The organism is Solitalea lacus (genome assembly GCF_022014595.1).
GTDB classification, from domain to species: Bacteria; Bacteroidota; Bacteroidia; order Sphingobacteriales; family Sphingobacteriaceae; genus Solitalea; species Solitalea lacus.
This window is the reverse complement of the sequence record NZ_CP091740.1, coordinates 1787817-1845487: the sequence shown is the minus strand read 5'-3', so window position 1 is coordinate 1845487 and position 57671 is coordinate 1787817. Positions and strand designations below refer to the sequence as shown.

54 protein-coding genes and 2 tRNA genes (2 of these 56 cut by a window edge) are annotated in these 57671 nt (G+C 36.6%); 30 read left to right on the top strand and 26 right to left on the bottom strand.

Annotation, left to right across the window (positions count from 1 at the left end; genetic code table 11):
* Positions 1-629: the 3' portion of an MptA/MptB family glycosyltransferase gene (locus L2B55_RS07810; protein ID WP_237849990.1), read on the top strand. Its footprint begins 733 nt before the window's first position; 629 of the gene's 1362 nt are visible here — the last part of the coding sequence; the start codon falls outside the window, past its left edge; the stop codon is at positions 627-629.
* A 93-nt stretch (positions 630-722) separates the two neighbouring features.
* On the opposite strand, the gene L2B55_RS07805 is transcribed toward L2B55_RS07810, so the two are convergent.
* From L2B55_RS07805 to L2B55_RS07795, 3 genes are all read right to left on the bottom strand, one after another.
* The gene (locus tag L2B55_RS07805) at positions 723-1847 is read right to left on the bottom strand and encodes a TlpA disulfide reductase family protein (protein ID WP_237849989.1); all 1125 of its coding nucleotides are present in this window, start codon (positions 1845-1847) and stop codon (positions 723-725) included.
* Between the two features lie 38 nt (positions 1848-1885).
* A complete protein-coding gene (locus L2B55_RS07800) occupies positions 1886-2995 on the bottom strand; it encodes a TlpA disulfide reductase family protein (RefSeq protein WP_237849988.1) in 1110 nt (369 codons plus the stop codon).
* 204 nt (positions 2996-3199) lie between these two features.
* Entirely contained in the window at positions 3200-3676 is a 477-nt protein-coding gene (locus L2B55_RS07795; RefSeq protein ID WP_237849987.1) for a hypothetical protein, read from the bottom strand.
* Positions 3677-4097: 421 nt separating this feature from the next.
* On the opposite strand from L2B55_RS07795, the gene L2B55_RS07790 reads away from it, so the two are divergent.
* The 3 genes from L2B55_RS07790 (at position 4098) to L2B55_RS07780 (ending at position 9917) form a co-directional block, all read left to right on the top strand.
* Positions 4098-5318, top strand: coding sequence for a metallophosphoesterase family protein (locus L2B55_RS07790; RefSeq protein ID WP_237849986.1), 1221 nt, complete (start codon positions 4098-4100; stop codon positions 5316-5318).
* The gene (locus L2B55_RS07785; RefSeq protein WP_237849985.1) at positions 5315-8398 is read left to right on the top strand and encodes an AAA family ATPase; all 3084 of its coding nucleotides are present in this window, start codon (positions 5315-5317) and stop codon (positions 8396-8398) included. The genes L2B55_RS07790 and L2B55_RS07785 overlap by 4 nt, the downstream gene beginning before the upstream one ends.
* Positions 8399-8504: 106 nt before the next feature.
* Complete coding sequence (locus L2B55_RS07780) at positions 8505-9917, top strand: ATP-dependent DNA helicase (protein WP_237849984.1); 1413 nt, start codon at positions 8505-8507, stop codon at positions 9915-9917.
* Between the two features lie 23 nt (positions 9918-9940).
* Here L2B55_RS07780 and L2B55_RS07775 read toward each other — a convergent pair whose 3' ends face one another.
* Both L2B55_RS07775 and L2B55_RS07770 read right to left on the bottom strand, forming a co-directional pair.
* Positions 9941-11830: a beta-N-acetylhexosaminidase gene (locus tag L2B55_RS07775; RefSeq protein WP_237849983.1), complete on the bottom strand. Its 1890-nt coding sequence runs from the start codon at positions 11828-11830 to the stop codon at positions 9941-9943.
* Between the two features lie 105 nt (positions 11831-11935).
* The gene (locus L2B55_RS07770) at positions 11936-12496 is read right to left on the bottom strand and encodes a hypothetical protein (RefSeq protein ID WP_237849982.1); all 561 of its coding nucleotides are present in this window, start codon (positions 12494-12496) and stop codon (positions 11936-11938) included.
* A 66-nt stretch (positions 12497-12562) separates the two neighbouring features.
* Here L2B55_RS07770 and L2B55_RS07765 point away from each other — a divergent pair, with 66 nt between their 5' ends.
* Entirely contained in the window at positions 12563-13108 is a 546-nt protein-coding gene (locus L2B55_RS07765; protein WP_237849981.1) for a DUF937 domain-containing protein, read from the top strand.
* A 56-nt stretch (positions 13109-13164) separates the two neighbouring features.
* On the opposite strand, the gene L2B55_RS07760 is transcribed toward L2B55_RS07765, so the two are convergent.
* Positions 13165-13752, bottom strand: a complete 588-nt coding sequence (locus L2B55_RS07760; RefSeq protein ID WP_237849980.1) for a DUF4230 domain-containing protein — start codon at positions 13750-13752, stop codon at positions 13165-13167.
* Positions 13753-13975: 223 nt separating this feature from the next.
* Between L2B55_RS07760 and L2B55_RS07755 the strand changes: the two genes are divergently transcribed.
* Together L2B55_RS07755 and L2B55_RS07750 are read left to right on the top strand one after the other, a co-directional pair.
* A tRNA-Leu gene (locus L2B55_RS07755) sits at positions 13976-14058 on the top strand.
* Between the two features lie 35 nt (positions 14059-14093).
* Positions 14094-14175 (top strand) — tRNA-Leu (locus L2B55_RS07750).
* 114 nt (positions 14176-14289) lie between these two features.
* Here L2B55_RS07750 and L2B55_RS07745 read toward each other — a convergent pair.
* From L2B55_RS07745 to L2B55_RS07735, 3 genes are all read right to left on the bottom strand, one after another.
* Positions 14290-14721, bottom strand: coding sequence for a pyridoxamine 5'-phosphate oxidase family protein (locus L2B55_RS07745; RefSeq protein WP_237849979.1), 432 nt, complete (start codon positions 14719-14721; stop codon positions 14290-14292).
* Positions 14722-14926: 205 nt separating this feature from the next.
* Positions 14927-15754 carry a hypothetical protein gene (locus L2B55_RS07740; RefSeq protein ID WP_237849978.1) on the bottom strand — a complete coding sequence of 276 codons (828 nt, stop codon included), beginning with the start codon at positions 15752-15754 and terminating at the stop codon, positions 14927-14929.
* Positions 15755-15941: 187 nt separating this feature from the next.
* The gene (locus tag L2B55_RS07735; protein ID WP_237849977.1) at positions 15942-16547 is read right to left on the bottom strand and encodes an NUDIX hydrolase; all 606 of its coding nucleotides are present in this window, start codon (positions 16545-16547) and stop codon (positions 15942-15944) included.
* Between L2B55_RS07735 and pyrE the strand changes: the two genes are divergently transcribed.
* Positions 16546-17187, top strand: a complete 642-nt coding sequence (gene pyrE / locus L2B55_RS07730; protein WP_237849976.1) for an orotate phosphoribosyltransferase — start codon at positions 16546-16548, stop codon at positions 17185-17187. The two genes, L2B55_RS07735 and pyrE, sit on opposite strands and share 2 nt — an antisense overlap.
* 74 nt (positions 17188-17261) lie before the next feature.
* Here the strand turns inward: pyrE and clpB are convergent, their stop codons facing one another.
* Positions 17262-19880, bottom strand: a complete 2619-nt coding sequence (clpB, locus tag L2B55_RS07725; protein WP_237849975.1) for an ATP-dependent chaperone ClpB — start codon at positions 19878-19880, stop codon at positions 17262-17264.
* 341 nt (positions 19881-20221) lie between these two features.
* Between clpB and L2B55_RS07720 the strand changes: the two genes are divergently transcribed.
* A complete protein-coding gene (locus L2B55_RS07720; RefSeq protein WP_237849974.1) occupies positions 20222-20938 on the top strand; it encodes a potassium channel family protein in 717 nt (238 codons plus the stop codon).
* A gap of 20 nt (positions 20939-20958) precedes the next feature.
* Here L2B55_RS07720 and L2B55_RS07715 read toward each other — a convergent pair whose 3' ends face one another.
* The gene (locus tag L2B55_RS07715) at positions 20959-21411 is read right to left on the bottom strand and encodes a 3-oxoacyl-ACP synthase (RefSeq protein WP_237849973.1); all 453 of its coding nucleotides are present in this window, start codon (positions 21409-21411) and stop codon (positions 20959-20961) included.
* Between the two features lie 177 nt (positions 21412-21588).
* Here L2B55_RS07715 and L2B55_RS07710 point away from each other — a divergent pair, with 177 nt between their 5' ends.
* From L2B55_RS07710 to L2B55_RS07640, 15 genes are all read left to right on the top strand, one after another.
* Entirely contained in the window at positions 21589-22512 is a 924-nt protein-coding gene (locus tag L2B55_RS07710) for an NAD-dependent epimerase/dehydratase family protein (protein WP_237849972.1), read from the top strand.
* A 119-nt stretch (positions 22513-22631) separates the two neighbouring features.
* Complete coding sequence (locus L2B55_RS07705) at positions 22632-23471, top strand: DUF3822 family protein (protein WP_237849971.1); 840 nt, start codon at positions 22632-22634, stop codon at positions 23469-23471.
* Entirely contained in the window at positions 23462-24013 is a 552-nt protein-coding gene (locus L2B55_RS07700) for an RsmD family RNA methyltransferase (protein ID WP_237849970.1), read from the top strand. The genes L2B55_RS07705 and L2B55_RS07700 overlap by 10 nt, the downstream gene beginning before the upstream one ends.
* A gap of 23 nt (positions 24014-24036) precedes the next feature.
* Complete coding sequence (coaD, locus tag L2B55_RS07695) at positions 24037-24498, top strand: pantetheine-phosphate adenylyltransferase (RefSeq protein ID WP_237849969.1); 462 nt, start codon at positions 24037-24039, stop codon at positions 24496-24498.
* A gap of 16 nt (positions 24499-24514) precedes the next feature.
* The gene (locus tag L2B55_RS07690; protein ID WP_237849968.1) at positions 24515-24880 is read left to right on the top strand and encodes a RidA family protein; all 366 of its coding nucleotides are present in this window, start codon (positions 24515-24517) and stop codon (positions 24878-24880) included.
* Between the two features lie 48 nt (positions 24881-24928).
* Complete coding sequence (locus L2B55_RS07685; protein ID WP_237849967.1) at positions 24929-26041, top strand: threonine synthase; 1113 nt, start codon at positions 24929-24931, stop codon at positions 26039-26041.
* 105 nt (positions 26042-26146) lie between these two features.
* Positions 26147-26749: a TetR/AcrR family transcriptional regulator gene (locus L2B55_RS07680; protein WP_237849966.1), complete on the top strand. Its 603-nt coding sequence runs from the start codon at positions 26147-26149 to the stop codon at positions 26747-26749.
* Positions 26750-27003: 254 nt separating this feature from the next.
* Entirely contained in the window at positions 27004-27624 is a 621-nt protein-coding gene (locus tag L2B55_RS07675) for a TetR/AcrR family transcriptional regulator (RefSeq protein ID WP_237849965.1), read from the top strand.
* An 11-nt stretch (positions 27625-27635) separates the two neighbouring features.
* Complete coding sequence (locus L2B55_RS07670) at positions 27636-28238, top strand: TetR/AcrR family transcriptional regulator (RefSeq protein WP_237849964.1); 603 nt, start codon at positions 27636-27638, stop codon at positions 28236-28238.
* Between the two features lie 109 nt (positions 28239-28347).
* A complete protein-coding gene (locus L2B55_RS07665; RefSeq protein WP_237849963.1) occupies positions 28348-29703 on the top strand; it encodes a TolC family protein in 1356 nt (451 codons plus the stop codon).
* A 7-nt stretch (positions 29704-29710) separates the two neighbouring features.
* On the top strand, positions 29711-30772 hold the full coding sequence (locus L2B55_RS07660; protein ID WP_237849962.1) for an efflux RND transporter periplasmic adaptor subunit: 1062 nt from the start codon (positions 29711-29713) through the stop codon (positions 30770-30772).
* Between the two features lie 57 nt (positions 30773-30829).
* Positions 30830-34018, top strand: a complete 3189-nt coding sequence (locus tag L2B55_RS07655) for an efflux RND transporter permease subunit (RefSeq protein ID WP_237849961.1) — start codon at positions 30830-30832, stop codon at positions 34016-34018.
* Positions 34019-34198: 180 nt separating this feature from the next.
* On the top strand, positions 34199-34495 hold the full coding sequence (locus L2B55_RS07650; protein ID WP_237849960.1) for a cupin domain-containing protein: 297 nt from the start codon (positions 34199-34201) through the stop codon (positions 34493-34495).
* A 73-nt stretch (positions 34496-34568) separates the two neighbouring features.
* Entirely contained in the window at positions 34569-34976 is a 408-nt protein-coding gene (locus tag L2B55_RS07645; RefSeq protein WP_237849959.1) for a hypothetical protein, read from the top strand.
* An 11-nt stretch (positions 34977-34987) separates the two neighbouring features.
* Positions 34988-35566 (top strand): DUF4468 domain-containing protein, encoded by a 579-nt coding sequence (locus L2B55_RS07640; RefSeq protein WP_237849958.1) that lies wholly within the window; start codon positions 34988-34990, stop codon positions 35564-35566.
* A 3-nt stretch (positions 35567-35569) separates the two neighbouring features.
* On the opposite strand, the gene L2B55_RS07635 is transcribed toward L2B55_RS07640, so the two are convergent.
* The 12 genes from L2B55_RS07635 to mce all read right to left on the bottom strand — a co-directional run bounded on the left by L2B55_RS07635 (position 35570) and on the right by mce (position 46485).
* On the bottom strand, positions 35570-36331 hold the full coding sequence (locus L2B55_RS07635; protein ID WP_237849957.1) for an MBL fold metallo-hydrolase: 762 nt from the start codon (positions 36329-36331) through the stop codon (positions 35570-35572).
* Positions 36332-36359: 28 nt separating this feature from the next.
* Positions 36360-36755, bottom strand: a complete 396-nt coding sequence (locus L2B55_RS07630; RefSeq protein WP_338092197.1) for a hypothetical protein — start codon at positions 36753-36755, stop codon at positions 36360-36362.
* Between the two features lie 73 nt (positions 36756-36828).
* Complete coding sequence (gene lolA1, locus L2B55_RS07625) at positions 36829-37482, bottom strand: outer membrane lipoprotein periplasmic chaperone LolA1 (protein WP_237849956.1); 654 nt, start codon at positions 37480-37482, stop codon at positions 36829-36831.
* A gap of 79 nt (positions 37483-37561) precedes the next feature.
* Positions 37562-40120, bottom strand: a complete 2559-nt coding sequence (locus tag L2B55_RS07620; protein ID WP_237849955.1) for an FtsK/SpoIIIE family DNA translocase — start codon at positions 40118-40120, stop codon at positions 37562-37564.
* 229 nt (positions 40121-40349) lie between these two features.
* Positions 40350-41714, bottom strand: coding sequence for a UDP-N-acetylmuramate--L-alanine ligase (locus L2B55_RS07615; protein WP_237849954.1), 1365 nt, complete (start codon positions 41712-41714; stop codon positions 40350-40352).
* Between the two features lie 70 nt (positions 41715-41784).
* Positions 41785-42228, bottom strand: coding sequence for a DinB family protein (locus L2B55_RS07610; RefSeq protein WP_237849953.1), 444 nt, complete (start codon positions 42226-42228; stop codon positions 41785-41787).
* A gap of 37 nt (positions 42229-42265) precedes the next feature.
* Entirely contained in the window at positions 42266-43120 is an 855-nt protein-coding gene (prmA, locus tag L2B55_RS07605; protein ID WP_237849952.1) for a 50S ribosomal protein L11 methyltransferase, read from the bottom strand.
* Between the two features lie 135 nt (positions 43121-43255).
* Positions 43256-44032 (bottom strand): triose-phosphate isomerase, encoded by a 777-nt coding sequence (gene tpiA, locus L2B55_RS07600; RefSeq protein ID WP_237849951.1) that lies wholly within the window; start codon positions 44030-44032, stop codon positions 43256-43258.
* Positions 44033-44041: 9 nt separating this feature from the next.
* Positions 44042-45226, bottom strand: a complete 1185-nt coding sequence (locus tag L2B55_RS07595; protein WP_237849950.1) for a putative sugar nucleotidyl transferase — start codon at positions 45224-45226, stop codon at positions 44042-44044.
* A 64-nt stretch (positions 45227-45290) separates the two neighbouring features.
* Positions 45291-45539, bottom strand: coding sequence for a type B 50S ribosomal protein L31 (locus tag L2B55_RS07590; RefSeq protein ID WP_014679131.1), 249 nt, complete (start codon positions 45537-45539; stop codon positions 45291-45293).
* A gap of 95 nt (positions 45540-45634) precedes the next feature.
* On the bottom strand, positions 45635-46084 hold the full coding sequence (locus L2B55_RS07585; RefSeq protein WP_237849949.1) for a GNAT family N-acetyltransferase: 450 nt from the start codon (positions 46082-46084) through the stop codon (positions 45635-45637).
* 2 nt (positions 46085-46086) lie between these two features.
* Entirely contained in the window at positions 46087-46485 is a 399-nt protein-coding gene (mce, locus tag L2B55_RS07580) for a methylmalonyl-CoA epimerase (protein WP_237849948.1), read from the bottom strand.
* Positions 46486-46736: 251 nt separating this feature from the next.
* Between mce and L2B55_RS07575 the strand changes: the two genes are divergently transcribed.
* The 4 genes from L2B55_RS07575 to L2B55_RS07560 all read left to right on the top strand — a co-directional run bounded on the left by L2B55_RS07575 (position 46737) and on the right by L2B55_RS07560 (position 50903).
* Positions 46737-47951 carry an IscS subfamily cysteine desulfurase gene (locus L2B55_RS07575; protein ID WP_476749661.1) on the top strand — a complete coding sequence of 405 codons (1215 nt, stop codon included), beginning with the start codon at positions 46737-46739 and terminating at the stop codon, positions 47949-47951.
* 98 nt (positions 47952-48049) lie between these two features.
* Complete coding sequence (gene iscU, locus L2B55_RS07570) at positions 48050-48463, top strand: Fe-S cluster assembly scaffold IscU (protein ID WP_237849947.1); 414 nt, start codon at positions 48050-48052, stop codon at positions 48461-48463.
* Between the two features lie 71 nt (positions 48464-48534).
* Positions 48535-48861 (top strand): HesB/IscA family protein, encoded by a 327-nt coding sequence (locus tag L2B55_RS07565; protein WP_237849946.1) that lies wholly within the window; start codon positions 48535-48537, stop codon positions 48859-48861.
* A gap of 128 nt (positions 48862-48989) precedes the next feature.
* On the top strand, positions 48990-50903 hold the full coding sequence (locus L2B55_RS07560) for an AMP-dependent synthetase/ligase (protein WP_237849945.1): 1914 nt from the start codon (positions 48990-48992) through the stop codon (positions 50901-50903).
* Positions 50904-50960: 57 nt separating this feature from the next.
* Here L2B55_RS07560 and L2B55_RS07555 read toward each other — a convergent pair whose 3' ends face one another.
* Both L2B55_RS07555 and L2B55_RS07550 read right to left on the bottom strand, forming a co-directional pair.
* Complete coding sequence (locus L2B55_RS07555) at positions 50961-53246, bottom strand: gliding motility-associated C-terminal domain-containing protein (protein ID WP_237849944.1); 2286 nt, start codon at positions 53244-53246, stop codon at positions 50961-50963.
* 354 nt (positions 53247-53600) lie between these two features.
* On the bottom strand, positions 53601-54527 hold the full coding sequence (locus L2B55_RS07550) for a PorP/SprF family type IX secretion system membrane protein (protein WP_237849943.1): 927 nt from the start codon (positions 54525-54527) through the stop codon (positions 53601-53603).
* A 362-nt stretch (positions 54528-54889) separates the two neighbouring features.
* On the opposite strand from L2B55_RS07550, the gene L2B55_RS07545 reads away from it, so the two are divergent.
* Together L2B55_RS07545 and L2B55_RS07540 are read left to right on the top strand one after the other, a co-directional pair.
* On the top strand, positions 54890-56011 hold the full coding sequence (locus L2B55_RS07545; RefSeq protein ID WP_237849942.1) for a DUF4468 domain-containing protein: 1122 nt from the start codon (positions 54890-54892) through the stop codon (positions 56009-56011).
* Positions 56012-56200: 189 nt separating this feature from the next.
* Positions 56201-57433, top strand: coding sequence for an FG-GAP repeat domain-containing protein (locus tag L2B55_RS07540; protein WP_237849941.1), 1233 nt, complete (start codon positions 56201-56203; stop codon positions 57431-57433).
* 154 nt (positions 57434-57587) lie between these two features.
* Here the strand turns inward: L2B55_RS07540 and L2B55_RS07535 are convergent, their stop codons facing one another.
* Positions 57588-57671: the 3' end of a hypothetical protein gene (locus L2B55_RS07535; RefSeq protein WP_237849940.1), read on the bottom strand. The gene runs 1305 nt beyond the window's last position; only the last 84 of its 1389 coding nucleotides appear in the window; its start codon lies beyond the right edge, outside the window; it ends in the stop codon at positions 57588-57590.

Here is a 57671-nt window from a genome sequence, read left to right as displayed (position 1 = left end):
TCTTCATTCCGTTATTGATAAAACCCTTTGGATTTAGAAAAGCCTTTGATATTGCCCTACTTGGACTGGTTGCTGCCATTATCTTTTCTTTACCCTTTGTTTACAATATAGACCAACTTGGTCATATTGTAAACGGATTACAGCAATATTACTATAACCATAACTTTAATGCGGGCTTTTATAATCTTATAGATCACTTCGGGTCGAAGTTGACCGGATTACAGCATTCATTACTTATTTCTAAAATAATTGGGGGAACTTTTTTAGGTGTACTACTTTACTTTACATTTCTAACTTCTAGCAAAAAAGAGTTATTACCAACCCGGATGATGTGGATTTTATTTATTTTATTACTATACTCTTCGGCAGTTTTTCCGTGGTATTGCATTGCGTTAATGACCTTGAGCTTATTTACAAATTATCGTTTTCCATTAATCTGGACTGCTTTACTCCCACTCAGCTACCTTGCTTACCAAACTACACCATTTAAAGAGAACAACTTAGTAATTGCACTTGAATACATTCTTCTTTTCGCCTATTTGTTTACTGAAGTTATTGGAAGAAAGAATTGGATTGACGGACCACTAAAAAAAGAACCCAAACCAGAGTTAGATTATGAGTTAAATTGAAGCGAATTATCAATTAAGTTATAAAAAGAAACCCGCCGAGGCTTAGGAGCTCGACGGGTTTACTACTTCGATAAGGTTATTATTTATTATCTTTTACATCGAACCAAGTAACTCTTCAAGTTTCTTAGCCAACTCTTCACCTCTTAGGTTTTTGCCAACAATCTTTCCATTAGCATCTAATAAAAATGTAGCAGGAATAGCTTGAACACCATACATAGCTGCGTATTCCGATTGCCAATACTTCAAATCCGAAACATGGTTCCAAGTTAATTTATCATCAGCAATAGCTTTTTTCCATTTTTCGCCATCACGATCTAATGAAACACCCAAAATGTTAAAGCCTTTAGCATGATATTTTTCATACAACTTAACTACGTTAGGATTTTCAGCACGGCATGGACCACACCATGAAGCCCAAAAATCAATCATTGTGTATTTACCAGTACTTAATACTTCTTTCAATGATAAATCTTTTCCCTCAGGAGTTTTCGCTGTGAACATTGCAGCCTGTTGGCCAACAGCTGTTTTCAAAAGAGCATCAATTCTTTTCTTTAATGATTTTGCAGACGCTGACTCCTTTATTTTTGAAGGAAACTTCTCATACATAGCATTATATTCTATCGCATTTTCATCGCCTACATTTTGCATTAAAAGAAAAGGCGTAACATACGATTGCAAATTTTGAGAGGCAAAGTCTTTAGTAATTTTAGATTTTTCTGCATCCAAAGCATCATACTTGGATGCGATTTCATCCATTTTGGCTTTATCATTACTCTTACGAGCTTCGCTATACTGATTACCAAGCTGCTTTTGTTGCTCATTAATACCCGAAGTCAATTTGGTATATTTCACATACTCGTCATGCGTTTTTGAACCAGTAACGGTAATTGAACTCAAGTCATCAACACTACCATTGATTGACATCTTACTGTTTTCAACAAATAACAACACCGGGCGACCTTTAGCATCCTGAACACCTAAAAACTGTATATCAGGTGCTTGCACAGAACCTTTAAGCTGAAAAGCACCAGCACTCGACAAAGTTTTAGAAAGAGTGTCAACTTTGCCTGTTGCCGGGTTTTGTTGTAATAAATAGACTTTCTTACCATCAGCTAAGCCGGTAAGCTTTCCGGTAATATTGTAACCACCTGATTGAGCATAAGCGCTTCCTGCCAATAAAGGCAATACTAACGCTGTTCCTAATAGTGTCTTTTTCATTTGGGTTTTAGATTATGTTTAAGGTTAAAATTAACAACTTAGTTTTTCGCCATTAATTCAGCTACTTTTTTCTCCAGCTCTTCTCCTCTTAAATTTTTGGCAACAATAACTCCATTTTTATCTAATAAAATAGAGTATGGAATTGATTGAACATTATATTCTTTAGCAAGGGCAGAATCCCAATACTTAAGGTCTGAAATATGGTTCCACTGTAATTTATCTTCACCAATTGCTTTTTTCCAGGCTTCTGCGTCTTTATCTAATGAAATGCCTAAAATATTAAAACCTTGTCCATGGTACTTTTCATATACCTTTACAACATTTGGATTTTCCATACGGCAAGGTTTACACCAAGAAGCCCAAAAATCGATCAATGTAACTTTACCCCTCGACTCACTTAACGATAAAGCTTTTCCATCTGGCGTTAATGCTTTTAATTCCGGAGCTTTCTGCCCGATAGCCAATTTCACTTCTTTATCAAGTCTTGATTTCATGTATTTTGCAGCCGGAGTAGCCTTTACTTCTTCTGTAAAGCTATTGTAAATTGGCTGAAACACCTGTACATCAAAGTCCTGATTAGTATTAATCAGCAATACCGGAGCTACAACTGATGAAGGATTACTTTTGGCATATGCCCTGATATCATTTTGCATCTGATTTTGAATAGCCATGTACTCCAATTGCAAAGCTTGCATTTGATGTTCATCAGGTTGTTGGCCCATCATCATTGCTTTTTGCTGAATTGCCTGCAATTTGTCAGTGCTCTTCTTAAGAGTGGCTTCTACTTTAATAAACTCATCGTGTGATTTAGAACCACTGATATTCAACTTATGTAAGCTGTCAATACTTCCCTTAACTTTAATGTTAACGTTTTCAACCATCAGTTCTGAGCCTGCACGCTCACCTTCGACTACTAACGCGCAATAATCAGGAGCTGTTAAAGTTCCTTTAAGTTCAAACTTTCCATCTTTACTAACGGCTTTAGATAGTGTATCAAACTTTTGGGCTTCAAAATTAGTTGCAATCAGATACACTTTTTTGTTATCTGGCAATCCTTTTATTTCACCTTCAATTTTGTATCCGCTACCGCCTTTATTACATGCAGCAAATGCAAATGCTACAGCTGCTGTTAAAATAATTTTGTTCATTTTTCTTTATTTGAAAAGCTAAAATAGAATAATCTATTAGTATAACGTGTAAAACATTTATGACGATATTCTTAGAAATCTGAAGAGTATTACGGGGAAAACTTGTAGTTGAAAAATCGATATTATCCCCCCTTCTTAACATTATTCAATAAAAAAAACCGCGAAAAATTCCGCGGTTTCAAACTATACAATTTTTAACTTAAACTATCGTCCAAAAGTAAATCGAATAGAAATGGCAAAGTTATCTGGGTAGAACCCTTCGTAACCGGTAAAGTTCAATTCCGGTTTCCAGTCGACACCAATGTTAATAGGAGCGCCTGAAAATGTATATTCAAGTCCTAAAACACCATCTAAACCAAAAATTACATCACCATCATAATGATTATCATAGTCATTATGATGACGATGAGAACCTATGTGAGCTCCTCCGCCAACAAACCAATCCAAACCAGCTTCATTAAATGCATTTCCATGTACTGCATATAATCCGGTCAATTCAAAACTATGGTTGTTAAAAGCTAAAATTCCTTCCAAAGCAGCGTTCGATTTCACAAAATGCTTTAACGAAATACCACTTTCGGTACCGATACGGCCACCTAAAGCAGTAGTATAACTTTGTGCCTTAACTGACACCACTGACAATAATAAAACAACAACTGTTAACGACAATAATTTCTTCATCACTTCATTTTTAATAAAGCCTGCAAATTGCGAATAAAATGCCAATAGGAACAACTGAACAGCAACAATTCTATCTAAAAGTAAATAAGTTATATTTTAAAGAATGTAAACAGAAGATAATCACCTAATTATCAAACAAAAGCAAACCAATAGAAAAAGCCATGAAAAATCTATTTTTTCATTTCTATGGGGGTATTTTCAGTAAAAATCTTTCTTCCCAAGCTTAAATAATTAACCCTGATTGTGGCACTGACGCCTTTTATGCGGAAAATAATCCCCACACACTCTTGATTTTCTAATTATTGAAATCAAAGTTTGGTTTGCTAAAAATTTAATTGGAAACTCGCGTTGTAAAATTTGGCTTAAATAAACCCGGAAGCTCCGATTTCATTTAACTGATTCACAACACAATAAAACAGAGATGAAAATTCTACATACAGCAGATTGGCATTTAGGGAAGCGCTTAGAACGCTTTTCGCGATTAGAGGAACAGCGTGAAGTGTTAGATGAAATTTGCCAAATTGCCAATGAGCAAGAGGTGGATGCTGTATTAATTGCCGGAGATTTATACGATACGTTTAACCCTTCAACAGAGGCCACTGAGCTTTTATATAAGACATTAAAAAAACTGTCAAACAATGGCAAAAGAGCCATTATCGCCATTGCCGGCAACCATGATTCACCTGAGAGAGTTGACGCGCCAGATGTTTTGGCTCGGGAATGCGGAATTTTCTTTGCTGGCTATCCCAACACCAATCTTGGTAAGATAAAACTTGATACTGGCCTTGAAATCATTAATTCGGACAACGGTTTTATAGAACTTAAACTGCCTGAACATACCCCCCATTTACGTTTGCTATTAACTCCTTACGCCAATGAGGTTAGATTAAAAACGATGCTTAATGCAAAAAACAGTGAACAAGAACTCCGTGATCTGCTTCAACAAAAATGGAGCGAGTTGGCAAATCAATATTGCGACAACACTGGTGTAAACATACTCATGGCACACTTATTTTTTATGAAAAAAGGTGGAGAAATACCTGAAGAACCAGATGACGAGAAACCAATTTTACATATTGGTGGAGCTCAGGCTATTTTCTCAGAAAATATACCTCAACAAATGCAATATGTTGCATTAGGGCATTTGCATCGATTTCAAACAATTGATAGTTCGCCTTGCCCTGTAATTTACAGTAGCAGTCCGCTTTGTTATAGCTTTAGCGAAGCGGGGCAATCCAAATTTGTTGCCGTACTTACTGCCGAGCCAGGAACTGAAGTCAAAATTGAAAAAATTGCACTTACAAAAGGAAAAAGTTTAGTTCGAAAACGCTTTGATCAAATAGACTTGGCAATAGATTGGCTCTCCAATAATCCTGATTGTTTGGTTGAGTTGACAATTGTGAGCGACGAATATCTTAAATCAATTGATCGTAAGCGGCTTGAACAGGCACATGATGGCATCGTTACACTTATCCCTGAAATTAAAAATCAGTCCCCTACTGAAACAGCCAACAATAGTATTGATTTATCTCAGGACGTAGACACTTTATTTATCCAATATTTCAAGCATAAAAAAGGCCAGGAGCCTAATGAAGAACTATTAAGTCTATTCAAAGAATTAAAAGCGGAGGATGCAGAATGATTCCTGTTAAGTTAACCATTAAAGGCCTTTACTCCTACCAGGATGAACAGGAACACTTCATTGATTTTGCCCATTTAACAGAAAGTCAGCTGTTTGGCATTTTTGGAGGTGTTGGTTCTGGTAAATCAACAATATTGGATGCTATCACCTTTTCTGTTTATGGAGCACTTGATCGATTGGGCCAAAGCGGTGACAACCGGTACTTTAATATGATGAATTTAAAATCAACTACAGTTTTAATTGATTTTGAATTTTATAATCACGCCGGAAAATATTATCGAGCCATTGTTAGCGGAAAAAGGGGCAAAAAGTTTGACGATGTAAAACAATTTACCCGAGTATTCTACTTATGGGAAAACAATGAATGGATTCCTCAGGAAAAATTGAATGGCGAAGAAATAATTGGATTGAGCTATGACAACTTCCGTCGAACCATTATTATCCCGCAAGGAAAATTCCAGGAATTTTTAGAACTCTCGAATACCGAAAGAACACGGATGCTTAAAGATATTTTCGCACTTGAAAAATTTGAGTTTTCGGATAAAATAGCCCGGTTAATTGCGCATAATAATACTGAGAAAGCGAGCCTGGAAGGTGAAATGAAACAGTTTGAAGGCTTGGATGTATCCAACCTTCAGGCTTTTGAACAGGAAATCAGTACACTAAAACAAGAGTTGGAATGTTTAAGCATTCAAGTTAATAAAAAAACAATTGAGCACCAGGCTCTTATCGACCTGAAAAGGATAGTTGATGAGCTTGAACAGACTAAACAAAACTTCAACCTGCACATAATGCAGGAAAACAATATTTTACAATTTCAACAGCAACTTGATAATTACCGAAAGGCGGTTGAAATTTTTAAAGCAATTCTTGAACGAAAAAAAGAAAAGCAACAGGAATTGCTTCAAAAAAAACAACGCCTCGCTCAGTTAAACCAAATCGTTCTTGAAACTGAAACTAGATTAACTGAGAAAAACGCACAACTTTCAGCACTTTTACCAGAATTTGAACAACTGCAGCAGTACAAGGATCTTTCGAGCGATTATAAAATTGCTGCAGATATCCTTGCTATTCAAAGCGAAGAGGTGACTATTGTCGATTCACTTCAAAAGGGAAAAAATTATATTAAGGAGCAAGAAGTCATTCAGACAAATCAAAAAACGAATTCAGATCAGCTAAAACATCATATAGCTAAAAAAAGAGAGCAACTGCCTGACTGGTCACTGCTGAGCAAACTCGGAGCTTGGTTTAACCAAAAAGCAATACTTTTTCAAGCTTGGCAAAATGCAAGGACAGAATTCCTTATGCAGGAGCGGGAATTATCCTCTCATGGGCAATCTTTAAGTACCTGCTTACCAGACTCCATTAAATCAGTTTTACTTGAAGGATCGGATAAACCACAACAAATAGTAAGCAAACTAAATGGACTTACTGAAAATCTTTTACAACAAGAAAGAGAACTGCAGCAGTTACAGCAAGATTTTCTCGTAAAATTGAAATTAGGAGAATTTGCACTGCAGTTACATAATGGAGCCAATTGTCCCTTATGTGGTAGTTCAGAGCATCCTGCTATTTTAAATACTTCCGATCTACAACTACATACCGATGATGTAAACAACAAATTGTCTTTATTAAAAAGTCAGCAAAATTCATTTGCCGTTGCACAAACTGCAATTGCAAAATGGGAATCTGTTTATGAACAACAAACAGGTTTATTAGCCAAACAAACTGAAAAACTAAAAGCAGCAGAAATGGCATTAAACGACTGGATACAAACATTTTCGTTTGAAGGTTTTACTGCTGATGACGGGGACAAACTTCAAACTTTAATTGCATCAGCAGAAGGTCTGAATGCCGAATTAAAGTCATTAGAACAACAAAAAGAGCAAGCGGACACTCAACTTACGAAAACCGATGAATTGTTGGAAAGAGCCAAAACTAAAATCAATGCCCTTGAAAATCAATTTATAGCATTGCAGGTTCGAGTTTCAGAAAAAGAGAGTCAATTAAAGCATTTGCAACTTATCGAGAATAAACAATCTGCTGTTGAGCTTATTTCAGCATCAGAGCAGCTTGCAATTAAAATAAAGCAAATTGAAACTGATACTGAACGCTTAAAAGCTGACTTACAACTATTAGAGCAACAAAAAGCTGGTTTATCAGGCCAATTTGAGGCATTACAGCAAGATCATGCAAACGCTGAAATACAATTTCAACAAATTGAAAATGAACTTTCTAATGCGGTAGAACAATCTTCATTTGAAAACTTATCAAAAGTTGAGGCCATTTTAGCTCAAGCTTTAAATATTGATGCCATTCAAGAACAGATTAACCAATTTAACGAAAAGAAAGGCTCGCTGTTAAGTATTATTGAACGTTTAGAGAAGCAAAGCCTGGGCAAAACATTTAATACGGCTGAATTCGAATCATTGACCCTTGAGCTTCAACGTATAAAAACGGACTGGCAGGAAAAAAATGACAATTTAGTACGGGCAATAGCACAACTCAATCAGTATTTACAAGACTTCAAGAAAAAAGAAGAGCTACAACAGAAATTTAACAAGTTGCAACACCGTAGTGAAAATCTGGCTACTCTATCAGGCTTATTCAGAGGAAGTGGGTTCGTAAATTATGTTTCCTCTATTTATATGCAGCAGTTATGCCTGGCAGCCAATAATCGTTTTCATAAACTAACCCGTCAACAACTTCATTTAGAAGTTGATAATCAAAACAATTTCCATGTAAGAGATATGCTTAATGATGGACATATGAGGTTAGTAAAAACTCTTTCTGGCGGACAAAAATTCCAGGCTTCTCTTTGCCTTGCATTAGCTTTAGCCGAAAGTGTTCAGCACTTTAACCGATCAGAACAAAGTTTCTTCTTCTTAGATGAGGGCTTTGGATCCCTGGATAAAGACTCTTTACAAATTGTTTTCGAGGCATTAAAATCACTCCGCAAAGAAAATAGAATTGTAGGATTAATCTCACATGTTGAAGATCTTCAACAAGAGATTGAAACGCATGTTAAAATTATTAATGATCCATCAACCGGAAGTAAAATCATAAACAGTTGGAATTAAAATCAGCAGGACTTAAAATAGATAGGTCCTGCTCTTTGTTGACATATGTATCATGTAAGTTCCAGGGAGTAATGCTACCTTTGTGACTTCCAATTGTACTTAATTAATGATTGATTCTTCCGTCTTAGAACAAGTTTTTCCTTATCAGCCTACATTTCAACAGCAAGAGTTATTTCGAGGGTTAGATGAGTTTTTAATCAGGCGAAACAATGATTCAGCATTCATTGTTCGCGGATATGCCGGTACGGGAAAAACTACAGTTGTAAGCGCATTAGTTAAGTTGTTACCCAAATACAAACTAAAATCTGTTTTATTGGCCCCTACCGGAAGAGCTGCAAAAGTAATTAGTTCCTATGCCGGAAAAGAAGCCTTTACCATTCATAAAAAAATTTACCGTAAACGAGATGCATCAAGTCCGGTTTCCGGTTTTACAAGGGCTATCAATCCTCATACCGATACAATTTTTATAGTTGATGAGGCTTCAATGATTTCCAATCAACAAGCGGAGGGCCCTGACCTTTATGGTCAAAACTTATTGACTGATTTACTGGAATATGTTTTCAACCAAAAAAACTGTAAGCTTATTTTGGTTGGCGACACGGCCCAGTTACCTCCTGTTGGATTAAACTATAGCCCGGCTTTAGATAAAGAGTATCTGCAATCCAACTACCATTTGGACGTTACCGAAGTGGAGTTAACCGATGTGCTTCGTCAACAATTAGAATCTGGAATTCTGGAAAATGCCACTCGCATTCGAGAATTGATACGAGATGAAATTGAAACTTTTCCACAAATAGTTACTAAAGGATACACTGATACCTTTAGAATGACCGGCGAAAAAATGATTGAAGGACTTAATTATGCGTATGATAAATATGGCATTGAAGATACATTAATCATTACCCGCTCAAACAAAAGCGCCAATCTGTTCAATCAACAAATCAGAGGCAGAATTCTTTACCGAGAAGAGGAAATTTCTACAGGCGACTATCTGATGGTTGTAAGGAACAACTATTTCTGGCTCCCTCAAGAATCAAACCATGCGTTTATTGCCAACGGAGATATTGCCCGCATAAAACGTATTAAAGGCACTTCTGATTTGTATGGTTTCCGATTTGCAGAAGTTACCCTAGAATTTCCGGATTATCCTGATGAACAGGAATTAACTTGTAAAATATTGCTAGACACACTTTCTTCTGAAAGCCCTAACTTAAATTCCTCGGATAGCAAACGACTTTATGAAACGATTAGTGAAGACTACAAACATATTGTTAATAAACGCGAACGGGCTCAAAAGTTAAAAGAAGATCCTTATTACAATGCACTACAGGTTAAGTTCGCCTATGCGGTAACTTGCCATAAAGCACAGGGTGGGCAATGGAAAGCCGTTTTTGTTGACCAGGGTTACCTAACTGAAGAAATGGTAAATACTGATTTTTTACGCTGGTTATATACTGCCGTTAGTAGAAGTACACAGGAACTTTTCTTCGTAAATTTTGTCAATCAGTTTTTTGAATAAACAATGGAATGTAGTTTGACTACTTAGTTGGTTTGTCTCATTCTTTTATCCAAATCTTTTATTTTCAGTGTCACAACCTTACCTATTGGCTTTCCGTTTCTATAGGTAACAGCCTTAAAGGTATCTGCTCCTTTAGGAATTTCCAGCGGCTGGCTGTATTTTGGATAAAAACTATCCGGATCAGGACCTTCAAATGAATAATAAATATCAAGACCATTAATCTCAGCAGTAACATTAATTATATAACTTCCCTGATAATTTTTATTAACCCTTATTATTGGATCGTAAGCACTTTTGGCATAATTAATTTGTGCTGCATCGAAGCGATTAAGCTGAACTTCCATTCTTCTGGAAAAATCATCCCAATTCCTGTTTTTCTGCGGAGTCCAAAAAACTTCGGATAAAGCAAACGCACGTGGCCAAACCATATATTCCAAATGACGGGTATTGGGGATATTTTCAGTCCATAAATTACCCTGTCCACCCAAAATATATTTTTTATCTATTCCTTCCGGAACAGGGTCCAAGCTGTAACTTGTACTTAATCGATTCATTGAATAAGTTTTATATTCAACATCAGGGTCTCCTTGATATAAATCGAGGTAGCAATATTTATCAGGAGTCATGATAACATTATGCCCCATATTGGCAGCTTCAATCCCCCCTTTCAAACCTCTCCAAGACATAACTGTTGCTTCAGGAGCAAGTCCCCCTTCTAATATTTCATCCCAACCGATCATGCGTTTTCCTTTACTCACAATCAATTGCTCCATTCGATGAATAAAATAGCTTTGTAAACCTTCAAGTGTAGAAATACTATCGGTTTTCATACGAGCTTTGCATTTAGGACATTTCTCCCAGAACCCTTTATGGCATTCATCCCCTCCAATATGAATGTATTTACCAGGAAACATTTCTGCAACTTCTGTTATAACAGAATCCATTAATTCAAAGCTGCATTCGTTACCTATACAGAAGGAATTTTCAATTTTCTTATAGAATTTATCACCTACATTGGGTTTAAAATTACCTCCCAAACAAGATAACTCCGGATACGCAGCCAAAGCTGCCATACTATGACCAGGAACATCGATTTCAGGCAATACCGTAATATTTCTTGCTGCCGCGTATTCAACAATTTCTTTTACATCATTTCGCGTATAAAACCCTCCATAGGTAGCAGGTTCCCCATCATACTGTGGACTCTGTGACCACCACTCTCCCATCCTAGGTGCACGCCAAGCCCCAATTTCAGTAAGCTTCGGAAAGCTTTTTATTTCCAACCTCCAACCCTGATCATCTGTTAAATGCCAATGAAAAACATTGTATTTATATTTCGACATATAGTCGATGTATTTCTTAACGTATTCCTTTGGAAAAAAATGTCTGCTTACATCAAGCAGCATCCCTCTCCAGCCAAATCGAGGGTAGTCCAGGATATCTACACAAGGAATTGACCATGAATGACGGTTTACAGGTTTTAGGCTTTCAATTTCAGAAGGTAATAACTGCAACAAGGTTTGCATGCCATAAAAAAGCCCTCCTGTATTATTAGCTGAAATTTCTATACAAGTAGGATGCACCTGTAAACGGTACCCTTCACTACCAATAATGTTATCCCGAAAGCCTAACAAATGGAAACGGATTGATTTTTCCTTTCCTATAAACTGGTTTTCATGACTAATATTGACTCTTAAACCGGTAGAAATACTTATTGATTCTTTAAAAAACTGAGCGATTGATTGACTGCTGTCGTTATTATAAACCAATAAAACATCATTATTTAAAGCAAAGGATCCTGCCAGTGATTTAACTGAAACAGGTTTTGGAATAATATTGATTAATGAATCTTGTGCTCTGGCAACCACACAATGCAAACTGACTAAAAGGACAAGCAATAATCTTAAAAGCATTAGGAAAATTTATCTTTTGATTGAGGATGCACGAAAATACTACTTTTTGACTCTTTTTGAAGGGTAAAAGCTTTAAAAGTTAACATTCAAGGATTTGGCTATTCTTCAGGCAATTTTTTTCAGCAAATACTTTCCTCTAGACTGAATACCAGGTGATCCGTTTTTCATTAAGAAATGTATTTGTTGAAATAATTCTTCTCTTATCCAAGGGTATAACGAATGAAAATTGCACAATGCTGTCATACTAAAAGCAATCACTGCTGTTTTTGTTTTGGGATTGATAAGCCAATCAAACAAAGTCTCAATTACCGGCTCATAATTTATGCTGCATATAGAATCCATTAGATTCTTGTTTACAGCGGAAGAGTTCCTTAAATAATGGCTGTACTGTTCCATTATTTTAGCAAAATGTCGCTTGCAACTTTCATTTTCCACCTCGGGAAAACGCGAACAGAAATATGAAAAATCAGGTAAAAATAGTTCCTGATTATTAAAAGCAATCTGTTCTAATATCCAGGCAGCTCTAAATCCCTGTTCTTTATTGGGCAAAAATGTTAGATCAATTATTTCCCTGATCGTTATACCCTTTTCGACAAACTGAAGAGCTAAATGAACAACCGATTTTTTATTTAAAGGCTTTTCTAACTGTTTAAAGATTTCTTCCATTTTATATTTTCCGTATGCAAAATTCAAAATACTATCAGTAATTTAAATATCTAAAAATCACAAATTATGCTCGACAATCTTTTAAATCTCGTAAAACAATATGCCGATGATGCTATTGTTCAAAATCCAGACATTCCTAATGAACAAAATGATGCAGCTATTAATGTAGCCTCGAGTTCTATATTTAACAGCTTGCAAAGTCAGGCAACAAGCGGCGGCATAGCCAATTTATTGAATATGTTTTCAGGAGGAACGGACAACACTGCAGTTACCAACAATGTAACCTCAAATGTTGCAGGTTCCTTAATGGAAAAACTAGGGCTGGATACCACCAAGGCTCAAGGCATAGCAACAACATTGGTTCCTCAAGTTTTAAATAGCTTGGTTAGCAAAACAAATGATCCCAATGAATCCAGCTTCAGTTTAAACGGCGTTTTCAACTCATTAACAGACGGAAAAACCGAAGGGATTAATTTAGACAATGTTCTCAATCAGCTAAAGGGAAGTGATGGAAAGTTTACCATGGATGATATTACCAGCTTGTTTAACCAACAAGCAGAAAATCACAGTGGCGGGCTAATGGATAAATTAAAAGGATTATTCGGGATTTAACAATATACAAAGCAGGGTTAACAATTATATTAACCCTGCTTTGTGCAATTAAGCATTTATTTATACTCGTAAATAATTTTCTTATAGCCAAATGCTTCAAAAAAAGGTGTGAGTATCTTTTCTGCTCCAACCTTGGTCTCTTCTAAAATTCCAGCTTTTAGGGCTGTTGAACCTAATTCTGCTTCAGCCTTTCGATATGCCTCATCAACCAATTCCGCTTCAACTAAAAATGCGTAGTTAGTTTGATAAACTTTGGAGTTTTTATGATCAATTTTATAATAACACAACTCAGGTTTAGGCAAACGAATTCTTAAGGTCGTATCATCGGTTATTAGATCTCCTTTTTTAACTTTGGTAAGATCAATACATCCCACCGCTTCTCCGTTAACAATCAGTAAGGCTTTAGGATCAGGAAGCCATTGTCGTATGATCTCATGTTCAACAATATCTTTAAACTTGTATCTAACTATTTCAAGTTTTCCAAGCGACTCTATTCTTTCCAATATTACATGGTGAACAGTTGTGGCTTGAGTATCGTTTTTTCCACAAGTACGCATAGTCAGCACTCCCAGAACCAACACTACAATCCACGGAAAAACTCTGACAAAATCAGAACTTTGATGTTTTTTTTCTGCATAACTCATACTTAAATTTATGATTTGGCAAGCTAATTCAGTAATTTCTGGGCATATTTTTTACTAAAAATTATTTCACACTACCTATCTTTTATTTCAACACAAAACACTGGATTAAAACAAGTTGACAGCAACTGTAATTTTGAACTCTGGAAATTATCTCAGAAATAAAGAAATGTATCTGATAAACTATTTTTCAAATAAGAGGGAGTTTATATATTTGCAGCCTTGAGCGCGGGTGGCGAAATTGGTAGACGCACCATCTTGAGGGGGTGGCGCCCAACGGGCGTGTGAGTTCGAATCTCATCCCGCGCACTTTCAAGTTTGAGTTCATTCAAATTAAAGAATGCGCCCAGGTGGCGAAATTGGTAAACGTTGCGGTCTCAGAAGCCGTTGGGAATACCCTTGGGGGTTCGAGTCCCCCCCTGGGCACAAAAAACGCCTGTAAACTTCTGATTTACAGGCGTTTTTTTTATTTCTGACATTCAACTTAATTAAATCAATTAAACGATGTTAGCACCTATTAAAAGATTGTGTTAACATACATCATTGTTTCTCAAAACGTCCAACTTTTTTTGTTAAACGAATGCGATAAACAATTGCCAATTTCATTGTTCCTAAACCATGAGATGGAATAGCTGTTTCACTTACCAAGAGTGGCAGCAATTGTTTGATTAACTTTTGCATCGCGTTATTTCGCTCGACTTCATCCTTTATTTCTTCATACTCCCCCCAAGCAATTACACTTTGCCAATTGGCCATATTTTCAATCTCCTCAACTTCAAAACAAACATTTGGATTTTCCCGCATCATTTTAATTTTCAATCCCTCACGTGAATGCGCCCATATGTATGCACCATCATAAAAATAATTTACTGGCACTATCAAAGTTGTATCATTCGCATGGCAACCAATACGACCAAGAATCTGACTTTTTAAAAGGCCTTCTATTTGAGCATTGTTTAATTCACCCAACATATATTTATTCTGTTAATTATATTTTATTATCGGGACAAATAGTATACTTATCATAATTCCAGCTAATTAGGACAGCTATAATCCAAACAAAGGCTCTGCAGCTAAAAAACTAAAGGCGAACATGTTATTGCAAAGAAACATGCTTCTATAGAACTGTCGTGCGATTTCGATGGGTAATATTTATCAATAAACTTGTATATAATATCTACTTGGATTCGATTAATCCTTCACTATTTTTTAAATAAAGAAATAATAAAACAGTTGTAAACAGCATGAGAACTCCCATAATAAAAGTTGTAAAAAAGCTTTGCATAAAACCATTCAATTTCATAATAACACCCAAGCTTCCAATGGTGATATCCATCAAAATGCAAAACACCATTAATGACGGGGCCATTATTAACCCTAATGAGTTCTTCTTCATCACCATTAATCCTACGATAAAAAAACCGGGCAAACAAATGGATAAATCTAGTACATGTATTGGATTAGTCACCAACTTCGTTTCAAGGAGATCTTTGGGGACCGTGTTATTAACATTCGCAGGAATAACAACTAAAAGCCATAGAAAATAAAATAGGCAAGCCAGAACAATTAGATATATACCTGTAATTCTCACAATCATAGGATCGTTAACTTTTTTAATAGTTGGATGCTTGATTTGCGATACAAGGAAATATATTAAGGAATAAAAAGACAGTCCTAGAATCAGGCAGTAGATGAGGAAAAGTTTATTAAAATGAATATCAAAACAATAAATCACATAAGTATAATTGAGGTAAATCATTAACCCACTCCACAAAATCATAGCAGTCTTAATGCCTTTAAATGCCAATATCGATACTGCTATTAACAGGGGACTAATTAAAAACAGATTTATAATATCCTGACCAATTGATTGAACTAACCAGTTAGGGGCTTCTTTTGCATATGTTCCAGGCACAAACAAACCGACACAACTTGCTACAATAATTAAAATTGAGATGATCCATGAAACAGTAAATAAATTTTTACTTTGAGAAATGTTATTCATTTTCTTACAGAATAGATAATTGTATGAATGGAACAACTTCTGATTGGCACCTAGCAATATGTGGGTATTCTATCTATACTCTTGAATTTAGCTTATTTTTTTTGATACTTGAAATACTTCAACAAACCTTGTTAAGTATTAGAAAAGAAGCCTGCAAGGTTGATCTTGCAGGCTTCTTTGGTTTAATCTACTTTATATCTTCCAACAGTCCTTTTATCGCCGGATAGGTATTATTTAAAACGACATTAAACTCTTCTTTAGGCAGCCACTTAACGGCTTCAATAGATTCTTCTATTTGCGGAATTAACTTACCATTTCCTTTATAATCCATAGCAAACCAATAAGTTCTTTTCAATATGAGCTTATTTTTCAGTTCATAAACATGATAGGTTGATGGCAATTCATGCGAAACAGAGTTCACTGTAATTCCACATTCTTCTTCAACTTCTCGAACAGCACATTCAACTACCGATTCCCCAGTTTCTAACTTCCCCTTAGGTAAATCCCATTTACCTAAACGATAAATGAAAAGATACTCTTCATTAACGTTTTTCACTAACCCTCCGGCAGCTTCAATACACTCAAATATTTCACATAAAAAAGCCATTGTTTCTTTAGGTGAACTTGATTCAAAAAGCATAGGCTGATGAGTTTCTCCTATCAAAGTTTTTTTGACTTCATTTAGAATAGTGTGTTCATTTACACGCAAGAATATTGTATCTTTTGGCAATACATTTGGCTGAGTGATAAAAAGAGGTGTGTCCTTAATATAAATTATATACCTTTGCGCCATGTCTTTAAAGAATGAATCCGCTATTAAGATTGCAGAGTTTTTACTGCAAATTAAAGCAATTAAATTGCAACCTGAGAATCCATTCACTTGGACTTCAGGTTGGAAATCGCCAATTTACTGTGATAATCGCGTTTCTCTATCGCATCCAACTGTACGTACCTACATTCGTCAGCAGTTAACCAGCCTTATAAATGAGGAGTTTGGTGCTGTAGGTGCTATTGCAGGTGTAGCTACGGCAGGTATTCCACAAGGTGTTTTGGTGGCGCAAGATTTAGGATTGCCATTTGCATACGTTCGTTCAGAAGCTAAAAAGCATGGCATGGGCAATCAAATTGAAGGCGAATTGAAGCCCGGGGAGCGTGTTGTCGTAATTGAAGATTTAATTTCAACCGGAAAAAGCTCGCTAGCAGCAGTTGAATCGTTACGCGCTGCAGGTTGCGATGTTGCCGGCTTGGTTTCAATTTTCAACTATGGTTTTCCGCAAACCGAAGAAGCTTTTAAAGAAGCTAAATGCGTATTTCATAGTTTAAGTAACTACAATGTACTGATTGAAACTGCTTTAAAGCACGGCTTTATTCAGGAATCACAACTTGATGCACTTGGTGCCTGGAGAAAGGATCCGGCAACTTGGGGCAAATAAGGTATTTTCAATTAAAACGAAAGGCTGCTCTACAAAGGCAGCCTTTCGTTTTTTAATTAACACACAATTGAAACTTATTTTTTTGAACTTTCCTTTTCGTCTTCAGCATTATAAAACACGAACTGATTATCGAACATATCTAGCTTAATTTTTGACTCCTTTTGCACCTTTCCTGCTAAAATTTGCTTTGAAAGTTCATTTAAAATCCGTTTTTGCATAACACGTTTCAACGGACGAGCTCCAAATTGCGGATCGTAACCCAACTGAGCCAGCCAATCCAAAGCATCTTCACTAGCGTCCATTTCAATTCCTATCTCACGTAAGGTACGTTGCACATTTTCAAATTGAATACGTACAATTTCAGATATTTCCTTCCGACTCAACGGCGTAAACATAACCACCTCATCAACACGATTCAAAAATTCTGGTCGAACGCTTTTCTTAAGCACCTCAAAAACCTCGTTTTTAGTACGAGCCAAAACCTCATCTTTATTGAATTCATCCATTTCAAGGAAACTTTCCTGGATAATTTGCGAACCGATGTTTGAAGTCATGATGATGATGGCATTTTTAAAATCAACCACACGACCTTTATTATCGGTTAATCGTCCATCATCAAGCACCTGGAGCAAAATATTGAACACATCAGGATGTGCCTTTTCAATTTCATCAAGCAAAATCACAGAATAAGGTCTTCGTCTTACAGCCTCTGTTAATTGTCCGCCTTCATCATAACCTACATAACCCGGAGGAGCTCCAATCAAACGGGAAACGGCATGTCGTTCCTGGTATTCAGACATATCAATCCGAACCATATTATGCTCGTCATTAAATAAAATTTCAGCAAGAGCTTTAGCCAATTCCGTTTTACCTACACCAGTTGTACCTAAGAAAATGAACGAACCGATAGGACGTTTGCGATCTTGCAATCCCGCTCTACTGCGACGAATCGCATCTGAAACAGCCTCTATTGCCTCTTCCTGCCCTGCAACACGATTATGCAACTCCTCTTCTAAATGAAGAAGCTTTTGCTTTTCGCTCTCAACTAACTTGGTAATAGGAATGCCTGTCCAACGAGAAACCACACCAGCAATATCATCTGCGGTAACTTCCTCTTTCAGCATACGCTGACCATGCTGCATATCATCCAGCTTTTGAGTAAGTTCCTCAATCTGCTTTTCAGTTTCAGGCAATTTGGCATATTGAAGTTCCGATGCATAAGCGAAATCCCCATTACGCTTAGCTTGCTCAATAGAAAGCTTAAAGCTTTCCAAATCCTTTTTCTTATTTTGAATTTCTTCTACAAGATCCTTTTCGCCTTGCCATTTGGCCTTTAAATCATTCCGTTGCTCACTTAAATTGGCTATTTCCTCACTTAACTGAGCTAGTTTCTTTTCATCATTTTCACGTTTGATGGCTTCACGCTCAATCTCCAGCTGCATAATTTTACGATCGAGTTCATCAAGCGCCTCTGGTTTTGAATCCATTTCCAGCCGTAATTTAGCAGCTGCCTCATCCATTAAATCAATAGCTTTATCTGGTAAAAAACGGTCTGAAATGTAACGTTGTGATAGTTCAACTGAAGCAATAATAGCTTCATCCTTAACCCGAACTTTATGGTGCGATTCATAGCGTTCCTTGATTCCACGTAAAATAGAGATGGCATCTTCACGGGTAGGCTCTTCTACCATTACCTTTTGAAAACGACGTTCAAGCGCTTTATCCTTTTCAAAATACTTTTGGTACTCATTTAATGTAGTAGCTCCAACTGAGCGCAGTTCTCCTCTTGCCAAGGCTGGTTTTAAAATATTAGCTGCATCCATAGCCCCTTCTGATGCTCCGGCCCCTATCAATGTATGAATCTCATCAATAAACATGATTATTTCACCGTCAGAACTTTGCACCTCCTTAACCACGGCTTTCAAACGCTCCTCAAACTCTCCTTTATATTTCGCCCCGGCAATTAATGCTCCCATATCCAATGAATATATGGTTTTAGATTTAAGGTTTTCAGGCACATCACCATTTACAATACGATGTGCAATACCTTCGGCTATGGCCGTTTTACCAACGCCTGGCTCACCGATAAGAATTGGATTATTTTTAGTTCTGCGTGAAAGAATCTGAATAACACGACGAATTTCTTCATCTCTACCAATCACCGGATCAAGCTTACCCTGCTGTGCCATTTCATTCAAATTCTTTGCATATTTATTCAGCGCATTATAAGTTGCCTCAGCGTTTTGATCCGTAACACGACTACCTCCCCGAAGTTGATTAATTGCCTTTTTAAGATCTTTCTCGTTGACACCTAAATCTTTTAAAACTGTTGCAGTTCTATCGTTTCCACTTAAAATACCCAGTAAAATATGTTCAATGGAAACAAACTCATCGTTAAACTCTTTCAGGTATGAGTTTGCTTTTTGCAGGGCCTTAGTCGCATCGTTAGATAGATAAAGACTACTGCCTGAGACTTTAGGAAATGACTGTATTTGCTCGTCCAAACTTGTTTCGAGGCGTTGAATATTTACATTCAGTTTTTTGAGAAGATAAGTAGCAATATTCTCATCAACCGATAAAATTCCTTTTAGAAGATGAGCAGTTTCAATGGATTGTTGCTGAAAACCCATTGCTATTTCAGAAGCCTTATTTACCGCTTCTTGAGCTTTAATAGTGAAGTTGTTAAAATTCATAGTTATATCCTTGGAGAAGGGTTATCAAAGAATTATCCAACGTAGGTCGACTAAAGTTAATCAGAAATTATTACAGGTAAAAGCTAATTAAACTGACAAAATGACCTTTTTGTTTTAATTTATACTGCTGTTTTTTCAGTAATTGACAAAAAGAAGTGCAACAAGAAAAATGATATTTAACTAAAATAGCCTAAAGTTATTTTCTTAATTATAAGTTATTTTTGATTTAAGATCAAGGATAATTTAGCTTCTTATCTAACAAATTAATTTTACATTCAGAAAGAAGCGTCATTTTCATTAACTTAATAATTAAAACACTATCCTTGCGTTATTGAACGTGTATGCAGAAGCTTTTCTTCAGAATGGTTGATTTCTGGTCAAACGACCGGAGTTTTTCAGTAGTTTTAGGCATTTTAGTCCTTATCGTTTTTATTTTATCTCCGTTAAAAAGTATTCAATTTCCAACCTCAGGTATATTACTCGAACTCTTCTTAACAATTTTGCTTGTATCAGGAATTTTTGCAGTTTCAAATCGCCGGTCTGTTCGATATCCTGCAATGGTTATTGGAACAATTACCTTTGCTGTTAAATGGCTAAATGCGATAAGCTACAATCAAATACTCACTCGTATCGACTTACTTCTATCAATAGTTTACTTTATTGCTTTATTGGTGGTGATCTTGCAAAAAGTGTTTGGAGAGGGAAAAATCTCCCTTAAGAGGATTGAAGGAGCTGTAGCCGCATATCTTATTATTGCCATTTTATTTACGTATTGTTATCGTATTATCTTTTCAATAATTCCCGACTCATTTACCATAAACTTCACCGATGGCCCACTAACCGTAGAGGAGGCAGCCAACCAATTTACCTATTTTAGTTTTGTAACCTTAACCACCACAGGCTACGGCGATATTACTGCGACACATCCGTTTGCACGCTCTTTTGTAATGCTCGAAGGATTAATAGGACAGCTTTATCCAGCAATTTTAATAGCACGGTTGGTTTCAATGGAAATAGAATCAAAGCGATCCTCCAAAAAAAGTTCAAAGGAAGAGTAAGTCTAGCAACTCAACTACTTTTATTCTATACTATTTATAAGATACGTTTTTCCGTTGAAATGAAACGGCTCGCCGGGTTTTAAATTCATCAATCTGACACCTATTGGTGAGGACGGGGAAATGGCAAAATATTTAACTCCGTTAACTTCTAAACCGCCTACGCTAATCGCAATAAAGAAGTTGCCGTTATTAGTTAGGACTAAACTTCCCGATTGAACTGTTGTTGAACTTTTATCAGGGCTGATCAATGCAAGCAATTGCTTTAGCTTTACTGCTTCATTTAACTGAACGGTATTTCTATCTATTTCTTGCTGCATCATTTCCCGTGTAGTTTCGTATTTATCACCGGCACTGCTTTTGGAATCACTAGTTGCAGTTTCGCGTGCTGAGTTTATAGCTTTTTCAATAGTATTTATACGCTGTTCAACATAATCCTGACAAGCTTTATAAAGTTGATGTTTTATTGTTTTCATGGACCTGCAAAGAAAAGCTTTTTATGAGAAAATTCAATAAACGGCCACTACCTTTAATTGAAAACAGAAAGTTTACCGAGCAAAACCCAATATTCACCGACACAAAAGCTTTATAGACCTTATTACTATTCTCCACAAAAATCCTTTCATATACTTTTAGGCAACATTTAACTAAACATGGCATTACAAACAATTTTAGGAGCAGGCGGAGCAGTTGGCATTGAACTGGCCAAAGAACTTTCCAACTATACCAAAGAAATAAGGTTAGTAAGCAGAAATCCAAAGAAAATAAACGAATCCGACCAACTTTATTCTGCTGACCTTTCTGATAAAAATCAGGTTGACAAGGCCGTAGAAGGCTCTGAGGTGGTCTATCTGGTAATTGGTTTTGAGTACAACACCAAAGTCTGGCAAAAAAAATGGCCCGAATTAGCACATAGCGTTATAACGGCTTGCAAAAAGCATAATGCTAAACTGGTTTTCTTTGATAATATGTATATGTACGATCGGGATTTTCTTTTTGATATGACAGAAGAAACTCCAATTCGTCCAACAAGCAAAAAAGGTAAAGTACGAGCTCAAATTGCTAATATGATTTTAAGTGAAGTAGAAACGGGAAATTTAACTGCTTTAATAGCTCGTTCTGCTGATTTTATAGGAACACATAACAGTGTCTTGGTTGAACTAGTTTATAAAAATCTAAAAAAGGGAAAAGCGGCCAACTGGTTTATAACTACAGATAAAATCCATTCATTCACTTTTGTACCTGATGCAGCAAAAGCTACAGCGGTTCTGGGAAACAATTCAGCTGCTTTTAATCAGGTTTGGCATTTACCAACTTCCTCAAGCAACTTAACAGGAAGACAATGGATTGAACTATTTGCCAGAGAGTTAAACGTAAAACCCAAAACTATGGTTTTGCCAACATGGTTAATTAGCTTTATGGGGCTTTTCATGCCAATAATGAAGGAATTTAAGGAAATGCTGTATCAGTATGACAGAGATTATGTTTTTAACAGTTCTAAATTCAAGCAACAGTTCGGAATAGAACCGACAACACCGCAACAGGCCGTTAAAACCATTATTCAGGAGAGCATATAATTAATTGAGGTATAATTTTAACTAAACGAACGTCCTTTGCTCAAAAATATAATCTCAATCGTACTTTTAAATACTAACTGTTAACTTTAATTGTACTTTTGTACGAATTGCCCTAAAATATGCAGCAGAACCTACAGCAATTTAAAATAGCAGATAATTCGTTTAAGTTAAAACATACTTCAAAATATTATTTAACCGTAAAAATTTCAGAAAACGGATTAAGTTATTGTATTTTAGATCCTAATCAGCAGCGCTTTGTGGCGCTTGCCAATTATGACAATATCCCTCTCTCTTCAATTGGAAAATTTATATCAACGGACGAGGTTTTAAGCCAAAAGTTTGCAAAAACAAAGGTTATCGTTCCTTCCAATGAGCATACTTTAATTCCAGTCGATTTATTCGACATTAAGAACCTCAATGAATACACTGCTGTAAATTTCATCAAGCAGGAAGGAAAGTTGATGATTGATCATGTTCCATCATTAGGTGCCAAGCAGATTTACATGCTCCCCCCTTCGGTGCAACAAATCACTGATCAGTATTTTGCAGGTGCAGAAATTTACTATGAAGGCACTCCCTTATTGGAGGGTTTAATCAGACAAAGTAATCATACTGAAAAACAGCTTCTATACATTAACGTAATGCGAAATTACATTCAAGTAGCTGTTTTTAACTATGGGAAGTTACTTTTCTTTAATCACTTTGACTATACTACCAGCGATGAATTTATCTATTTCCCTCAGTTTGTTTGTTCTAAATTAGGGTTTAGTCCGAAGGACCTGAATGTTTTCATGTTGGGAGATATTAAACCTGAAGATTCCAACTATCAGTTAATACATGAACATTTCCGAAAAGTTAATTTCGGAGAATTATCGAACGAACTTTATTTCAGTAAAGCGCTGACTCAAATTCCACAACATCGCTTTTATTCACTTTTCAATATAGAATTATGCGCATAATAGGCGGTAAGTTAAAAGGCATACGACTACAAGCGCCTAAAAACTTACCGGTTAGGCCAACCACTGATATATCAAAAGAATCACTGTTTAATATATTATTCAACAGGTTTGATTTTGATGAAATAACAGCACTTGATCTTTTTGCCGGAACAGGAAACATTTCTTTTGAACTGGCATCCAGAGGCTGCCCTTCGGTCACTTCGGTAGATAAGTTTATGGGCTGCGTGGAGTACATAAAAAAAACAGCGACTCAGCATCAGCTTACAGCCATAAAAACGTACAAAGCTGATGTATTTAAATATTTGGATTTAGAAACAACAAAGTATGATTTGATTTTTGCAGATCCGCCTTACGATATGCCTAATCCTGAACGTATTGCTGCTAAAGTTTTTGAAAAAGGCTTACTAAAAGAAAATGGCTTATTGGTTATTGAACATGCATCATTTATCAATATGCAAAATTTTCCGAATTATGCCTCAGGCAGAAAATATGGTCAATCAACATTTAGTTTTTTTGAAGTTTCAAGTCAGGTTGAAAATTAAATCAACCTAAATTTAACCCAAAAATGAAAATAGCTTTATTTCCAGGCTCATTTGATCCTATTACGATTGCTCATCTTGATATCGTTAAGCGAGCCATGCCTTTATTTGATAAAGTGGTGATCGGTATTGGACTAAACAGTACAAAACCTACTTTCCTTTCGCCTGAAAAACGTCAGGAAATTGTGCATGCAGTTTTCAATGGCGACCCGAAAGTAGAAATTAAAACCTATGAGGGGCTTACCGTTAACTTCTGCAATCAGATTGGTGCTCAATACATGATTCGCGGCATTCGCTCTGTGGCCGACTTTGAATATGAACGGGCAATTGCACAGATTAATGCTGCCATGAAGCCTGAAATTGAAACTATCTTTATTTTAAGTAAGCCGGAATATTCTGCCATAAGCTCAACAATTGTGCGTGATATTTTGCGTAACAAAGGCGATGTCACTCCGTTTGTTCCTAAAGAAGCAATGAAATTTCTATAACCTATAAACAAACCTTATGACACCTATTTCCTCCAACAAAGTGCCTACACCTGCCGGGCACTACAACCAAGGTGTTTTAGCTAATCAATTTGTTTTTATTTCGGGTCAGTTACCTACCGGCTTTCCACCAGAAACACCATTAGCAGAGCAAGTAAAAATTGCACTTGAAAGAGTGCTTGCGATAGCTGAAGCCGGTGGCAGTAGCAAAGAAAAAATTGTAAAAACCACTGTTTACATTGCAGATGTAAACGACTGGCCTGCCGTAAATGCTTCTTACGCAGAGTTCTTTGGAACAGAAAACAAACCTGCACGCAGCATTGTTCCTGTTCCTGCACTACATTATGGTTATAAAATAGAAATTGAAGCTATTGCAGCAATATAAACTGCAGTTAAGTTGTAATTTATCTGCTATTGATTATAATTTGTACGTATGCAATTTATTTGTTCTGTTACCGGCGAACGATACCCTATAAATATTCCAAGACATTGCAGTAATAGCGGTTATCTACTTGATCTTGAATTTGAAGCCAAATTTGATTTAGAAAAAATTAAACAACGTAAACCAAATTTATGGCGTTATAAAGAAGCCTTGCCTATAGCAAATGAAAATGCTATCATCAGTTTCCAGGAAGGTTTTACTCCCCTACTTGAAATTGAGTTCGATGGCCATAAAGCATTAATAAAACAAGAGCAGTTATTCAGTACCGGGTCTTATAAAGATCGAGGAGCTACAGTATTAATGAGTTTGATCAAAGAACTAGGAATTGAGAATGTAATTCAGGATTCCTCGGGAAATGCCGGATGTTCCATTGCTGCCTATGCTGCTAAAGCTGGTATAAACTGCCGTATTTATTTACCAGCAGATACCTCTGAAGCCAAAATCGCCCAAATGCTTATGTATGGGGCCGAAATTGAACGAGTACCAGGAAGTCGTGAAGATACGGCCATAGCAGCACTCAAAGCTGCTGATACCACTTTTTATGCAAGTCATTGCTATAATCCATTCTTTTATCAAGGCACCAAAACTTTTGCATACGAAGTTGTAGAACAATTGGGCTGGAAAGTTCCCGATGCGGTTGTTGTTCCGGCAGGAAACGGCACCCTTTTAATCGGCTGTTATATTGGATTCAATGATTTATTAAAAGCCGGAATAATTAACAGACTACCTAAAATAATTGCTGTTCAGGCAAGCAATTGCTCTCCTCTTTTTCAAGCATTTCAGGAATCCCATGGACAATACAAAGAAGTTTCCACTCAGCCTACTTTAGCCGAAGGAATTTCCATTGCGGCACCTGTAAGAGGAAACCAATTGTTAAGAATGGTTAAAGAAACGAATGGAACCTTTTATTCGGTGAGTGAAGATGAAATAAAAAACGCGCTGTTTTACTGTGGAAAAATGGGTTATTACATTGAACCGACATCCGCTGCCACAATTGCTGGTTTGAGAAAATACCTGGCAGATCAACCAAATGAACTAGTCGTTTCACTTTTTTCTGGCCATGGATTGAAATCGACAGATAAAATATTGAAGCTAATTAGATAATGTGTGGGCTTTACAGGCAGTCCAACAATATGTAATAATGATTTTATGGACTATTAACCATTTATCCTATCTTCGGGCCTGCAAATTGCGTTTACTTTAATTCTAATGGAAAATCAGGATATTAAGAGAGATAAAATTATTGAAGTTGCGACGAAACGTTTCGCTCATTATGGACATTCAAAAACCACAATGAATGAAATTGCGGACGACCTTTCAATGTCAAAAGCTTTACTCTATTATTATTTCCCTGACAAAAGCGCTCTTTATTTTGCTGTTCTGGAGCAGCTTTTTGATGCTCACGCAGCTGAGATCAAAAGAGAGATTGAATATGCTTCTTCAAGTACTGATGCCCTAGGAATTTACTTACGAAAACGCCATGAGTTTATAAAGAAATATTACATTCTGCTTGAGTTTAATAAAAGCTTTAGCAGAGAAGGATTTGCTCAAAAGCGTGCCCAGTTTGCATCAATAAGAGAAAAAGAGAAATCATTTCTAACAAGTATCCTTAACCAGGGAATTAAATCCGGTGAATTTAAAATTACTGATCCGCTACAAACCGAAGAACTTATATTCGACGCCTTGCTAGGACTTCGACTTGTGGTACTTGAATACAATAATTCGCCACAACCTGATGATGAATTATTCAATCTCATTCTTGAAAAGCAACAAATGCTTTCTGAACTCATCATTAAAGGGTTGAAAGGTTAAACCCTATCCAATTCCCGATTTGATAAAACTTCTTGCTTCAATCAACCTAACAGATTTTTTATCTAAATCTCACTAACACGTATTTTGAACTATTTCAATAAGAGACATAACTCTTTTGAAATCAGCATTCCTAAAACTGACTTTCTATCCAAAATAGTCAACAAGTAAAGACTCTGTTACAAATGGAAACATTTTTGTAAACAAAAGTTTCCGTTTGTACTTTTGACCATTGAATTAAAAAAGTCAAATAGTAAATGAGTCAAATAGACGTACACGACGATAAGCAAGACCTTATAGTAGAAGCAGCCTTAAAGCGTTTTGCACACTATGGACCAGCTAAAACAACGATGAATGAGATTGCTGACGATCTTCGTTTATCCAAAGCACTTATTTATTACTATTTCCCCGACAAGGCAAGCTTATTTACGGCAGTGTTGGAAAAAATTTTAGATGATTATTTTCTTGAAATCAGCTGTGAGGCTAACCATGCAAAATCAGTTGAAATTGCATTAATGAACCTTAATGAGGTACGTCACGAGTTTTTCACCAGGTACTTTTTAAACATGGGGCTAAACAGAAACTTTCTTGAAGGCAACAAAAACACTATCGATAAAGTGGTGATAAAAGCAATGAATCGAGAAAAAAACTTTGTTGCCGAATTGTTCGAAAAGGCAAATGCAAGTGGCGAAATGGTTATAAATAAAATTGAAGAAAAGGCAGAACTATACCTCGATTTAATTAAAGGAATACGCTTTAGCTATATCATGCCAGGCTCCTGCACCCCCTTATTAGACAGTGCTACAATGCAAGAAATAAATAAAAAGCACCAATTGCTAACCGAGATTTTCATTAAAGCACACAAGAACTCCAATTAAGCATCCTAAAAATGGTAAAAGAAAAAATTATAAAAACAGCTGAAAAGTTATTTACGGCTTACGGAGTAAAAAGCATCAGCATGGACGATATTTCTGTAAAAGCAGGAGTATCAAAACGTACCATATATGAGCAGTATAAAGACAAGTCATCATTGGTTAGTCAATTGATAAACCAAATTTTGGTGAACTATCAAACTGCATTGGAAAAATGCAAAACTGAAGCCAATGATGCAGTAGCAGAAAACTACATTGCTCTGAAATTCATCGAACAGTTAGCAATGGAAATCAATCCGAGCTTTACGTACGATATCAAAAAATATCATCCTGAGTGCTGGAAAGAGGCTGTATTCTTTCGCAACTACATCCTAAAAAACATGATCAGGGATAATATTGAACGAGGTACTAAGGAAGGATGGTTTAGAGAGCAATTGAATATAGAGGCAATGACTGAACTAAGATTGCTTGAAATTGACACACTTTTCAACCCAGAAAACACAATTATTCAACATAAAAATTTAAAAATAGTTGCCAGGCTTCACACCGAACATTTTATGCGTGGCATTGCAACAACAGAAGGGATAGAATTGATAGAACACTATACAAAAGCTGCATAATATTTCACTATAAAATTCCGGCAATCAATTACAATTAAACCCGCCGGAATAGGCAGTGAACTTAAAATCAATAAAAACTACTTGCTTAAAATTCAAATTGAAATAGTTAATGAAACAATTAATAGGAATAACACTCTTGGTTTTAGGGCTTTCAACTGCTCAGGTTAAGGCACAAAGCACCGACTTAAGTCTTAAGGATTGCCTTAACTATGCTTTAGCTAATAACCAGAAGCTGGCATCGACAAAAATGAACGAAGAAAGCGGACGCTATAAAACCGAAGAAATTCGAGCACAGGCACTTCCGCAAATTAACGCTAACGCCAACTTTACCGACAACATTATCAAACAACAAATGGTGCTGCCTGGAGAATTGGTAGGCAAGCCGGGTACCGTAAAAGCCATTGAAGCGGGAACTACCTACAACGCAAATGCGGGCATTGAACTTAGCCAGCAGTTATTTAACCAACAGGTTTTTACCGGCTTAAGAGCTGCTAAAAAAAGTGAAGAATATTACCAACTCAATACTGCCATGAGCGAAGAAGATGTAATTCAGGGTGTTTCAAAGTTATATTATTCGGTATTGGTTAGCCAGCAAAAAATGGATGTTGTTGAAGCCAATATTAAACGTGTAGAGCAATTGGTAAAAACATCTGCATCACAATATCAAAACGGGTTGGCCAAAAAAATTGACTTGGATAGAATTAAGGTTAATCTAACTAACTTATTAACACAACGTCAGGAACTTACCAATGCCATTACGGTACAATCAAACCAGCTGAAATATGCAATGGGGATGCCTATTGAGCAGCAAGTTTCTTTTCCAAAGCTTGATTCAAAACAGATAGAAAGTCAATCAGCTAATGGTTTAGTATTCGAAAACCTCAATATAAATAATCGCACTGAGTTTAAGTTACTCGACAAACAAAGTGAATTATTAGAGTTGCAAAAGAAAGCTAACATTTCGGAGTACTATCCTACGATTTCTGCTTTTGCCAACTACTCTTATAATGGACTTAGCAACGAGTTTGATTTACATAAATCAGGCGGAAGTGCGACATGGTTTGATATGTCTTCTATCGGTTTAAGGGTAAGAATTCCAATTTTCGATGGATTTGCCCGTCGCTCTAAAATAAACCAAACGAAAGTAAGTATTCGCCAGTTGGATAAAACAAAAGAATACACCAAACTTTCATTTAACATGGCACATGAAAATGCCAAAATTCAACTTAAAAACAGCTTAAACACTATTTCATCACAAAAGGAGAACGTAACGCTTGCTGAAGAAGTGTATAAATCAACCCAAAACAATTATAACCTTGGTTTGGCTGATTTAACAGATTTATTAACTGCTGAAGTATCATTAACAGAGGCTCAGAATAACTATTCTCAAGCATTACTGAATTACAAAATCGCAGAAATTGAATTAATCAAATCAAACGGAAACTTAAGAACGCTTTTAAACTAAGAATAAAATGAACAAGAAATTTTTCATCTACGGAGCTGTAACCATCGGTTCATTTGCATTGATTGGCTGGAAACTTAACTCTAATCAACTAGCTAATGAGGAGAAAACTGCCATTGTACAGCAAGGAGCAGCAGTAATTCCAGTTCAGGCTGAGAAGATAGCCAAAACCACTTTTGCTCGTGACTTTATAGCCAATGGTACCTTTGCACCTATACGCGAGCTAGCATTTGTTTCTGAAAACGCTGGCCGTATTACTTCATTATTGGTTGACGAAGGGTCATTTGTAAGCAAAGGACAGGTAATTGCCCGCATTGATGGTGAAATTTTAAATGCGGATTTACAAGCAGCTCAAACCTCATTGGAGCAACTAAAAAGAGACCGTATTAGATTTGAGAGTGCGCTTCAAACCGGAGGTGTAACTCAAAAGCAATTTGATGATATCAACTTCCAGATTAGACAAGCTGAAAGCCGTTTAACAACTGCTCGCCGCAAAATGACTGATACTCAAATAAAAGCACCAATTTCAGGTATCATCAATAAAAAATACGTTGAATTAGGCTCATACCTCTCACCAGGAACAAAGCTTTTCGACATTGTTGACGTGTCAACTTTAAAGTTAAATGTAAACGTACCTGAATCACAGGTAATCAATTTAAAAGTTAACCAGCAGCTTGACGTTAACTGCAAAGTATTTCCTGATGCAACATATAAAGGAAAAATCACTTTCATAGCTGCCAAAGGAGATAACACGTTGAATTATCCAATAGAAATTGAAGTTACCAACCTAAAAGATCAACAGATAAAAGCCGGTATGTACGGTACGGCAAACTTCAATTTACCTCAAACCACTCCAGGTATTTTAGTTCCTCGTGGAGCTTTTGTAGGAGGTGTTAACAGCAACATGGTTTATGTGGAAGAAAATGGCATTGCCAAACATCGTAAGGCAGTTGCCGGACAAATTATTGGCGATAAAGTAGTAATAGAAAGCGGTCTTAACGAAGGCGAAACTATTATTACCAGCGGTCAGATTAATTTGAGTGAAGGCACAAAAGTAGCCATCCAAAAATAAGTTAACGGTTGCATAATAACCCTTTCACTCATTCAAACATTATTTCATTAAGTATACATGAAAATTACTGAAGTATCTATAAAAAGGCCAACGTTAGTCGTGGTAATATTTACTGTGCTAACATTGATGGGATTACTTAGTTACTTTTCTCTCAATTATGAATTGTTACCTAAGTTCTCCACGCCTACTTTAACTATTTCGACAGTTTATCCGGGTGCTTCCCCAAACGAAGTTGAAAATACCGTAACTAAAAAGGTAGAAGATGCGGTGGCATCAATGGAAAACATCAAAAAGATTACTGCTCGTTCTGTTGAAGGCGTTTCAATTGTAACTGTTGAACTTACCAGTAATGCTGATGCGGATATTGGCTTGCAGGAAGCTCAACGAAAGGTAAATGCTATTCTTGCGGACTTACCTGATGACGCAAAAACGCCTAGCTTGAACAAGTTTTCATTGGATGATTTACCAATTATGACCTTGGCTGCAACTGCTAAAATGGATGGCCCTCAGCTTTACGATTTGATGGACAAACGTATTCAGCCGGCATTATCACGTATTCAGGGTGTAGCTCAGGTAAACCTGATTGGTGGCCAGGAACGTGAAATTCAGGTTAGCATTAACGCTGATCGTTTAAAAGCTTATAACCTTTCAATTTTACAGGTTTCACATGCCGTAAAAGGAGCCAACCTGGATTTCCCTACTGGGAAAATCAAAAACAGTGACAACCAGGTATTGATTCGCTTGGCAGGTAAATTCAAGACGGTAGACCAATTGCGCGAAATGGTAATTTATAACTCGCCAGATGGTTCACAAGTTCGACTGAAAGATATTGCCGATATTCAGGATGCTCAAAAAGATGCTGATAAGCTTGCACGCGTTGACCGCCAGGGAGCTATTGCCATTCAAATACAAAAACAGAGTGATGCCAATGCTGTAAACGTAAGTAAAAACGTAAAAAAGGCCCTAGCAAAAATTGAAAAGGATTATGCAAAACAAAATCTTAAAATCAAAGTAGCTAATGACACCTCTGATTTTACCTTGGAAGCTGCCGACTCGGTTATTCACGACTTAATTTTGGCAATTGTTCTTGTTGCTGTGGTAATGCTGTTATTCTTGCACAGCATCCGTAATGCCCTGATCGTAATGGTGTCGATACCGGCATCACTGGTTGCTACCTTCATAGGCATGAAAATGATGGGCTTCTCCCTCAACCTTATGTCTCTAATGGGCTTATCATTAGTAGTAGGTATTTTAGTTGACGATGCTATTGTGGTATTGGAAAATATCTATCGCCACATGGAGATGGGAAAAAACCGGGTTAAAGCTGCATTTGAAGGAGTTAAAGAAATCGGTTTTACTGTTACTTCCATTACATTGGTAATTGTGGTGGTATTCTTGCCTATTTCATTAACCAATGAACTTGTTTCTAAGATCTTACGTGAATTTTGCGTGGTTGTAATGATTGCTACCATGCTGAGCTTATTCACTTCGTTTACCATTGTACCTTTATTATCATCTCGATTTGGTAAGCTTGAGCACTTAACTAAGCAAACATTATTCGGACGCTTTATTCTTTGGTTCGAAGGGCAATTAAATCAGTTTACTGCTTGGGTAACCAACATCCTAAAATGGGCGCTAAACCACAAACGCATTACTATTGGAGTAGCGGTAGCATTGTTAATTGGTTCGTTTATGCTGCTAAAAAAAGGCTTTATCGGTGGCGAGTTTATTTCACAAGGAGACCGTGGTCAGTTTATTGTTCAATTAGAGCTACCGAAAGATATTTCTGTTGAACAAACCAACAAAATCACCGCAAAAGCCGAGCAATTCATCGCTTCTAAAAAAGAAGTAATGTCGATGATTACCACCGTGGGACAAAGTAGTGAAGACGGCTTTGGCGTCACTCAGTCAACTGCCTACAAGGCTGAGATAACCGTAATTTTGGTGGATGCCAAGCAACGTAAAGATCCATCTGATATTTATGCTGCTAAACTTAAAAATGAGCTCTTATCAAAACTTCCGGGTGTGAAGGTGAAAACTACGCCAATTGGTTTATTGGGTACTGCTAACCGTGCTCCTGTGGAAGTTGTAGTTATGGGAGCCGATTTAGATAGCGTTATGGCTTTTGCCAAAACTTCAATGGCCGAACTGAAAAACATCAAAGGTTCAAAAGATGTCAAATTATCGGTTGAAGAGGGAAATCCGGAAATTAATGTTCAAGTTGACCGCGATAAAATGGCAGCATTGGGATTATCAATGGATGCTGTGGGAGGAACCATGCAAGTGGCCTTTAGCGGCAATACCGATGCTAAATTCAGCCAAGGTGAATACGAATATGACATCAACATTCGTTTTGATGACTTTAACCGTAAAAACATAGAGGATGTAGGTGATATCACCTTTGTTAATAACAAACAACAGCCTATAAAACTGTCGCAATTTGCTAACATTACTGAAGGTTCAGGACCAAGTCGTTTAGAACGCCGTGATAAGAGCACTTCTGTTTCTGTTCAAGGACAAGTAGTTGGCCGCCCTTCTGGTACGGTTGCACAGGAGCTTAAAGCAAAACTTGATGGCATGAAAAAGCCGACTGGTGTAAGCTTTGTTATGGGAGGTGATGCAGAAAACCAGGGGGATTCATTCAGTACCTTAGGAGTAGCATTGTTAATCTCAATTGTTATGGTGTACCTTATCATGGTGGCATTATACGATAGCTATGTATATCCATTTGTAGTAATGTTCTCTATCCCGCTAGCATTAATTGGCGCGCTTTTGGCCTTGGCATTAACCAATAACTCGCTGAATATCTTCTCAATATTGGGTATCATCATGTTGATCGGTTTGGTTGCTAAAAATGCAATCCTTATTGTTGACTTTGCCAATCAGTCTAAAGCAGAAGGAAAAACAACCAACGAGGCACTTATTGAAGCCAACAATGCTCGTTTGCGTCCAATTTTAATGACTACCATTGCCATGGTTATAGGTATGCTTCCTTTAGCTCTTGCTACCGGAGGAACTGCTGCCATTAAAAATGGTTTGGCTTGGGTAATTATTGGCGGTCTGATCAGTTCAATGTTTTTAACGCTAATTGTAGTTCCAGTTGTTTACAAGATCATCGACATGTTCTTGAACAAGTTTGGCTTTAACAAAAACAATAACGATATCATTGAACAGCTTTATGAGGATGAAAGCTCTAAAGCACACCAACATAAACACACCTATGAAGAGGATTTAGTAATTCATTAGAGGTTTTCTTTAGTTTTAAGTGGTTAGTTGGCCCTCGTTCTTATATGGAACGGGGGCTTTTTTTTTGCTCAAACCGCAGAATCAACTCATGAACAAAATATTATAAAAAGGGACTAATAATTGGTAACTTAAGGTTGAATTGCCAGCTTTCTTCTTTTTAATCGATTTAACTCTTTAAAGATGATTATTAAAGATTTACTGCATAAACTGGAAACATCCAGCCATCCAATGGCAGGTGCACTGCATGCGGGTGATCACTTTAGAGTGTTGGTTCTTACTTTTAAAAAGGGAATGACACTAAAAGAGCACAAAACGCATTTGCCAAGCAGATTAACTGTTATTAATGGTAAAGTAGTGTACAAGGAAGATGATAAGAATATAGAACTTTCCAGGTATGACCATACAGATATTCCAACTGAAATATTGCATTCTGTAGAAGCCTTAGAAGACTCTGTATGCTTTTTAACTCAGGGATAATTATTTGCTATCATCCGCTTACCTATTCGTTGTTTCATTAAAATAATTATTTTAGAAGCTTCAACCAAAATCAATGAAACTTACTAAAATAATTGTTCCACTAATTCTGCTCAACGGAACTTTCTTGCTTTTCGCTTTTAACAAAGGCCGTCAACAAGCCACAAACATTAGTGGTTTATGGGCTGATTCAAACTCTGTAAATTTTCAGCATTGCTACGTAATATTTTCTCAGGAGGCAAACAAAATAAAAGTAGCCCACTATTTGGAGTTTAAGGGTACACCAATGGTTGAAGTTGGAGAAGGGATAATAAATGGCAATAAAGTAACTTACAAAGTTAAGGTTACACAAGCTATCCCCGGATGGGCTCTTTCCGGTGAACACATTTTAGAACTAACTCCGGATGGAAAAACCTTAAGAGGTATTTACAAAGATGAGCAGGGCAACACGGGCCCATTGGTTTTTAAGAAAACAAAACCCTAGATTTTTGAAAAATGACTACTCGATCAATTTACCTATTCGTTTTTTATCTTTTTATTTCTATCCAATCTAGTGGTCAGTCAATTGAGTTTCCACTAATAAACAAAAGAATTACCTATACGGATACTGTTTTTGTCAATAACACTTCTAAAGACACACTATACGTACGGGCGAAACAATGGATACTTAAGAATTTCCCCACTCAAAACACCCCCCTTAATGCCAGCAACAAAACTGATAGTTTAATCCATGCAAAGGGGACTTTGGATTTCAATATGATGGATCTGAATAATTTGAATAGAATAGTGTATGATTACAACATTTACGTTAAGATTTACGACAATGCTTATATTTATAAAATTGAGGATTTTAAAGGAAAGTTATACGAGAAATCACAGTACACTTCAAATTCAGCAGCTAAAGTAAGTATTGATGAAGATTATGCAGCTTACTTAAAAAATAAACGGAATACCGAATTTACACGCAGGGTAAAATATTTCTATAAAATTATTAGCAAACAACTTAACTCATTTAACACTTCAATGAGTCTTGAGAATGCGGGAGAATACCCCAGAGGGCCACACTTGGAATAACAACTACATGTTTATTACCATATTATCATAGGCCAGATCTACTCCCGAAGGCAATTCAGTTTCCACATCAGCATGTTTACCTAGTCGATGGCTGATATGGGTAAAATAGGTTTGCTCTGCTCCTATTTCTACAGCCAAAGCAACTGCCTCATCCAAAGTCAAATGTGAAACGTGGCTTTCTCGCTGCAATGCATTTAAAACCAAGACCTTTGTTCCTCTTATCTTTTCCTTTTCCTCATCCTTAATAGTTTTCATATCAGTGATGTAGGTAAAATCACCTATACGAAACCCAAAGACCGGCAATTTATAATGCATTACCTCAATAGGAATAAACTCCATACCATGTACATTAAATGACTTGTTGCCAATTTCTATCAAATTGATTTTGGGGATACCAGGATACTTTATTGATGCAAATACATAGGCAAATTCTCTTATTACAGCTTCTTGCACCCGAGGGGCTGCAAAAACATCCATTTCTCGGTCATGCTTGAAATTAAACGCACGCACATCATCAAGTCCGGCAATATGATCCTTATGCTCATGCGTAAACACAATAGCATCCAGCTTTTTTACCCCTGCCCGAAGCATTTGATATCGAAAGTCGGGACCACAGTCAATGACCACCGTTGAACCATTCCATTCAATTAAGACAGAAGATCGTAATCGGGTATCACGAGGATCAGCCGATGTACATACGTGGCAATCACACGCTATAACAGGTACTCCCTGTGATGTTCCGGTTCCGAGAAAGGTTATTTTCATTGCTTAGTTAAAGAACTTTGGATTTCTATTATTCAAGCTCTAATCTAATTTGTTTCAAACTCAAATAAAATGCCTTTTGTTTTTCATCCAACAAACTTTCATCAGCTTTAATTTGCTTTACAATTTCTACCAAGGCATTTATTTTTTGTTCGAGGGTGATGAATTTATTTACCACCACCACTTTGGTCGATTGGAGTAAACAAGCTCCCGACTTAAAGTTTCCTTTTTCGTAACGTACTTTATATTCCAAATCACGAAGCAATGTTTCTAGTTTCTCTAATGTATGATTAGTAATGGAAAGCATTAATTTGAAATAATTGAGGTAATGAATATTTGATAAACGATTAAGATTTTCATAAATCAACTTTACTAACAAATTCTTTAACTGAATACCAATAGCAACAATTAAAATACATATTTTCATAGTAGAGTAAATTTAAAATCCCAAACACTAAAATAGCATTTGGGATTTAATAAAAGTAACATTGAGAAGGTTGTTATCTCAAATCAACCACTTCAACTCCAGGGAATTTCTTTTTATCAAATGCAAAGAACGTATCATCAACCTTTGGATTTTGGACAAAGGTCTTCACTTTGTATGTATAACGGTTGCCATTTTTATCAAAAATCTTAATCTGCTTTAATTGCTTCAATTTCTTATCAACAGAAAGTTCAATCTTTGAGAACTGCTTGGTCGACAATGGCACAAGGTCAATTAATTGAACAATCGAAGCTCCATCTTTCTTCTCTCCTTTTAAAAGGTATTTAAATCCCTTTTCATAAATAGTGAAAATCTGTGCAGGATTAAGGCCTTCACCATTTTTCTCCAAATTATTTATCTGAATTTCCTTAGCATCTTTCAGGTAAGTGTATGAAAGTTTGCCGTCACTAAATAATTCAGTTCCACCTAAAATCACCTTGTACTTATTCGTTTTTTGTTTAATATACAAAGTACCATTCTGCGTTTCATTGATTTTTTCAGAAGGATTTTCGAGCGTGTAAGAAAAGTCTGTTTTAATACCATCTAGAGAACGATATTTAGCACTTACGCCTGTCAAAATATCTTTTGCTTGTTTTTCCGCCGGCGACTGGGCAAAACCTGCAGCCGAAACCACCATCACCAAAGCCGAGATTAAAAATGATTTTTTCATTCCGTTTATTGATTCTTATAATTTATAGACTTATCACAAGTCGTTTTGTTTAAAGCGAATGCAAATCTAAGGATAATAACTATTTTCCGTTTAAAGTATTGAGGTATTGTTCTAACGAATATTCATCCGGATATAGTACTTCGCGAGCTTTACTTCCTTCAAAAGGACCAACAATTCCAGCGGCTTCAAGTTGGTCAATAATACGACCGGCCCTGTTATAACCTAATTTTAATTTACGCTGAATTAATGAAGTAGATCCCTGCTGATGAATCACCACTAAACGTGCGGCGTCTTCAAACAATGCATCTCGATCACTCGGATCAAAATCCTTAACAGCACCTTCTCCATCTTCTCCTACGTATTCAGGCAATTCATATGCGCTTGTATACCCTCTTTGTGAGCCAATGTATTCACAAATTTTCTCCACTTCCGGAGTGTCCAAAAACGCACATTGAAGACGAATTAAGTCCGCTCCTGTAGAAAACAACATATCTCCCCTACCTATTAACTGGTCAGCACCTCCGGCATCCAGAATGGTGCGGGAGTCAATTTTAGCCGTAACCCTAAATGCCAGACGCGCAGGGAAGTTTGCCTTGATAATACCTGTAATTACGTTTACCGACGGTCGTTGTGTTGCAATAACCAAGTGAATACCAATAGCACGAGCCAACTGAGCCAAACGGGCAATCGGAGTTTCCACTTCCTTACCGGCAGTCATAATCAAATCGGCAAACTCATCGATCACCAAAACTATGTAAGGTAAATAACGATGTCCGTTTTCTGGATTTAATCTTCTGGAAATAAACTTCTGGTTATATTCCTTCAGGTTACGAACCCCGGCATCTTTCAAAAGCTCGTAGCGGTTATCCATCTCAATACACAACGAATTGAGAGTGTAAACCACTTTTTTGGTATCTGTAATAATTGCATCCCCTTCACCAGGAAGCTTCGCTAGAAAATGACGTTCAATCTTTTTATAAAGCGTTAATTCTACTTTTTTCGGATCGACAAATACAAACTTTAGCTGCGAAGGATGCTTTTTATAAAGTAATGATGAAATAAGTGCATTGATCCCTACGGACTTACCTTGTCCGGTGGCTCCAGCCATCAACAAGTGAGGCATTTTCGCCAGGTCTGCTACAAACACTTCATTTGAAATTGTTTTACCCAAGGCCACTGGCAAATCCATTGTAGTAGTCTGAAACTTCTCTGTTGCCATGATTGAACGCATAGACACCAATTCAGGGTGCTGATTAGGCACTTCAATACCGATTGTTCCTTTACCCGGAATTGGAGCAATAATACGAATACCCAAGGCTGCCAAACTTAATGCAATATCATCCTCTAGATTTTTGATCTTAGAAATACGAACGCCTGGCGCAGGAATAATCTCATACAGAGTAACGGTTGGACCAATGGTGGCTTTGATTTTTTCAATTTCAATGCCGTAATGACCCAATGTATCTACAATTTTATTTTTGTTCGCTTCCAGCTCCTGCTGATCTACATGAATTTTATTTGAACCATGATTATCCAACAAATCAATAGATGGGTATTTGTAAGAAGCTAAATCAAGTGTTGGATCAAATTCGCCATGTTGTTGCACCAAGTCGTTAGCCAATTTCTCCTCTTCTGTTTGCTCAATACTTAACTCCAGTTCTTCCGTTGGAGGTGAGGCAATTGGCAGTGCCTCTTCTGGTTGTTGAACCGGAGGAAAGTCAACTTCCATCAACTGTTCAGGTTCTTCTATAACCAACTCATCTATAAGCTCTGTATCTGGCAAATCATGATCAAATTCTATGGTTTTAACCTCTGGCACTAATTCTTCCTCTAAATAAGCAAGATTAGGTTTTATTGCTCCTTTGGCTGATGAATATTCGCGACGTGGAGTGAACTCGATTTCCTGGTCATCAACATTGTCCTCAAACCTGTTTCGTCGAGGCAGATCAGGCTCCGCTTCAACTTCGGGTTTCTTTTTAGGAGAAAAGTCCGGGTTGAACGCAATAATAACAAATACCAGAGCCGCAAAGATTATAATTCCTAAAATACCTGTTTTTCCTAAAGTGGCACCCAGCCAAACATTAAGCTGATACCCGAATACTCCCTCCAGAAAATGTGGAACAGGGCTGAAAAAGCTATTTAAATAACCTGCAAGGAGCGATAGAAAAACCAAAAAGAAGAATGAATAACCCAGCGCTTTTGCAATGGGGAAAACCGTCACTTTAAACAATAAACGGTAGCCCAGAATAAAAAACACAAAAACAAAGATAAACGATGCTACCCCAAACCATTTATAAATGAATTGATGTGCAATCATTGCTCCCCAAAGTCCCATCCAATTTTCAACCGGATTTTCTTGCGGAGAAAATATTTTGCTCCAAGTCATTTTCATTACCACACTTTGGTCTTCATCCCAAGTTAAAACATAAGATGTAAATGCAACCAAAACATACACTGACATGATGAGTAAAAACAAGCCAATAATTTTCACTGCTTTCGGATTAACTTCCGGCACACTGAAAAACGGCTTCTTTTCCTCATCTTGCTTAGAGGGATATTTGATTTTGACTTTGGGGCTAATTTTCTCTGCCTGAGGTTCTTTTACTTCGTTTCTAAAACGGTTAGTACGTTCTTGCATTTAAAAAAAATATCTTTCAAAGATAACGAGCCGTAATAAAGTAGCAAATAGATTATCTACTTATATATCATGACCTACAAATAAGTTACTTCCTACTCTAACCGGATTCAGCGCCTGGAAACTTTCAGCGAATAGACACCTTCATTGGCTACATAATATTACTGAAACCATTTTTTTCAGAAAAAAAGCACTGCCAAAATTTGACAGTGCTCAATAAAGATTATTGAAATTACTTTTTCAGCAAGTGAGCTGCCAGATCCTTAAAGTCAATCCCATCAAAGTTGCCTGAACTCATTAACAAGAGGTTGGCATTGTCCCAAGTCTGTGCTAATAAATACTGTTCTAATTCTTGCGAATTGGTAAACACCTTAATATTATCAGAGTTAAATGCCTGTTTAACTTGCTCTTCTGTAATTGGATCCAATTTTTTATGCTCAATTGTGTGATGGTTGAAGTACACCAAAGCTTCGTCTGCTGTAGCCATAGCTCCATCATACTCATTCAAAAAGCTCTTATTCAAACTGCTAAAAGTATGCAGTTCCATAGCAGCAATTAGTCGTCTCTGGGGGAATTGCGCTTTCATTGCAGCAGTTGTGGCTTTCAATTTTGATGGCGAATGAGCAAAGTCTTTGTAAACAACAGTTTTCTCATTACCATCAACAAACTCCAAACGTTTGGCTGCTCCTTTAAAACTTGAAATCGCTTTATAAAAATCTGCGTTACTTACTCCTAATTGATTGCAAATTAAACGGGCACCATTCAAATTCATCAAGTTATGCTCCCCAAAAACTTCAAGCTTAAGCTCCCCATTTTCCGTCAACAGCGTAGTGATTCCGTTTTCAACTTTAAATTCAGGAAGGCCATATCCTTGAGTTTTAAATATCGGATGTGAATAGTTTTCTACTAGTTTTTTTAATTCCGGGTCCAACTCGCAATATGCAAGAAAACCATTTGGTTGAATGGTATCTAAAAAGATTTTGAATTGTTCAACATAATTAGCAAATGTTGGAAAAACGTTAATATGATCCCAAGCAATACCACTCAGAATTGCCAAATTGGCTTTATAAAGGTGAAATTTTGGTCGGCGATCAATTGGAGAAGATAAGTACTCATCGCCTTCAATAATCATCACCGGAGCTTTTTCCGTAATTCGCACCATGGTATCAAATCCAGCCAGCTGCGCTCCAACCAAATAATCGCAATCAATATTATTTTGATGCAACACATGTAAAATCATAGCTGTTATGGTAGTTTTACCATGACTACCGCCAATTACTACACGGGTTTTGTTTTTTGATTGTTCATAAATGTATTCAGGGTAGGAATATATTTTCAATCCCAGTTCTTTTGCCTTAATCAGCTCCGGATTTTCTGCACGTGCATGCATCCCTAAAATAATTGCGTCTAAATCAGCATGTATATTATCTGGATTCCAGCCAATTGAATCAGGCAATAAACCATGTGCGGCCAAGCGCGACTTGGATGGTTCAAAAACCTCATCGTCCGAACCGGTAACTTTATATCCTTTCTTATGTAATGCAATAGCCAGATTGTGCATAGCACTACCGCCTATTGAAATAAAATGTACGTTCATGTTTTTTGCCGGAATTGTGATTTGCGAGCGAAATTCGCATTTATTTATTCAAAATCAAGAGAGCGGTAGATTAATTATCTAATAATCTACGGTGATAATTTACTTGACCTAGATGATAAGACAAATGCGTTACCAGGTGTACCAAAAAGTATTCTGTTGTCATTGGTTCTCCAAAAACTTCTATAGGATACTTTTCTTTCAGCTGTTCAGGACTAACTTTTGCCAATACAGAGTCAATCATCATAATTGTTTCATTAATCATCGTAATTAGCTCACTTTTTGAAACATTCTTAAGTGAAAACTCTAAGTCCCTATTGCGTACATAACCAGTATTCCCAAGCACATGACCAATGAAATGGTTCAGATTTCCCACCAGATGCAAACACAAATTACCACCAGAGTTAGAAATAACAGGTTCAACCCTCCACAAATTTTCGTCAATGTTATACTGTTCTACTTCAGCGCTCAATTTCTCTAAGTCTCTTTTGAGAAACAGTTTTACAAATTGGACCATTGCAAGAATTTATTCTAATGTAAGTAACTAACAGAAACTATTTAACAAACTTGGCGGCAACCCAATTATTACGGGTATAATGATTGATGTATTTCAAATCGTATTTAGCTGCTTCTTCTTGAATAATAGCCAGATCAGGCGTTTCGTAAAAGCCACTCATGATCAGCTCTCCTTCATCAACCAACATGTCTGCATAATGTGCCATGTGTTGAATCAAAATATTACGGTTAATATTGGCTAATATCAGTTCAAAACCGGTATCATTTACATCACCAATATCTCCCAGACCCGTTTCAATATTATCAATATCATTTAGTTGTGCATTTTCAACTGTACTTGATACGCAAACCGGGTCAATATCTACAGCCAGCAATTCTTCGGCTCCAAGCTTAGAAGCCAATATAGCCAATATTCCTGAGCCACAACCCATGTCAAGCACTTTTTTCCCTTCCACTTCAGTTTGAAGCAACCATTCCGACATTAAATAGGTAGTCTCATGGTGACCAGTACCGAAAGCCATCTTAGGGTCGATAACTATTTCCAATGGAAACTCATTACTTCGCTCAGGATGAAATGTTGCCCTGATGTGTAATTTATCAGCCACAGTAACTGGTTCAAAATTGCTTTCCCACACTTCATTCCAGTTCCTGTGTGGAATAATACTTTTGAGATAAGAAAACTTGAATTGATCTTTATAAGGTAGAAGTTGACTATCTAAAGCAGTTTCATCAAACTTATCCGCCTGAATGTATGCTTTAAACCCTTTAGAGGTATCTTCAAATGTATCAAAACCGATCTCTGATAATTCGCCAATTAATACATCCTTAACAAAACCTTCAGGGTCATCAACTAAAAAAACTAATTCGAGGTAATTCATGGATACTGAGAGCATCTATTTAAATTCTATGATTGGTTAAACTCTTATGGCCAGCAAGATATTTAACTTACCGCTATTATAAAAATAAAAATCACTGATTTGTTTCTAAATTATTTATAACAAATCAGTGATTAATTAAAAGCAGTATAATTATGCGTTAAAAGTTTTTATAATATCGGTAAAATCACGTGATTTAAGTGAAGCCCCACCAATTAAACCGCCATCAATATCGGTTTGAGAGAACAAAGCAGAGGCATTTGAAGGATTAGCACTTCCTCCATACAAAATGCTCATTGACTCTGCGGTTTCCTCATCGTATCCTTCTGCAATTAACTGACGGATGTATGCATGAACTTCTTGAGCCTGCTCAGGGGTTGCAGTTAAGCCTGTACCTATTGCCCATACCGGTTCATATGCAATTACTACTGTTCTAAACACTGATTTGATCAAATGGAACAAACCCTCTTTTAATTGCCCTTTTATAACCTCGAAGTGAATACCTTTTTCTCGTTCACTCAGGGTTTCTCCTATGCAAAAAATCGGAATTAACTCATGTGTTAAAGCTAAGTCAACTTTTTTAGCTAGTTGAGCGTTGGTTTCTGCAAAGTATTGACGACGCTCTGAATGTCCTAAAATTACATAATCAGCACCTATTGATTTTAACATTCTGGCAGAAACTTCGCCAGTATAGGCCCCAGATTCTTCCCAGCTACAATTTTGAGCAGCTAGTTTAACTTTATCATGAACTTCAGACCCACTTTTCCATTGATCTAAAGCATAAATATTAGTAAAAGGAACTGCAACAATAATTACAGCGTCATTATTTACTTCATCAGTAACCATATTAGCCACTTCAGAAATTAATTTTAACGATTCTTTTAAATCGTTATTCATTTTCCAGTTTCCAGCAACAATTTTCTGTCTCATTATTTATAATTAGGATAGTTTGTGTGTTCTTGTTGTATCAAAAACGTGTTCAAGTATACGTCTTTCTGTGTCATTAAACTCGTTTTTTTTTGTTTTCATCATTGAAGAAGCCGTATTGCAAAATTTCGTAAAATCAAACTCTGCAATCTGCTCGTTTTGCACCCAGCTAAAATCAGCCACAAATTTAGAAGGAAAGCCATTGCATGCAATATTACAACCAACTCCAACTACTGTTCCGGTATTAAAAGCCGTATTGATTGCGGTTTTAACATGGTCGGCCATAACTACTCCATATTTTTGCAAACCCGTATCATTGAACTTTGCTTCAGCATAATTCCACACTTTAACCGTACTAAAATTGTTCTTTAAGTTGGAATTATTGGTATCTGCCCCCAAATTACACCACTCGCCAATTACTGAATCTCCCAAATAACCCTCATGGCCTTTATTTGAATTGCCAAAGAAAACGCAGTTCTTTACCTCCCCCCCAACAACTGTATTGGGACCCAGAGTTGTTGCGCCATAAATCTTAGACCCCATTTTAACCACAGCACCTTCACATGCCGCAAAAGGCCCTCTAATCATAGCACCTTCCATTATTTCAACGTCCTTACCTATATATACAGGTCCTGTCTCAGAATTTATTAACGCGAAGTTAATTTTGGCTCCTTCTTCAACAAAAATGTTTCGACCTAATAATTGTGATCCTATAGGTAAGGTTTGAGAAACTTTAGATGCAAACAGATTAAAATCGTTCGCAATTTCTTGGGCATTAAACTGGAAAATAGAAGCCGGCGAAACAATCTGTTGTATTTTAAATTGAATAGGTTGTGCCTTTGATACAAAGTTTTCAGGATCGAACAGAGAGGTTTCTTCCTTGGATAAATTTACAGCAAGTAAAGTATCTCCATTTTTTAAGGCTTCACCCTCTTGTAAGTCCCTAATTACTGACACCAAATTATCATCAGGTAAAATAGCTGCATTGATAAGAATATTTCTTTCAGCTATTACTGACGGAAATTTTTCCTGTAAATATGATTCAGTAAGATAAGATGGCTTTGAGTTTAAACTATAGGCCCATTTTTCAATAATGGTTAATATTCCAACTCGAATGTCAGCTATTGGGCGGGTAAATGTAAGTGGTAAAAGTTGCCGACGAACGCCAGGATCATCAAACAAAAGATAGTTTCTCATTATTCAAAAATAAAAAAAGTCTGTTGATCTTCTCAACAGACTTTTAATATCAGGTAAACCTAGCTTATTTTTTAGCGTAACGGTTTTTGAATTTATCAATACGACCTGCAGTATCTACTAACTTCATCTTGCCAGTATAGAACGGGTGAGATTTATCAGAGATCTCCAATTTAACTAAAGGATATTCGTTACCATCTTCCCAAACGATAGTATCACGAGTATCAACAGTTGATTTAGTAAGGAATGCATAGTCACATGACATATCCTTAAACACTACCAATCTATAATTTTTTGGGTGGATATCAGCTTTCATCTTCGCAATAATTTTATTGAGGCGCAAATATAAGAATCCCCTCTCAGATGTGCAAATTAAAATAAGAAATTAAGCATATATTTTTTGAACCGAAATTACCTACGCATGTGCACATGTTTAATTCCATCTTCTAGATAAATTTCGTCAAATTCTTTAAAACCAAAACGCTGATAAAATTTTAACAAGTAATATTGGGCTCCAATTGTAAGCTCTCTGAAGCCTAATTCATCAGCAACATCTATTGACTTTTGCATTAATTGCTGACCAAAACCATTCTTTCTAAAGCGTGGAGAAGTAACAACCCTACCAATAGATGCCGTTTGAAAAGCTATACCTGGTGGCACAATACGTGAATAGGCGACCAAATTCTTATCAACCCATCCCAATAAATGTAAGCAATCAGGGTCTTTGCCATCAGCATCCAGAAACGGACAGTTTTGTTCAACAACAAAAACTTCTTCTCTTAACTGCATAATAGCATACAATTCGTTTACCAGCAGCTCATCAAAAGGCTTTATAACCCAATTAACTACTCCTTCGTTCATAACTATACACTTTGACAAAGTTCAACCAAAACCCCATTAGTGGATTTGGGATGAAGGAAACATATTATTTTATTGTCAGCTCCTTTTTTAGGCTGATCAGCAATAAATTGAAACCCTTCATTTTTCAGACGTTCAATTTCGGCAACTATATTTTCAACTTCAAAAGCAATATGATGAATCCCCTCTCCTCTTTTCTCTATGAACTTGGCAATGGGACTGTCATTTGATTCGGCAACCAATAACTCAACCTTACTTTCACCAATCTCAAAAAACTCAGTTGTTACACTTTCTGATTCAACTGTTTCTGTTTTATAGCTTGGTTTGCCTAACAATTTCTCAAAAACGGCTGATGATGACTCAAGATTTTTAACCGCAATACCAATATGGTCGATTCTCAACATAAAGTTTAAATTATTGATTCAGCAAAAGTACAATATTGACAACTTGGTTAAGAATATTAGCAAAACATACTTGCCGGCAAAACCATTTTGAAAGAGTTGTGTTTAATCTCTACAACGTTTCTCAGGCCTTATCTTATTGATAAAATTTATAACAGAATTGTAAAAATCAATCAAATTAAAACCTGAGCCTAAGGCATAAGTTAGAAATTTGTATTATTTTTGCATTGCTTTATTTAGACAATTTACAAATTATGTTGAAGTTACCTATTTACCTTGACAACAATGCCACCACACCAATGGACCCTCGCGTGTTAGAAGCAATGTTGCCATACTTTACCGATAAATTTGGTAATGCAGCCAGCCGTAACCACCCTTTTGGCTGGGTTGCAGAAGAGGCTGTTGATTATGCTCGGGAACAAGCAGCCAAAATTATCGGTGCCACCGAAAAAGAGATCATCTTTACCTCAGGAGCTACTGAGTCGAACAATCTTGCCCTTAAAGGTGTGTTTGAAATGTATAAAGATAAAGGTAATCACATTATTACTGTGGTAACCGAACATAAGTGTGTGTTAGATTCAGCGCATCACATTGAAAAATTAGGTGGTCAGGTTACCTATCTTCCTGTTAAACCAGATGGTTTAATTGATCTTCAATTATTGGAAGATTCCATTACCGACAAAACCATTCTTATTTCAATAATGTACGCCAACAACGAAATTGGTGTTATACAGCCTGTTAAAGAAATTTCAGCCATTGCTCGTAAACACGGTGTATTATTCCATACTGATGCAACTCAGGCAGTTGGTAAAATTCCGGTTGATGTAAATGCAGACGGTATTGACTTATTATCGTTTACCGGGCATAAACTTTACGGACCTAAAGGTTGTGGCGCTTTATATGTACGTCGTAAAAACCCACGCGTTAAAGTAACAGCACAAATTGACGGCGGTGGTCATGAGCGTGGTATGCGTTCAGGAACATTAAACGTTCCAGGTATTGTTGGTTTCGGCAAAGCCTGTGAAATTGCTATGCAAGAAATGGCAACAGAATCAGTTCGCTTAGCAACTTTACGTGATAAATTAGAAAAGGCTGTAACTGAACTTGAAGAAACCTATGTTAACGGTAACACTGAAAACCGTTTACCACATGTTTCTAATGTTTCATTTAAATATGTTGAAGGCGAAGGCTTAATGATGGCCATGAAAGATCTTGCTGTATCATCAGGATCAGCTTGTACTTCAGCCTCGTTAGAACCTTCATATGTATTAAAAAGCTTAGGATTAAATGATGACCTTGCTCACTCTTCAATCCGCTTCGGTTTAGGAAGATTTACTACTGAGGAAGAAGTTGATTATGCAATTGAAGTAACTAAAAAAGCCGTTAATCACCTTCGCGATTTAAGCCCACTTTGGGAAATGTTTAAAGAAGGCATTGACCTTAACAGCATTGAATGGGCTGAACACTAAGATTAGCACTGAGATTAAGGTTCTCCACAATAAACAAGAACTAAACTCAGCTAACAACTTAACACTTATTACTTTAGACTTAAAAAAACTTATTTAAAATGGCATACTCAGAAAAAGTTATCGATCATTACACTAACCCTCGTAACGTAGGTACTCTCGATAAAGCCAAAAAAAATGTGGGTACCGGTTTGGTGGGTGCTCCGGAATGCGGCGACGTAATGCGCTTGCAAATTGAGGTTGATGACAACAATGTAATTACCGATGCCAAGTTTAAAACTTTTGGTTGTGGTTCAGCTATTGCATCATCATCATTAGCAACTGAGTGGTTAAAAGGCAAATCTATTGATCAAGCTATGGAAATTGACAATATGGATATTGTTGAGGAGCTAGCTTTGCCTCCAGTAAAAATCCACTGCTCGGTATTAGCTGAAGATGCAATTAAATCGGCTATTAACGATTACCGTGTTAAAAATGGTCTGGAACCTATTCAGTTAGAAAAATCGCACCATTAATAGTAAACCTGAGGTGTGAAATTTGAGGACTTTACCTCTCATTTCTCATCTTACATCTTATTGCTAATCACATGATTACTATAACAGAAAAAGCTAAATCTAAAATCGAGTCACTGATGCAAGAAGCACATCTTGACGAAACCTACTTTTTACGAGTAGGCGTTCAAGGTGGTGGTTGCTCGGGATTATCGTACAATTTGGATTTTGACAATGAAGTTAAAACCGGCGATCAGATGTTTGAAGATAAGGGTTTGAAAATTGCCCTTGACATGAAGAGCTTCTTATATCTTGCAGGCACTGAGCTTGACTTTAGCGACGGTTTGAATGGAAAAGGCTTTAATTTCATCAATCCTAATGCAAGCCGCACATGTGGCTGCGGAGAGAGCTTCTCAGTTTAATTAATTGATTCACATCAAAATAAAAAGGTTTCCGTTTTCTTCGGAAACCTTTTCTTGTATAGTTGAAGTTTTTTTTTGCACATTTGAAGCCTTGTTTTCCAAAAATTCAGTAAACCCGTTGCAAAAATATGGCACAAATAACCGAAAGAACTACATTACCTCAACTGCTCAGAAATGTAGTTCAAAATGTTAAATCTCTTAACGATCCATTTCTATTAGAGAAAAATGGTGCTAATTATAAATCAATCAGTTTTGGTGAAACCTTGGCCAATGCAGATGCCATTTCAGCTTGGTTTTTAAGTAAAAAAATCCAAAAAGGTGATCGATTGGGTCTATTGATTGAAAACTGCCCTAAGTATGTTTTTTACGACCAAGGATTACAACAAATCGGAGCAGTTAATGTTTCTATCTACCCTACTCTTTCAGAAAGCGAAACAGAACATATTATAAACGATTCAGGATTGAAAACATTGCTTGTTGGCAATCAATTTTTACTTAGAAAAGTATTAAAAATTGCCAATAACTGTCCTTCACTTGAATTCATCATTCCGGCATTTGATGATTATCAAAAAATAACTCACCATTACTCAGGCAGTAAAAACATTTTGGCTTTTAGTGAACTATTAGAAGAAGGGAAAAAACTGCTTCCTAATTTCTCCGCTAAAATATTTCAGGCGCGAGAGGTTATCCAACCGGATGATATTTCATCTTTAATTTATACCTCGGGTACAACAGGAACCCCTAAAGGAGCCATGCTTACCCATGCAAACTTTATCAGCAATGTTAAGGAATGCCTAATACAGATTCCTGTCATTACTCCTGACGAAGTATTCTTATCGTTTCTTCCATTATCCCATGTATTTGAAAGGACTGCAACTTATCACGTTTGTTGTGCCAAAGGTTGTCAGATTGCTTATGCCCAAAGTTTAGAATTATTGGGTAAAAACATGGTGGAGGTTCAGCCAACAGTCATGAGTGTTGTTCCTCGTTTATTAGAAAGAATTTCGGAAAAAGCCATTAAAAGTGGAACTGCAGAAGGCGGCATAAAGGCAAAGATATTCTTATGGGCCTTAGAAATTGGCAAAATTGTACGTGAGAAACGAGAAGAAAATAAACCATTAGGTTTAGCACTTACCTTAAAATACAATCTGGCAGAAAAACTGGTATTCTCTAAAATAAAAGAGAAAACCGGCGGTAAGCTTAAGTTCATGATTTCAGGAGGAGCCGCTTTACCTAAAAATGTGGGTGAGTTCTTTGGAAATTTAGGCATTAAGATTCTGGAAGGTTACGGACTAACTGAAACCTCCCCTGTTATGGCCGTTACTGAATACCACCGTCAAATTATTGGCACTGTTGGCCGAGTTATTCCGGGCATTGTGGTAGGAATACAGAATACCGATACTAAAGAAATTCTTACCAAACAAACTTATGACAGTTTTGATCCTGAATTTGAATCAAGTGAAGGAGAGATTATTGTTAAAGGCCCTTGCGTTATGAAGGGTTACTGGAATCAACCTAATGAAACCGCTCAAGTTATTGATAGCGAAGGATGGTTTCATACGGGCGATGTAGGGAAATTCTACAAAGGAAATCTTAAGATTACAGATCGAATAAAGAATATTTTAATCAACTCATATGGTAAAAATATTTATCCAACTCAGGTAGAAAACACTTATTTGAAAAGCACACGTGTAGAACAAATATTTTTGATTGGAGACAAGAGAGATTACCTTACAGCCATTATTGTTCCTTCCCATGATGCCCTTCGTGAATCATTTGATTTAGATGAAGACTTTTTTAATGAACCTGATCAGTTCATAGAAGACGAGCGCATAATCAATTGGGTTAAAGATGATATCAGGAAGCTTTCTGGTGAATTGGCCAAATTTGAGAGAATTAAAAACTTCATCATTAAACGTCATCCATTTAGTATTGAATCGGGTGAGCTCACTCCTACCTTAAAAGCAAAACGCAGGATAATTGAAAAGAAATATGCTGATGAAATTGACGAATTATACGAATCAGCGGTAGAGGCTGATTAAATCAACGAGGCTGTCTGAAAGGCAGCCTCGTTGATTTTCTATTTTCGTTAACTAAAGTCAGTACAGTATTGTAACGGAACCTGCAATTGGCTGTATTCTTGGATTATTTGGTCGTATAACATAATAATAAGTTGCAGCCGGTAAGGACTGCCCTTTAGTTCTTCCATCCCACGGAATTCCATATCCCAATGAGTAGAAAACCTCATCCCCAAATCTATTATAAACCTGAACCGTAGCATTAGGATAGTTTAAAATACCGTCAATTTTCCAGGTATCATTAACATTGTCATTATTAGGCGAAAACACATTCGGAATTTTAAGATCTGAAAAAACACGAACTATTACTGTATCGCTGCAAGTGCAGCCATTCGAAGCAACTCCTGAAAGAATGTAACTCGTATTTTCAATCGGTGTGGCAATAGGATTTAAGCTCTGCGGATTACTCAAGCTAGCAGAAGGTGACCATATATAACTGGTTACGTCAATACTTACACTGCCCATTAACTGTGCACTTTGCCCCAAATCAATAGAAATATCCTCTCCGGCATTAGCAATTGGAGATTGTTTAACATTAATATTAAAAGACAATGTTTTACTACAAATACCACCTGCACTTGAATATTGAAGTTGAATTACATGCGAACCAGGTCCGGCTTGTATAGGAAAAAACAAGGAATCCTTTACCCCTGTCCCTGAAAAAGTATGATTGGGACCTGGCCTTGTAGAAAGTAATCTCATCAAATTAATAACCCCATCACGCTCACACGTTTCGGTATTGGTCTGAGCAGTAATGTCGGGTATTGATTCTATCGTAAGATCATAAACCATTTCGTCAATGGCTTGACATCCTTGAATGCCTTCCTGTGTGCTGGTAACCCTCACTGCATACTGACCAGGTTGACTATAACTCGTAATATTCCCACCTGAACCACCATTAAACAAATAAATAAACGGTTGCTGAGTTGATAAAGTTGTCGGATTATCATCAGCCACAATCACACCATTACCTAAGTTCCAAACTAGTCGTATTGGTTTATAGGGTAACGACACCTCGAAACTTAAAGGTTCATTAATACAAGCCCCAGTAACAGGAATATTGTTCTGGCGTACAATAATCTTTTTATCAAGATCCTCAAGATTTGATCCTGCAGAATAGCCGTATGACTCAATATCACCAAACCCATAAACAATGGCATTAAAACCAGAATCAGCAGTTAGAGTAAAACTGCCCGTAGAAATCTCTTCTTGTAAGAACGAAAAATTGGTACCTGTTATGGGAGCAAAGCTACTTCGTGGAGTTTGTCCGTTAATTTTAAAACTATCTTTAGCAATAGATTTAATAAGCACGTTTACGTAATTACGAGAAATCTGATAATTGCTTGTGGAGTTCATCGTAATTCGCTTCAGGTTTTGTTCAACAGGGTTTAGAATGATCATTTCAGGATCTCCCAAATTGCCATCACATACCTGGGTAATGCTATACTGAACCACAGAAATTGGTTTATTGCCAATAATATGTAAGGGCTTACTAATAATTGATGTTTCGTAAAAGTCTCCTGAATTAATAACCACATTGGTTCCGTCAATATTTACGGTGGTGCCACTTTCAGATGCATAAACTCTGAAAAAATCTCCTGCACGCGTTTTAAATGGCATAGTAACAAACTCTTTCCCCCAGGAGTTGAGAGGATACATCTGCTGAAAAAGATTATCACCAGTATCCGCCTGAATACAACCTAATGGCGACCATGTAGTCCCTCCAAACACAGCTATTCGTTTGCAATTATCTGTATCATTCCCATTTCCGTTATCAATAGATTCCACCAGAGATCCTGACAAATCTCCTTTTGACTGCACCTCATATATATCCCCTTGATTCATTACAATATCAAATGGAACACCGGATGCATTTCCATTTGAGGTTGCTGCACTTGGGGTAATTCTAACAGTTGTATTGTTTTCTGTTGCAATTACAAGAAACTGAGAAAAGGATCCTCCTTCATATTGATTGGGCAAATAACTCGAAACAATATACTTTCGCCCAAGGGTATTTGTTGGCAAAACCAATGTAGATCCGGAGATAACAAAAGCATAGATATGGGCATATACCACAACTGGTTGACTTGAAACCACATGGATACCCAGATTTAAAATGGATTGTTGATTACCAATATAAGCTGACGTAGGAATACTGACGGTAGTTACTGAATTAGCCGTAACTGAAAAACTCTGGGAAAAACCTATACCTGGTATAGAGATAGTGCCTGATGTTGAAACATCTGAAGTTATATAAAGCGACATCACTGCCCCCCTAGGGCCATTAACACCTTCTATATGACTCATAAACCCTACCCAAAAGTCTGTTCCCTTGTTTGAGTTCTGGGCGAATGTTATTACTGGGCAAATAACACAGGAAATAACTGCGCATAATAACAACACCAGCCTTTTTTGTGGAGAAGAGCTGCGCATGTAAATTTAGATTAGAGAGCATTAATTTTATTAAGTAGATAGCATTGATTCTGCAGTAATCAGGGCAGATCTTTCTTAATAAATGTGTCTTTAATTTAGTAAAAAAAAGTCACTATTTAAAGCTTTCTCTAAGTCTAAACAGATAGATATTGCAACAACATCGTTAATATTATAAAAGCAGCCTTGAGGAGGTTGCTTTTATAATATTATATTTTATTTCTTTTAAGACTACCAAACATTACGCGGACATTTCAGCTTTCCTGAGTTGTTAAGCTGCAGTCCTAATATTACTTCGTGGCTACCACTGTTAAAATCACCCAATTCATTTACCCCATAATCATATGAGTAAGCAACGTTAATCAATGAACTGATGTTTACGCCAATTAGCGCTGAAAAACTGTCGGCTTTACGATAAGACACGCCGGCCCAAACTGTTTCCTGGAACATCAGTTTAAAGTTAAAATCCATTGATGCTGGAGCAGGATCAATCCATTTAACCATGATGGATGGTGTAGCCAAAAAATCCTCTCCAAGAGGGAAACGATATCCTCCTGTAAAGAAATAGTGAGCACGATACTTATTCAATTTTGCAGCAGAAGCCGTAGAGTTACTTAATGTTGCTGGAACCAATTGAAGACCAGAAGCACCTACGTAATATCTGTCCGAATACAACCAGATACCAGCAGAAATATCAGGTAAGAATTGAGTACCACTAACAATAGATGCATCAAATCCTGGGTCTGCAGGAGTTAATCTGTTTGCATCAGTAGTGTATTGCGTAAAACCGGCTGCTACACCGAATGATACTTTTAATTTCCTGGTAATTGGAAGGTGATAAGCATATGAGCCATCAAATGACAATCGGCTCGTTGGCCCTGTTTTATCGGAAACAACATAGCCCCCTAATCCATGATGACGCTCATCCACATCTCCAATAGGCATTTGATAAGATAGATACCCTGTTTTAGGAGCTGCCTCTAACCCTACCCATTGAGAACGATAGCTAAGCTTTAGATCATAATAATCCTCAATACCAGCAATGGCAGGATTTAGGATATAGTTATTTTGCATGTATAATGTGTACTGCGGGCGCTGTTGGGCATGCACGCAAACCACAAAAATGGCTATAACTATAGTGAGTAAAATTTTTTTCATTAAAATTACGGTTATGGTCTTGTTGGTAAATCTATTTCTTTTGTACGTAAATATTGTAACATAAGTTTCATAAACTGACTCAAATTATAACCTCAAAAGTTGAGCCAGTAATACTTAAATCTCACGTTTAATAACCCTTTAATTATCGAGCTTTCTAATTGAATTTAAGATAATAAAAAAATTGATTTGGTATCTACTTGAAACCCATTAATTAAAACAAACCAAATTTTCTATTTAATTAAAATTATTTACAAAATTGAAACCTTTAGTCACAAATTAAGGTATTACATCTTAACCAAACTGCACCATTACTTGCATTAAATTAAACCAAATTGTTACAAAATGTATTGAATGTAAATTTTATGAAAAGATTTTTACTAATACTATTATTTGCATTTCCACTTGCAACATCTGCACAAAGCTTAGTTTTCCCTATGAGTGACAGCACAAATAAAGTAGCTTATAAAGGAGATATAAAAGTGGATTCAAGCACCACTAAAGTGGAATTGCATTACCGATTAAAAGAATGGATTCAGGTAAATTTCCTAGCTGAAAACAAAGTACTGCATAGAGACGATTTAAAAGAGGGCATTATTGTTGCAAAAGCATTTGCTGGCTACAAAACCAAACTAAATGCCTCTGAATTTTACAATAAGTTAACTTGGACTATGATTTTAAAATTCGGAAACGGCCGATGCAATTTCGAAATGACTGATTTTTACTCATCTGAAAATGCAGCAGGTAACAATGCCTATACAGCTAGTTGGGTTACACCAATTGAAGACCTGGTTTTAAAAGATATTGCATTTAAAGAAAATGGCGAATATAAACCTATGTATAAAATGCATGCCGTTGCTTTAGAGAAGTCAGTGAGAGAGGTTATTGAAAGTTTAAAAAAATATATAAGCCCGGCTGAGATCTCCAGCATTGAAATTAGAGCAGCTCAGTTAAATTCGGAATTAAATAAAACTGTTGCTAAAGAAAGCTCATTGCCTTCCAGTCAGCCCGCACAAAAAACCGTAACAGCAACGATTAATGCTAACACCGCAATCAATCAACCTAAAGCAGCAGCTGAAACATTATCTGCAGATAACTCCTTGACTGTTCAGCCAGTTACTACTGTCAAGCAGGAACCAAAACCTGCAGCTACCGAGAAACCTGAAGTTGCAACGAAAACAATGGATGACCTGAAGAAAATGCAGGACAATGTTAAAAAACTAGAATTAGAACTTAAGCTTCAGAAGGACATTGATGAATTAAATGCTGAAATAAAAGAGTTAGAAGCTAAAAAGGCGCAGCTAAAATCCGAAAGCGTACCAGCTAATGATTCACCAAAGACAATGGAAGACCTGAAAAAAATGCAGGAGAACATTAAAAAACTGGAAGCAGAACTTAAGATTCAAAAAGAAATAGATAAACTAAAAGAAGAAGTAAAAACACTAGAAAATAAAAAGGCCGAGTTAAACTTAACTGCCAAAAATTAAAAGCAATTACACATAAGACATTCAAAAAGGCCTTGAGATACACCTCAGGGCTTTTTTGATTTAAATCAAAAGACATCGAACTCCCAACCCAACTATTTATTTCAAAAGTTTTTTGGGCCTAATTTTGAAATAAATAGACATTACAGTCTATTCATTTTTAATACTTTTGCGCAAAACAAATATTTTAATATGAGAAAACTTTTACAAGTAACATGCATTTTCTTGAGTCTGGTAGCCTGTAAAAAAGAGGCCGATGATGCCGAAGAAACCTCGAACATATCGGCTAATTCGAGCATCAACCTCACTACTTCATACCATGTGTATGCACAACCATCAAACTTCTTCTATACTAACCTATCAACCATATTTCAATCGGTTCATGGTGGTTATTTTACACAAGAGTTTTCAGCTCGTGCATTTTATGATTTTGATAAGGATGGAGACCTGGATTTAATTGCGGCCTCCTTTATGACTGATCAAAATGTTCCAATTGATGCACATTATTATAAAAACAATGGTGGAGTTTATCAAAAGGATCAATCTGTTTTTAATGGAAGTGTTCCTGGATTTGTGCATGCCCGTCAGGCTATTTTAGCCGATTTTGATAAAAACGGATGGATGGATGTTGCTATCATTGCTCATGGCTATGACAAAGAACCCTTCCCGGGAGAAAAGCAAAAAGTACTAATGAACTTTAACGGGAAATTTACCACCAAAGAGGTCCCTCTCCCATCAACTCCGCGCCTACCATATACACATTCAGGTTGTGCCGGTGATATTGATAACGACGGTGATATAGATTTATTCTATACCGCTAACATGGTAAATGTAAAGGGTATTTTCATGAAGAATGACGGTTCTGGAAACTTCACTTATGACGCCAAAGTATTCTCTTCTGATATTACTTTGACTTACTTTTCTTCAGGAATTTATGATTTAAACCAAGATGGCTATCTTGATTTGGTGCTTGGGGGGCATGACAATGATAAGCAAATAGCTCAAAATCCTCAAACATCAGCTAAACCAACCATATTATGGGGAAGTTCTACAGGTAAATACACTTTAACCAATAGCACATTGTTACCGGTTGTAAAAGATTATGGAGCAACCTATAATGTTAATTTTCTTGATTTTAACAACGACAGTAAAGTTGATATTTTACTCACTAAAACAGGTGACGGAACGAGTCTTTCTTTTTATCAAGGATATTATGTGCAATTATTAAAGAATAATGGAGGGAATAGCTTTACAGATGTGACCATCACAAATATGGGAAGTTACCGCAATGATAACGTATCAAATTGGATTCTTTGGTTACGTCCTCATGATATCGATGGCGATGGTGATGTAGACATTACCTCAGAAGATAAATTTGAACCTCATGAATGGATCAATATTAATGGAATATTTACCAAAAGGTAAAATTGATAAATATTCAAGCTGAGAAAGGTCTGGAACCTTGGTTTGAACAGTGAAAAATTTTACCAAAAATCCCGTCTCTGAAAAGGCGGGATTTTTAATGAATAAAGTATCCTTTATCTGCTTTATTTATGGTACTAGTAACGAGACTAACCTCTTACTTCCACATAGCCCAATTACTGGATGATGCCCAGTTATTACTACCCACAGCACCTCTGTAAGGCACCACTATAAAGAAGCT

Bases quoted from the DNA above. Each gene is read 5' to 3' on its own strand.
- L2B55_RS07555 (WP_237849944.1), bottom strand. From the start codon at position 53,246: ATGAGTCATATAGAAGGTGTTAATGGCCCTAGGGGGGCAGTGATGTCG.
- L2B55_RS07770 (WP_237849982.1), bottom strand. From the start codon at position 12,496: ATGGAAGAAATCTTTAAACAGTTAGAAAAGCCTTTAAATAAAAAATCG.
- L2B55_RS07550 (WP_237849943.1), bottom strand. From the start codon at position 54,527: ATGAAAAAAATTTTACTCACTATAGTTATAGCCATTTTTGTGGTTTGC.
- L2B55_RS07640 (WP_237849958.1), top strand. From the start codon at position 34,988: ATGACTACTCGATCAATTTACCTATTCGTTTTTTATCTTTTTATTTCT.
- pyrE (WP_237849976.1), top strand. From the start codon at position 16,546: ATGTCTTTAAAGAATGAATCCGCTATTAAGATTGCAGAGTTTTTACTG.
- L2B55_RS07715 (WP_237849973.1), bottom strand. From the start codon at position 21,411: ATGAAAACAATAAAACATCAACTTTATAAAGCTTGTCAGGATTATGTT.
- L2B55_RS07590 (WP_014679131.1), bottom strand. From the start codon at position 45,539: ATGAAAGCTGATATCCACCCAAAAAATTATAGATTGGTAGTGTTTAAG.
- coaD (WP_237849969.1), top strand. From the start codon at position 24,037: ATGAAAATAGCTTTATTTCCAGGCTCATTTGATCCTATTACGATTGCT.
- L2B55_RS07745 (WP_237849979.1), bottom strand. From the start codon at position 14,721: ATGTTGGGTGAATTAAACAATGCTCAAATAGAAGGCCTTTTAAAAAGT.
- L2B55_RS07775 (WP_237849983.1), bottom strand. From the start codon at position 11,830: ATGCTTTTAAGATTATTGCTTGTCCTTTTAGTCAGTTTGCATTGTGTG.
- L2B55_RS07660 (WP_237849962.1), top strand. From the start codon at position 29,711: ATGAACAAGAAATTTTTCATCTACGGAGCTGTAACCATCGGTTCATTT.
- L2B55_RS07575 (WP_476749661.1), top strand. From the start codon at position 46,737: ATGTTGAAGTTACCTATTTACCTTGACAACAATGCCACCACACCAATG.
- iscU (WP_237849947.1), top strand. From the start codon at position 48,050: ATGGCATACTCAGAAAAAGTTATCGATCATTACACTAACCCTCGTAAC.
- L2B55_RS07595 (WP_237849950.1), bottom strand. From the start codon at position 45,226: ATGAGAAACTATCTTTTGTTTGATGATCCTGGCGTTCGTCGGCAACTT.
- L2B55_RS07650 (WP_237849960.1), top strand. From the start codon at position 34,199: ATGATTATTAAAGATTTACTGCATAAACTGGAAACATCCAGCCATCCA.
- L2B55_RS07790 (WP_237849986.1), top strand. From the start codon at position 4,098: ATGAAAATTCTACATACAGCAGATTGGCATTTAGGGAAGCGCTTAGAA.
- L2B55_RS07710 (WP_237849972.1), top strand. From the start codon at position 21,589: ATGGCATTACAAACAATTTTAGGAGCAGGCGGAGCAGTTGGCATTGAA.
- L2B55_RS07740 (WP_237849978.1), bottom strand. From the start codon at position 15,754: ATGAATAACATTTCTCAAAGTAAAAATTTATTTACTGTTTCATGGATC.
- L2B55_RS07665 (WP_237849963.1), top strand. From the start codon at position 28,348: ATGAAACAATTAATAGGAATAACACTCTTGGTTTTAGGGCTTTCAACT.
- L2B55_RS07795 (WP_237849987.1), bottom strand. From the start codon at position 3,676: ATGAAGAAATTATTGTCGTTAACAGTTGTTGTTTTATTATTGTCAGTG.
- L2B55_RS07565 (WP_237849946.1), top strand. From the start codon at position 48,535: ATGATTACTATAACAGAAAAAGCTAAATCTAAAATCGAGTCACTGATG.
- L2B55_RS07630 (WP_338092197.1), bottom strand. From the start codon at position 36,755: ATGAAAATATGTATTTTAATTGTTGCTATTGGTATTCAGTTAAAGAAT.
- L2B55_RS07540 (WP_237849941.1), top strand. From the start codon at position 56,201: ATGAGAAAACTTTTACAAGTAACATGCATTTTCTTGAGTCTGGTAGCC.
- L2B55_RS07800 (WP_237849988.1), bottom strand. From the start codon at position 2,995: ATGAACAAAATTATTTTAACAGCAGCTGTAGCATTTGCATTTGCTGCA.
- mce (WP_237849948.1), bottom strand. From the start codon at position 46,485: ATGTTGAGAATCGACCATATTGGTATTGCGGTTAAAAATCTTGAGTCA.
- L2B55_RS07780 (WP_237849984.1), top strand. From the start codon at position 8,505: ATGATTGATTCTTCCGTCTTAGAACAAGTTTTTCCTTATCAGCCTACA.
- L2B55_RS07620 (WP_237849955.1), bottom strand. From the start codon at position 40,120: ATGCAAGAACGTACTAACCGTTTTAGAAACGAAGTAAAAGAACCTCAG.
- L2B55_RS07585 (WP_237849949.1), bottom strand. From the start codon at position 46,084: ATGAACGAAGGAGTAGTTAATTGGGTTATAAAGCCTTTTGATGAGCTG.
- L2B55_RS07560 (WP_237849945.1), top strand. From the start codon at position 48,990: ATGGCACAAATAACCGAAAGAACTACATTACCTCAACTGCTCAGAAAT.
- L2B55_RS07645 (WP_237849959.1), top strand. From the start codon at position 34,569: ATGAAACTTACTAAAATAATTGTTCCACTAATTCTGCTCAACGGAACT.
- L2B55_RS07615 (WP_237849954.1), bottom strand. From the start codon at position 41,714: ATGAACGTACATTTTATTTCAATAGGCGGTAGTGCTATGCACAATCTG.
- tpiA (WP_237849951.1), bottom strand. From the start codon at position 44,032: ATGAGACAGAAAATTGTTGCTGGAAACTGGAAAATGAATAACGATTTA.
- lolA1 (WP_237849956.1), bottom strand. From the start codon at position 37,482: ATGAAAAAATCATTTTTAATCTCGGCTTTGGTGATGGTGGTTTCGGCT.
- L2B55_RS07680 (WP_237849966.1), top strand. From the start codon at position 26,147: ATGGAAAATCAGGATATTAAGAGAGATAAAATTATTGAAGTTGCGACG.
- L2B55_RS07690 (WP_237849968.1), top strand. From the start codon at position 24,515: ATGACACCTATTTCCTCCAACAAAGTGCCTACACCTGCCGGGCACTAC.
- L2B55_RS07685 (WP_237849967.1), top strand. From the start codon at position 24,929: ATGCAATTTATTTGTTCTGTTACCGGCGAACGATACCCTATAAATATT.
- L2B55_RS07760 (WP_237849980.1), bottom strand. From the start codon at position 13,752: ATGAGTTATGCAGAAAAAAAACATCAAAGTTCTGATTTTGTCAGAGTT.
- L2B55_RS07635 (WP_237849957.1), bottom strand. From the start codon at position 36,331: ATGAAAATAACCTTTCTCGGAACCGGAACATCACAGGGAGTACCTGTT.
- L2B55_RS07705 (WP_237849971.1), top strand. From the start codon at position 22,632: ATGCAGCAGAACCTACAGCAATTTAAAATAGCAGATAATTCGTTTAAG.
- L2B55_RS07700 (WP_237849970.1), top strand. From the start codon at position 23,462: ATGCGCATAATAGGCGGTAAGTTAAAAGGCATACGACTACAAGCGCCT.
- L2B55_RS07805 (WP_237849989.1), bottom strand. From the start codon at position 1,847: ATGAAAAAGACACTATTAGGAACAGCGTTAGTATTGCCTTTATTGGCA.
- prmA (WP_237849952.1), bottom strand. From the start codon at position 43,120: ATGCTCTCAGTATCCATGAATTACCTCGAATTAGTTTTTTTAGTTGAT.
- L2B55_RS07735 (WP_237849977.1), bottom strand. From the start codon at position 16,547: ATGGCGCAAAGGTATATAATTTATATTAAGGACACACCTCTTTTTATC.
- L2B55_RS07785 (WP_237849985.1), top strand. From the start codon at position 5,315: ATGATTCCTGTTAAGTTAACCATTAAAGGCCTTTACTCCTACCAGGAT.
- L2B55_RS07675 (WP_237849965.1), top strand. From the start codon at position 27,004: ATGAGTCAAATAGACGTACACGACGATAAGCAAGACCTTATAGTAGAA.
- L2B55_RS07610 (WP_237849953.1), bottom strand. From the start codon at position 42,228: ATGGTCCAATTTGTAAAACTGTTTCTCAAAAGAGACTTAGAGAAATTG.
- L2B55_RS07545 (WP_237849942.1), top strand. From the start codon at position 54,890: ATGAAAAGATTTTTACTAATACTATTATTTGCATTTCCACTTGCAACA.
- L2B55_RS07720 (WP_237849974.1), top strand. From the start codon at position 20,222: ATGCAGAAGCTTTTCTTCAGAATGGTTGATTTCTGGTCAAACGACCGG.
- L2B55_RS07670 (WP_237849964.1), top strand. From the start codon at position 27,636: ATGGTAAAAGAAAAAATTATAAAAACAGCTGAAAAGTTATTTACGGCT.
- clpB (WP_237849975.1), bottom strand. From the start codon at position 19,880: ATGAATTTTAACAACTTCACTATTAAAGCTCAAGAAGCGGTAAATAAG.
- L2B55_RS07655 (WP_237849961.1), top strand. From the start codon at position 30,830: ATGAAAATTACTGAAGTATCTATAAAAAGGCCAACGTTAGTCGTGGTA.
- L2B55_RS07765 (WP_237849981.1), top strand. From the start codon at position 12,563: ATGCTCGACAATCTTTTAAATCTCGTAAAACAATATGCCGATGATGCT.